51 protein-coding genes and 2 pseudogenes (1 of these 53 running past the window's edge) are annotated in these 56,777 nt (G+C 60.2%); 32 read left to right on the top strand and 21 right to left on the bottom strand.

Features of this window, described 5'->3' with window-relative positions; translation table 11 throughout:
* Positions 1–911: the 5' portion of an ATP-dependent acyl-CoA ligase gene (locus AWB72_RS25590; protein WP_087128938.1), read on the bottom strand. It extends 712 nt beyond the left edge of the window; 911 of the gene's 1,623 nt are visible here — the first part of the coding sequence; it begins with the start codon at positions 909–911; the stop codon falls past the left edge of the window.
* Between the two features lie 88 nt (positions 912–999).
* On the opposite strand from AWB72_RS25590, the gene AWB72_RS25585 reads away from it, so the two are divergent.
* The 8 genes from AWB72_RS25585 to ligD all read left to right on the top strand — a co-directional run bounded on the left by AWB72_RS25585 (position 1,000) and on the right by ligD (position 10,118).
* Positions 1,000–1,908, top strand: a complete 909-nt coding sequence (locus AWB72_RS25585) for a LysR family transcriptional regulator (RefSeq protein ID WP_087128872.1) — start codon at positions 1,000–1,002, stop codon at positions 1,906–1,908.
* A 798-nt stretch (positions 1,909–2,706) separates the two neighbouring features.
* A complete protein-coding gene (locus tag AWB72_RS25580) occupies positions 2,707–4,059 on the top strand; it encodes an MFS transporter (protein ID WP_374728923.1) in 1,353 nt (450 codons plus the stop codon).
* Between the two features lie 32 nt (positions 4,060–4,091).
* A complete protein-coding gene (locus AWB72_RS25575) occupies positions 4,092–5,282 on the top strand; it encodes an acyl-CoA dehydrogenase family protein (protein ID WP_087128870.1) in 1,191 nt (396 codons plus the stop codon).
* Positions 5,283–5,310: 28 nt separating this feature from the next.
* Positions 5,311–5,829, top strand: a complete 519-nt coding sequence (locus tag AWB72_RS25570) for a flavin reductase (protein WP_087128869.1) — start codon at positions 5,311–5,313, stop codon at positions 5,827–5,829.
* Positions 5,830–5,831: 2 nt separating this feature from the next.
* Positions 5,832–6,506 (top strand): EthD family reductase, encoded by a 675-nt coding sequence (locus AWB72_RS25565; RefSeq protein WP_143754686.1) that lies wholly within the window; start codon positions 5,832–5,834, stop codon positions 6,504–6,506.
* Positions 6,507–6,550: 44 nt separating this feature from the next.
* Positions 6,551–7,471, top strand: coding sequence for a LysR family transcriptional regulator (locus AWB72_RS25560; protein ID WP_087128933.1), 921 nt, complete (start codon positions 6,551–6,553; stop codon positions 7,469–7,471).
* A 393-nt stretch (positions 7,472–7,864) separates the two neighbouring features.
* The gene (locus AWB72_RS25555) at positions 7,865–8,152 is read left to right on the top strand and encodes a hypothetical protein (protein WP_087128867.1); all 288 of its coding nucleotides are present in this window, start codon (positions 7,865–7,867) and stop codon (positions 8,150–8,152) included.
* Position 8,153: 1 nt separating this feature from the next.
* On the top strand, positions 8,154–10,118 hold the full coding sequence (gene ligD, locus AWB72_RS25550) for a DNA ligase D (RefSeq protein WP_087128931.1): 1,965 nt from the start codon (positions 8,154–8,156) through the stop codon (positions 10,116–10,118).
* A 32-nt stretch (positions 10,119–10,150) separates the two neighbouring features.
* On the opposite strand, the gene AWB72_RS25545 is transcribed toward ligD, so the two are convergent.
* The 3 genes from AWB72_RS25545 to AWB72_RS25535 all read right to left on the bottom strand — a co-directional run bounded on the left by AWB72_RS25545 (position 10,151) and on the right by AWB72_RS25535 (position 11,864).
* The gene (locus AWB72_RS25545; RefSeq protein WP_087128866.1) at positions 10,151–10,372 is read right to left on the bottom strand and encodes a hypothetical protein; all 222 of its coding nucleotides are present in this window, start codon (positions 10,370–10,372) and stop codon (positions 10,151–10,153) included.
* 118 nt (positions 10,373–10,490) lie between these two features.
* A complete protein-coding gene (locus tag AWB72_RS25540; protein WP_087128864.1) occupies positions 10,491–11,462 on the bottom strand; it encodes an SOS response-associated peptidase family protein in 972 nt (323 codons plus the stop codon).
* Between the two features lie 48 nt (positions 11,463–11,510).
* Complete coding sequence (locus AWB72_RS25535; RefSeq protein ID WP_087128863.1) at positions 11,511–11,864, bottom strand: hypothetical protein; 354 nt, start codon at positions 11,862–11,864, stop codon at positions 11,511–11,513.
* Between the two features lie 298 nt (positions 11,865–12,162).
* On the opposite strand from AWB72_RS25535, the gene imuA reads away from it, so the two are divergent.
* The 7 genes from imuA to AWB72_RS25500 all read left to right on the top strand — a co-directional run bounded on the left by imuA (position 12,163) and on the right by AWB72_RS25500 (position 23,544).
* Positions 12,163–12,894, top strand: a complete 732-nt coding sequence (gene imuA, locus AWB72_RS25530; protein ID WP_087128930.1) for a translesion DNA synthesis-associated protein ImuA — start codon at positions 12,163–12,165, stop codon at positions 12,892–12,894.
* The gene (locus tag AWB72_RS25525; protein WP_087128861.1) at positions 12,818–14,308 is read left to right on the top strand and encodes a Y-family DNA polymerase; all 1,491 of its coding nucleotides are present in this window, start codon (positions 12,818–12,820) and stop codon (positions 14,306–14,308) included. The genes imuA and AWB72_RS25525 overlap by 77 nt, the downstream gene beginning before the upstream one ends.
* Before the next feature lie 20 nt (positions 14,309–14,328).
* Entirely contained in the window at positions 14,329–17,502 is a 3,174-nt protein-coding gene (locus tag AWB72_RS25520; RefSeq protein ID WP_087128859.1) for an error-prone DNA polymerase, read from the top strand.
* A gap of 518 nt (positions 17,503–18,020) precedes the next feature.
* On the top strand, positions 18,021–20,072 hold the full coding sequence (locus tag AWB72_RS25515; RefSeq protein ID WP_143754683.1) for an Ig-like domain-containing protein: 2,052 nt from the start codon (positions 18,021–18,023) through the stop codon (positions 20,070–20,072).
* 427 nt (positions 20,073–20,499) lie between these two features.
* Positions 20,500–21,660 (top strand): IS30 family transposase, encoded by a 1,161-nt coding sequence (locus AWB72_RS25510; RefSeq protein WP_087128856.1) that lies wholly within the window; start codon positions 20,500–20,502, stop codon positions 21,658–21,660.
* A 296-nt stretch (positions 21,661–21,956) separates the two neighbouring features.
* Positions 21,957–22,208: a hypothetical protein gene (locus tag AWB72_RS25505; RefSeq protein WP_087128854.1), complete on the top strand. Its 252-nt coding sequence runs from the start codon at positions 21,957–21,959 to the stop codon at positions 22,206–22,208.
* Between the two features lie 178 nt (positions 22,209–22,386).
* Positions 22,387–23,544, top strand: a complete 1,158-nt coding sequence (locus AWB72_RS25500) for an HNH endonuclease (protein WP_087128853.1) — start codon at positions 22,387–22,389, stop codon at positions 23,542–23,544.
* 401 nt (positions 23,545–23,945) lie between these two features.
* Here AWB72_RS25500 and AWB72_RS25495 read toward each other — a convergent pair whose 3' ends face one another.
* The 6 genes from AWB72_RS25495 to AWB72_RS25470 form a co-directional block, all read right to left on the bottom strand.
* Positions 23,946–24,314: a nitrile hydratase accessory protein gene (locus tag AWB72_RS25495; RefSeq protein WP_087128851.1), complete on the bottom strand. Its 369-nt coding sequence runs from the start codon at positions 24,312–24,314 to the stop codon at positions 23,946–23,948.
* A gap of 22 nt (positions 24,315–24,336) precedes the next feature.
* Positions 24,337–24,987 (bottom strand): nitrile hydratase subunit beta, encoded by a 651-nt coding sequence (nthB, locus tag AWB72_RS25490; protein WP_087128850.1) that lies wholly within the window; start codon positions 24,985–24,987, stop codon positions 24,337–24,339.
* Positions 24,984–25,652, bottom strand: coding sequence for a nitrile hydratase subunit alpha (gene nthA, locus AWB72_RS25485; RefSeq protein ID WP_087128848.1), 669 nt, complete (start codon positions 25,650–25,652; stop codon positions 24,984–24,986). The genes nthB and nthA overlap by 4 nt, the downstream gene beginning before the upstream one ends.
* Positions 25,653–26,072: 420 nt before the next feature.
* Positions 26,073–28,331, bottom strand: a complete 2,259-nt coding sequence (locus AWB72_RS25480) for a c-type cytochrome (RefSeq protein WP_244285746.1) — start codon at positions 28,329–28,331, stop codon at positions 26,073–26,075.
* 13 nt (positions 28,332–28,344) lie between these two features.
* Positions 28,345–28,848, bottom strand: coding sequence for a (2Fe-2S)-binding protein (locus AWB72_RS25475; RefSeq protein ID WP_087128845.1), 504 nt, complete (start codon positions 28,846–28,848; stop codon positions 28,345–28,347).
* 73 nt (positions 28,849–28,921) lie between these two features.
* The gene (locus tag AWB72_RS25470; protein WP_087128843.1) at positions 28,922–30,088 is read right to left on the bottom strand and encodes an FAD-dependent monooxygenase; all 1,167 of its coding nucleotides are present in this window, start codon (positions 30,086–30,088) and stop codon (positions 28,922–28,924) included.
* A 285-nt stretch (positions 30,089–30,373) separates the two neighbouring features.
* Here AWB72_RS25470 and AWB72_RS25465 point away from each other — a divergent pair, with 285 nt between their 5' ends.
* From AWB72_RS25465 to AWB72_RS25445, 5 genes are read left to right on the top strand one after another with little or no spacing between them, the layout of a single operon-like run.
* Positions 30,374–31,126, top strand: coding sequence for a maleate cis-trans isomerase family protein (locus AWB72_RS25465; RefSeq protein ID WP_087128842.1), 753 nt, complete (start codon positions 30,374–30,376; stop codon positions 31,124–31,126).
* An 11-nt stretch (positions 31,127–31,137) separates the two neighbouring features.
* Positions 31,138–31,983 (top strand): alpha/beta fold hydrolase, encoded by an 846-nt coding sequence (locus tag AWB72_RS25460; protein WP_087128841.1) that lies wholly within the window; start codon positions 31,138–31,140, stop codon positions 31,981–31,983.
* A 2-nt stretch (positions 31,984–31,985) separates the two neighbouring features.
* Positions 31,986–33,029 carry a 2,5-dihydroxypyridine 5,6-dioxygenase NicX family protein gene (locus AWB72_RS25455; protein ID WP_087128839.1) on the top strand — a complete coding sequence of 348 codons (1,044 nt, stop codon included), beginning with the start codon at positions 31,986–31,988 and terminating at the stop codon, positions 33,027–33,029.
* A 9-nt stretch (positions 33,030–33,038) separates the two neighbouring features.
* Positions 33,039–33,680, top strand: a complete 642-nt coding sequence (locus AWB72_RS25450; RefSeq protein ID WP_087128837.1) for an isochorismatase family protein — start codon at positions 33,039–33,041, stop codon at positions 33,678–33,680.
* A 28-nt stretch (positions 33,681–33,708) separates the two neighbouring features.
* Positions 33,709–35,982: a xanthine dehydrogenase family protein molybdopterin-binding subunit gene (locus tag AWB72_RS25445; protein WP_087128836.1), complete on the top strand. Its 2,274-nt coding sequence runs from the start codon at positions 33,709–33,711 to the stop codon at positions 35,980–35,982.
* Here the strand turns inward: AWB72_RS25445 and AWB72_RS25440 are convergent.
* Complete coding sequence (locus AWB72_RS25440) at positions 35,979–36,431, bottom strand: MarR family winged helix-turn-helix transcriptional regulator (protein ID WP_087128929.1); 453 nt, start codon at positions 36,429–36,431, stop codon at positions 35,979–35,981. The genes AWB72_RS25445 and AWB72_RS25440 overlap by 4 nt on opposite strands.
* Positions 36,432–36,855: 424 nt before the next feature.
* On the opposite strand from AWB72_RS25440, the gene AWB72_RS25435 reads away from it, so the two are divergent.
* Positions 36,856–38,160, top strand: a complete 1,305-nt coding sequence (locus tag AWB72_RS25435) for an MFS transporter (RefSeq protein WP_087128834.1) — start codon at positions 36,856–36,858, stop codon at positions 38,158–38,160.
* Between the two features lie 317 nt (positions 38,161–38,477).
* Here the strand turns inward: AWB72_RS25435 and AWB72_RS28995 are convergent, their stop codons facing one another.
* Positions 38,478–38,615, bottom strand: coding sequence for a hypothetical protein (locus AWB72_RS28995; protein WP_159459406.1), 138 nt, complete (start codon positions 38,613–38,615; stop codon positions 38,478–38,480).
* Positions 38,616–38,620: 5 nt separating this feature from the next.
* Complete coding sequence (locus AWB72_RS28990; protein ID WP_159459405.1) at positions 38,621–38,788, bottom strand: hypothetical protein; 168 nt, start codon at positions 38,786–38,788, stop codon at positions 38,621–38,623.
* A gap of 269 nt (positions 38,789–39,057) precedes the next feature.
* Here AWB72_RS28990 and AWB72_RS25430 point away from each other — a divergent pair.
* The 3 genes and pseudogenes from AWB72_RS25430 to AWB72_RS25415 all read left to right on the top strand — a co-directional run.
* Positions 39,058–39,329: pseudogene (locus tag AWB72_RS25430) on the top strand (hypothetical protein); the annotation flags it as partial.
* Between the two features lie 83 nt (positions 39,330–39,412).
* Positions 39,413–40,543 (top strand): MBL fold metallo-hydrolase, encoded by a 1,131-nt coding sequence (locus tag AWB72_RS25425; RefSeq protein WP_087128832.1) that lies wholly within the window; start codon positions 39,413–39,415, stop codon positions 40,541–40,543.
* Positions 40,544–40,942: 399 nt separating this feature from the next.
* A complete protein-coding gene (locus AWB72_RS25415) occupies positions 40,943–41,203 on the top strand; it encodes a hypothetical protein (RefSeq protein ID WP_087128829.1) in 261 nt (86 codons plus the stop codon).
* A gap of 132 nt (positions 41,204–41,335) precedes the next feature.
* On the opposite strand, the gene AWB72_RS25410 is transcribed toward AWB72_RS25415, so the two are convergent.
* The 5 genes from AWB72_RS25410 to AWB72_RS25390 all read right to left on the bottom strand — a co-directional run bounded on the left by AWB72_RS25410 (position 41,336) and on the right by AWB72_RS25390 (position 45,111).
* Positions 41,336–41,683, bottom strand: a complete 348-nt coding sequence (locus tag AWB72_RS25410; protein ID WP_087128927.1) for an HVO_A0114 family putative DNA-binding protein — start codon at positions 41,681–41,683, stop codon at positions 41,336–41,338.
* Positions 41,680–42,015, bottom strand: a complete 336-nt coding sequence (locus AWB72_RS25405) for a toxin-antitoxin system TumE family protein (protein ID WP_244285745.1) — start codon at positions 42,013–42,015, stop codon at positions 41,680–41,682. The genes AWB72_RS25410 and AWB72_RS25405 overlap by 4 nt, the downstream gene beginning before the upstream one ends.
* A gap of 85 nt (positions 42,016–42,100) precedes the next feature.
* Positions 42,101–42,595, bottom strand: coding sequence for a hypothetical protein (locus AWB72_RS25400; protein WP_087128828.1), 495 nt, complete (start codon positions 42,593–42,595; stop codon positions 42,101–42,103).
* Between the two features lie 12 nt (positions 42,596–42,607).
* On the bottom strand, positions 42,608–44,779 hold the full coding sequence (gene traI / locus AWB72_RS25395; RefSeq protein ID WP_159459404.1) for a TraI/MobA(P) family conjugative relaxase: 2,172 nt from the start codon (positions 44,777–44,779) through the stop codon (positions 42,608–42,610).
* Positions 44,776–45,111 carry a plasmid mobilization protein gene (locus AWB72_RS25390; RefSeq protein WP_087128825.1) on the bottom strand — a complete coding sequence of 112 codons (336 nt, stop codon included), beginning with the start codon at positions 45,109–45,111 and terminating at the stop codon, positions 44,776–44,778. The genes traI and AWB72_RS25390 overlap by 4 nt, the downstream gene beginning before the upstream one ends.
* Positions 45,112–45,595: 484 nt before the next feature.
* Between AWB72_RS25390 and AWB72_RS25380 the strand changes: the two genes are divergently transcribed.
* Positions 45,596–46,504 carry a hypothetical protein gene (locus AWB72_RS25380; RefSeq protein ID WP_087128821.1) on the top strand — a complete coding sequence of 303 codons (909 nt, stop codon included), beginning with the start codon at positions 45,596–45,598 and terminating at the stop codon, positions 46,502–46,504.
* Positions 46,505–47,804: 1,300 nt separating this feature from the next.
* Here AWB72_RS25380 and AWB72_RS25375 read toward each other — a convergent pair.
* Together AWB72_RS25375 and AWB72_RS25370 are read right to left on the bottom strand one after the other, a co-directional pair.
* On the bottom strand, positions 47,805–48,122 hold the full coding sequence (locus AWB72_RS25375) for a hypothetical protein (protein ID WP_244285744.1): 318 nt from the start codon (positions 48,120–48,122) through the stop codon (positions 47,805–47,807).
* 82 nt (positions 48,123–48,204) lie between these two features.
* Positions 48,205–48,696 (bottom strand): hypothetical protein, encoded by a 492-nt coding sequence (locus AWB72_RS25370; RefSeq protein ID WP_087128820.1) that lies wholly within the window; start codon positions 48,694–48,696, stop codon positions 48,205–48,207.
* A gap of 6 nt (positions 48,697–48,702) precedes the next feature.
* Here AWB72_RS25370 and AWB72_RS25365 point away from each other — a divergent pair, with 6 nt between their 5' ends.
* Positions 48,703–48,972: a helix-turn-helix domain-containing protein gene (locus tag AWB72_RS25365; RefSeq protein WP_087128818.1), complete on the top strand. Its 270-nt coding sequence runs from the start codon at positions 48,703–48,705 to the stop codon at positions 48,970–48,972.
* Positions 48,973–49,971: 999 nt separating this feature from the next.
* Here the strand turns inward: AWB72_RS25365 and trfA are convergent.
* A complete protein-coding gene (gene trfA, locus AWB72_RS25360; protein WP_244285743.1) occupies positions 49,972–50,949 on the bottom strand; it encodes a plasmid replication initiator TrfA in 978 nt (325 codons plus the stop codon).
* An 84-nt stretch (positions 50,950–51,033) separates the two neighbouring features.
* Here trfA and AWB72_RS25355 point away from each other — a divergent pair, with 84 nt between their 5' ends.
* The 6 genes and pseudogenes from AWB72_RS25355 to AWB72_RS25330 all read left to right on the top strand — a co-directional run.
* A complete protein-coding gene (locus AWB72_RS25355; protein ID WP_087128817.1) occupies positions 51,034–52,200 on the top strand; it encodes an AAA family ATPase in 1,167 nt (388 codons plus the stop codon).
* Positions 52,201–52,211: 11 nt separating this feature from the next.
* Entirely contained in the window at positions 52,212–53,168 is a 957-nt protein-coding gene (locus tag AWB72_RS25350; RefSeq protein ID WP_244285742.1) for a ParB/RepB/Spo0J family partition protein, read from the top strand.
* A 1,803-nt stretch (positions 53,169–54,971) separates the two neighbouring features.
* Positions 54,972–55,175, top strand: coding sequence for a cold-shock protein (locus AWB72_RS25345; protein ID WP_087128923.1), 204 nt, complete (start codon positions 54,972–54,974; stop codon positions 55,173–55,175).
* 245 nt (positions 55,176–55,420) lie between these two features.
* A complete protein-coding gene (locus AWB72_RS25340; protein ID WP_087128813.1) occupies positions 55,421–55,849 on the top strand; it encodes an Xre family toxin-antitoxin system antitoxin in 429 nt (142 codons plus the stop codon).
* 58 nt (positions 55,850–55,907) lie between these two features.
* Complete coding sequence (locus tag AWB72_RS25335) at positions 55,908–56,384, top strand: RES family NAD+ phosphorylase (protein WP_087128812.1); 477 nt, start codon at positions 55,908–55,910, stop codon at positions 56,382–56,384.
* A gap of 88 nt (positions 56,385–56,472) precedes the next feature.
* A pseudogene (locus AWB72_RS25330) lies at positions 56,473–56,777 on the top strand (integrase); the annotation flags it as partial.

Below are 56,777 nucleotides of genomic sequence, written 5' to 3'. Positions count from 1 at the left end.
ACGCCCGGCGCAAGCGCGACGCGCACTTTATGGCGTCGCTCGTTGGCCGTTGCCGGCCGCCCTAACAAGATTGGCACCATTGCACCGAGAACGTAGGTAACGGTCGCCTGAGTGTTCACTAGCGCATCGAAGAAGCCGCTCGCCGAGAAACGCCGGCCAACAACGAGATGTGCATCGTTCACCAACGCCTGAAAGAAGCTGTTGAGCGCGTTGGTATGGAAGAGTGGCAAGCAGGTGTACAGCACGTCGCCTGGGACCACGCCAAGACCGCCCCCGGTGTTACGTCCCCACCAGTAGAACTGGGCGTGTGGGCAGATCACGCCTTTGGATAAACCCGACGTGCCAGACGTATAAAGCACCGCGAACGGATCTCCGTCTCCGATTTCGCCAGCTGCGATAGGCTCCGCCGCCGGCGGAAGTGCGATCGTCTCGTACGCAGGGGAATGAGAGTCTGCCGTAGGTTCGTCGATGATCCAGATGCGCTGCAACGGAAGGTCGTTCGCTGAAAGCGCGTGAACAACATCGACGAGATGCGCTTCGGCGACGAGCAAGCGCGCGCCGCTGTTACGAAGAATATGTTCGAGCTGCGGGCCGCGCGAGGCCGTGTTGATCGGAACAACGACAGCTCCAAGCCATCCGCAGCCAAGGACCATCTCCATGAACTCGGTCCGGTTCCCGCAGAGCAGCGCGACGTGATCACCCCGCTTCACGCCATGAGCGGCCAGTGAACCGGCGCGGCGCGATGCGATCTCGAGGGCATCGGCACCGCTCCATACGGTCGACCCATCAGAGAAGAGAGGTTGATTACCGCTTCGCGCCGCGCGCGCTGCAAGCAAGGCCGGCAACGTGCGTGATGAAAAGAGCCTCGGCTGCTCTGCGCGCTGTTCGACGACTGTTTCTGTCAATTCCATGAGCTTGGGACCTCTTTCAATGTTGGATCCCACTCTAGAATCCGATAGCATATCGGTCAAATCAATCAATTTTTTACCCCACATCGACATGGTCAATTTCCATCAGGTCGATTTGAACTTGCTACGCGTCTTCCAGGCGATCCTCGAAGAGCGCAGTCTCACGCGTGCTGGGCAAAGGCTCGAGTTGTCACAGCCAACGATCAGCTATTCGCTGGGGCGCCTGCGGTCGTTGTTCGATGATCCGCTGTTCGTCCGCACGCCGGACGGCATGCTCCCGACTCCTACTGCGGAGAGACTGGCGGTGCCCCTTGGCAGTGCCATTGCCTCGATTCGCGAAGCACTGCGTGAGAGTGAACAATTCGATCCTGCGACGACGACGCGTGAGTTCCGCTTGTCGATGTCTGATATCGGTGAACATGTCTTTCTGCCGCCTATCTGCGAAAGACTTCAGCGCGTAGCACCTCACATCCGTCTGTCGACCGAGCAGATACCGGTGCGCGACGTGGAGGAAAAAATGCGACTTGGCCAGATCGATCTCGCCATAGGCAATCTTCCGTCGCTGATGCCGGTCACGAACCACGCGCTGCTGTTCCGCGATCAGTTCGTCTGCATGACGCGCAAGCGCCCTGGGTTGCCAGTTCGAACGCTATCGAGACAAAAATTTCTGGAGTTCTTACATGTCACCGTGACGACGAGTGACAGTAGCCATCTGGCGATCGACGAGGTCTTGCGCAGTCAAGGTCTACATCGGCGGATTGCATTGCGCGTACCGCATTTCACGGTCGTTCCGCAGATTTTACAGCGCACGAACTGGATGGTGACGCTTCACCGTGGAGCCGCCCAAATGTTCAATGAAACCGGCCACTTCATGATCTATCCAATGCCCGCTGAAATTCCTGACATCGAATCCACCGTCCATTGGCATCGCAACTTCGACAATGACGAAGGGATCCGTTGGTTCCGCGAATTGGTCATCGATACGCTGCATCGCGACTAAGCGCGCGCGCACCCACTCCTCTCATGCTGTAGCTTCCGCCGTTGCTCGGTCAACTGCCGAACAGTCGCGGCGTTCAGCCCGATCGCGCTCGGCAACCATGCGCAGCCGCTTCCGAGCGCAACCCCAACAGCGCGCTTGAAGCTGCCATTGGCGAATCGGAGAACGGTTAGGGCAATGGCGGAGGTGCGTCGGCAAGCCGCGCAAGCGTGGTATCCGAACATGAAGCCTTTCGTTCAGCCGCGGCTCTTTCGCGAAAGCGAGTCGTCATCCAAGATAGAGCCGCTCTGGAGCGCAAACAGGGCCATAAACGCGCCAGCAACCTCTTCCCAACCCTTCAGCCGCAAGGGCTGCGCTCAATAACGCCGCTCGGTTTTAGCAGCGCTAGGTTCAAGGCCGGTTGAAGCGGTCTCGACAATGCCGCACAGGGTCGCCGCGGCTTATGCGTGTGCCGGCCGGCAACCGCGAACGGCCGTGAGAAGTCACGAAGGCAAGTCTCACACGTGGGTATTTGAGGCAGTACGACAAATGATGCGCCGCGCACTGCGTGTCCGCTCGTGCCTTACGGCCAAGAAGCGAAAAACCATAATGGGCGAAAAGCGCAATGAAATCCACGACGAATCACGGGTTAGTACCTATGACACTGAAACCTTATGCATCAGATTCATAGGGGGTATTTTTGTCCCGAATTTGACCGAGCCCTGTCCGGGCTCATATCTTGGGCCCATCGCATCGGTACGACCCGCGCCGCTTCTTAAGCCTCAGGGAAGCGGGAACTATCACCTCATGTTTCCCTTCACTATGAACCCTGACGCTCTGAATCCTGATCTGGGTACGCTCGTTGGAACCCGATCCGCCCGTCCTGCAAGCAACGTTCGCCGTGCCGTCACCACAGCAGTGCTCGGTCAAATCCTTGAGTGGTATGACTTCTTCTTGTACGGCACCGCGGCCGCACTTGTTTTCGGCAAGCTGTTCTTTCCGGTTGGCACTGACCCATTGACGGGCACCATCGCTGCATTCGGTGGCTTCACGGTTGGCTTCATCGCGCGACCCATAGGGGGAGTGCTATGCGGCCATATCGGCGACCGGCACGGCCGCAAGGTTGTAATGATGCTTACGCTACTCACGATGGGCACCGCCACTGTTTTAATGGGCGTTTTGCCAACGTATCAGCAGGTCGGTATTGCCGCCCCGGTAATGCTGGTTCTTTTGCGGACTCTTCAGGGGCTCGCGGCCGGCGGCGAATGGAGCGGGAGTATCTTGTTGATCCACGAGAACGCGCCGCAATCGAAGCGCGGCGCACTCTCGGCATGGAGCCCGTGTGGCGCGGCACTCGGGTTCGTTCTGTCCACTGCTGCGTTCCTTCTCGTGCAGAACTTGCCAGCGGGCGACTTCCAGAGCTGGGGATGGCGCCTACCGTTTCTTGCTAGCGCCGCACTCGTTCTCCTTGGCTTGTGGATGCGCCGCTCCGTCGGCGAAAGCGCCGCATTCGCCGAAGCTAAGGCGACGCGCCACGGAAGCCGGATGCCTGTCATCGAAGTGGTGCGCCAATGTCCGCGCGAAGTGCTCACCGTGTTCGGCCTACGTTTCGGCGAGGGTGCGGCGTCCTACCTCTTCTTCGCATTTTCAATTGCCTACGGGCAGTTTCTCGGCATCAAGTCGAGCTGGATTCTGAGCGGTCTGTGCATTTCGATGCTGCTGTCGATACCCGTTTCACTTTTCTTTGGCTGGGCGACCGACAAGGTTGGTCGCAAGCCGGTCTATCTCGCCGGCGCGATCGCCATCGTGCTCGTTGGATGGCCGTACTTCGCACTGCTCGGCTCAGGCGAGTACTGGAAGGTGGTTGCGGCGCTCGTCCTTACCAACAGCATCACGCTTGGCATTCTTCAAGGCGCGCAGCCCGCATTCATCAGCGAGATGTTGCCAGTCCACCTGCGTTTCTCTGGACTCGGCATTGGCCGGGAAGTTTCTTCCGTACTTGGTGGTGGCCTTTCGCCAATGATCGCCACCATGCTGCTCGCCCACTATCACAGCGCGATGCCGGTCGCCATCTATCTGGGCGTATTGGGGCTGACCACCGTCGTCGCAACGTTGCTGGCACGTGAGACGTTTCCCAAAGCAATGCGCGCCGATGGACGTCGGCAACCCGAATGATATCGACAAACTCTGATCGAGAGGTATAACTTATGCACGCCGTTCAAAGCGAAGCCATCGTCGACTCACAAGACGACTATCCCGAGTACGCCGGACCTCTGCCGCTTGATGTGCTCATCGAAGAGATCGAGCGCCGCCGCGACGAGTTCGATGTCCTGTCTCACGTGCCGCGCGATATGGTCGGCAAGATGAAGCGAGCCGGCATTTTTCGCGCAAGCACCCCTAAACGTTTCGGCGGCGACCCGCTGCCGCCCGCGCGTTTTCTTGAGATGCTCGAACGTATCGCGATCGCGGACGGATCGACCGCCTGGGTCGCGGCGTTCGGCTCCGCCAGCACGTACCTTGCCTCACTGCCGGTTCAAACGCAGGCCCAAATTTATGCGACCGGTCCCGATCAGGTCTTCGCGGGAGGCTTGTATCCGCTGCAGAAGGCCGAACGTGCGCCCGGCGGGTTCCGTGTGTCGGGACAGTGGCGCTTCGCCAGCGGCTGCAAGGGGGCGGACTGGATCGGCGTCGGAATCGGCGGCGCACCAGCCGGCGCGGACGACAAGAACGCCGGCAAGCCGTTCACTGCGGTCTTTCCGGCGAGCGAAGTCGAGATCGTCGAGAATTGGAACGTGGTCGGCATGCAGGGCACGGGCAGCCACGATCTGCGTCTGAAAGACAAATTCGTCGACGAGCAATGGACCTTCGTGCGCGGCGGTACGCCGTTGATCGATGAACCGTTATATCGGTATCCCGCCATCGCCTATCAGGCACAGGTGCATGCGGCAGTCAATATCGGGCTGGCTCGAGCTGCGCTCGACCTGCTGGCGGGGATGTCCGGCGTGACAAAGACCACGACGGGTGCACCGCGTCTCGCCGATCGCGCCTACTATCGTTCGGGGCTCGCGAAGGCAGAAGCGCAACTGCGCAGCGCGCGGGCATTCTTCTTCGAGTCCGCGGAAGCATCCTGGCGCACCGTGCTCGCTGGTGACCCGGTGTTGCCTGCAGAAGCCAATCTATTGCGTCTATCTGCTACGCATGCGGCCCACACCTGCGCCGATATCGTGATGCAGGCGTACAAGATGGCGGGCATCGGCGCCATCTATCGCGAGAACCGGATGCAGCGTTTGATACGCGATTCGATCGTCGTCACGCAACACGCCTTCCTCGGCGAAGGCAATTACGACGCATCGGGCGCACTCTTCGTCGGCATTCCGCCTGTCACACCGTATCCCTGAACCCGCGAACCCTGAGAGGACATGAGCCATGACCCACGATCAATCGCGCGCGCAGTTTCGCAACGCAATGGCCTCGCTCGGCGCGGCCGTCAACGTCATTACCACGGACGGCCCGCACGGACGTTGCGGTATCACGGCAAGCGCCGTTTGCTCCGTGACGGATACGCCACCAACGATGCTCGTCTGCATCAATCAGTCGAGCTATGTTCACGACGTGCTGCTCGGTAACGGCAGCGCGTGCATCAACGTGCTCGGCGCGCACGCGCAGGAACTGGCGCGGATGTTTGCGGGCATGGATGGAAGCTCGATGGAAGAACGCTTCTCGCGCTGCGGCTCGCGGACGGGCGCACTGCATCTTCCCGTGCTCGACGATGCCATCGCGAGTCTCGAAGGCCGTATCGTCGACAGCAAGCAGGTCGGTTCGCATTCGGTGCTGTTCGTACAAGTCGAGCACATCGGCTCGCGAGAAGACGGCGATGGTCTTGTGTACTTCGGCCGGCAGTTCCATCGGCTCGCGCGCGCGGCCGCTTCCTGCGAGGCCGCGTGACCATGCAAGTCTGCCTGTTTTTGATCGGTGCGAGCGGGCAGCCATCGCTGCCCGATATTGCGCCGTTGCAGGGCATCGACGGCCTGCGCAGCCTACTGCTGCATGAGCCGTTAGCAGAACGCGTCGATCCGCGCATTGCGCTGGCAGCCGATGCGCCATCGTGTGTGCTTCAGCTGTATTTCGATGAACTGGCCGCGCTCGAGGCTGCGACCAGGCTTGATGGTCCGATCCATCGCGCGCTTCGAGAACCTTTGATCGCCGGGCGCTTCACGCAGCAAGTCATGGCCGTGCGCGCTCTCGTCACCCACGAGCCAGCTACCCAAGCGTGCTTTCAGCGTTGCACCTACCTCGTCGCGTACGAAGGGCCGGCGGAGGACTTCAACACATGGCTCGCGCATTACCTACAGCATCACGCGCCGCTGATGTCCACCTTGCCGGCATTGCGCGAGTTGGAGATTTACACACGCATCGATTGCACGAGCGGCCTGTCATGTCCGCGCGCCGATGCGATGCAGCGTAACAAGGTCGTCTTCGACGATGCGTCCGCGCTCGCCGCCGCACTCGCCTCACCGGTGCGCGAATCGATGCGGCGCGATTTCTATACCTTGCCGCCCTATCAGGGAGCTACCCCCCATTTTGCAATGCGCAGCACATACGGTAATCTCGCCAAACATTGATGGCCGCATGGCGCGACCAGCGCTTGTTCGTGAGTCAACCGTGTATGACGAAGCTCAACTCCGGTATCGCCGATCTGAATCTGCTGCGCGTGTTCCTCGCCATCTGGGATCTGCGCAGCACGACCGCGGCAGGCGACCGTCTGGAACTGACACAGCCGGCGGTCAGTCATGCACTAAGGCGCTTGCGCACGATCTTTGATGATCCACTCTTTGTGCGCACCCCCACCGGCATGGTGCCTACCGATGCCGCGCATCGCCTATATCCGCCGCTCGCGCAGGCGTTGTCGATCATCAATGACGCTGTCCAGCAACTCGCCAAATTCGATCCCGCTACCGCCCGGCGCGTGTTTCGAATTTCGATGTCGGACATGTCGGAATTCTTTTTTCTGCCGCCGCTAGTAGCGCTACTCGACCGCGAGGCGTGCGGCATACGAATCGAAGCGGTCAATCTGCCGGTGGAATCCGTCAGTGCGGCCATGCGCTCTGGCGAAGTGGATTTGGCTTTGGGCTACGTGCCGGGTCTCGATGCGGGTTGCGTGAGCCAGACACTATTCGTCGACCACCATGTCTGCGTGGTGCGCGCAAACCATCCGTTAGGCAAGTCACGGCCGACACGCGAAGATTTGGCCGCCTTGCGCTACGTCAACGCGAGCACCAACGCGACGGGCCATCGAATGGTCGAACAATGGCTCGACGAGCTCAATCTCAAGCGCGATGTCGTGGTCCAACTGCCGCATTTTGTTGTGGCGCCAGAGATCGTAACGAACACGGACCTAGCCGTCATCTTCCCTAAAAGCATTGCGCAGCGCCTGAATCGCGGTAAAGCCTTTCGCATTCTGCCCTTGCCGTTCGCCCTGCCGCCCATCGAGATTCAGGTGCACTCGCATTCGCAATTCACGAGCGATCCGGGCGTGGCGTGGTTGCGCAACACAATTTATTCGATGTTTCATCAGCAAGATGCGTGATAGCCATTTGCTGCGTGGATACACGACTCCTATGCGGCGAGTCGTCGGCTCAGTCCTCGTACCGAGCCCCAGCCAGGCTTCTTGACGCACTCAAAAGCGCGGCGCTACGTCCAGAACAGTCTTGACGAGCACCATGTCCTTGTACAAAGCGCAGAGCTTTCACAAGCGACCATGTGATGTCCGCTTGTCGGCTGGTTTCCCGTGAAAAAAAGCCCGCTTAGTCAAGCGGGCTCAATCCGTATCGATGGACATGGAGGAGACAAGCTAAGCATAAACCCGCAGCGCTCAGCTGCAAGTCCCGCGTCGACCTGTCTCCGATAGGCAACGGCTCGCCGTTCACCGGTTCATTCCCCGGGCGCGACGCTTGCGTAACCGAGGTCCGGAGGCGCGGCCATGAAAGCGACTACATTCTTGGAACAAGCCAAACAGGAAGCCCAGCTCGTGGATGCGCTGCTCGTTGCCCGATACGCCCTCGTCATCCATGACGGCATGACGCTATTAGGCGACGATGAACCGCCGCCGCGCTGGCCGATGCGCTTCGATCGCGAACTCGAGTGCATCGATGCAGCCCTTCAGATGGCCGGGATTGACACGACGCAGGCGCTTCATCCGCCGAATCTTTATTGGAAGGACGATGACGCCGATGACCGCGGTGGCTTGCCGCCGCGCGCGGACGACTAACATGGGGCGCTGGAGCGGACCACGCGCGATACGCGTGCGCGCACCTGACGCGCTGCCAGGCGAGATGCGTTTGCTGATCGAGCCGCAGCTAGCGACGTTGGTTGAACGTCATCCTGCAGAGGGCGACTGGTCCTACGAGATCAAGTTCGACGGCTATCGCATGCTCGCGCGCATCGAACGGGGTGACGTCAAGCTCGTCACCCGCAATGGGCACGACTGGACGGAGCGCATGCCGCGGCTGCGCGCCGCACTTGAAGACCTACAGGTCGATACCGCATGGATCGACGGCGAGGCGGTTGTCCTCGATGCGACAGGCAAGCCCGACTTCAATGCGCTGCAGAACGCATTCGATCGGCGCAGTACGGCCGATATCGTCCTATTCGTCTTCGATCTGTTGTGGCTCAACGGCAGCGACATCCGCGAACAGCCGCTGCGTGCGCGTCGGGCGCTGCTCCACGAGTTGATGCAAAGCGTCGATAGCCCGCTCCTGCGTTACTCCGACGATTTCGCCGAGGATCCGGCCTCGCTCGTGGCGTCCGCCTGCAAGATGCAGCTCGAAGGCATTATCGGCAAGCGGGCCGATGCGCCCTACCGGTCCGGACGCTCGAACGACTGGATCAAGCTCAAGTGCAATCTGAGACAAGAGTTCGTGATCGGCGGGTTTTCGCGTGTCAAGGGCGCGAAATCAGGCGTGCGCTCCTTGTTGCTGGGCGTCTACGAGCCAGATGGCACCCTCCGGTATGCCGGCCATGTGGCGCCTCATCTCACGCCCGCGCGAAGTGCTGCCTTTAGCAAGCGCGCGCAGGCTTTGCAGCAGGCTCAACCCGCCTTCTATAACGCGCCGGAACCCGAGCGCGATCGTGAGTTTTACTGGCTCAAGCCTGACATCGTGGCGGAAGTCGCTTTCCTCGAATGGACATCCAACGGCGAAGTCCGCCACCCAGTCTTTCATGCGCTGCGCGAAGACAAGCCGGCACGCGCGGTGACGGAAGAGAAGGTCGTCGCCGAACCGCGGGTCGATGGCCCCGGGCAGATCGGCTCGACGCGCGAGCGGCCCGGTCCGCGCGGGACGGTCATCGTGGGCGACATCAAGATCAGCAATCCGCAGCGCGTGATGGATCAAGCATTAGGCCACACCAAGCTCGACATCGTGCGTTACTACGACGCGATCGCCGAGTGGGCGCTGCCCTATCTGCATGCCCGGCCGCTCGCGCTCGTACGCGCGCCCGACGGCATCGCCGGCGAGCTGTTCTTTCAGAAGCACTCCGAGCGCGCCCGCATCCCCGGCATTGAAGAGTTGCCCGTCAGTCTATACCCGGGACATAAGCCGCTGCTGGTCGCCAACACCGCGGACGCGCTGGTCGGACTCGCTCAGATGAGCGTCGTCGAGATTCACTCATGGAATGGCGCGGCGCCTGATCTGGAGCATCCGGATCGGGTCATCTTCGATCTGGATCCTGACCCAGCCTTGCCGTGGTCGGCCATGCTGGAAGCGGCATCGCTCGTGAAGGTGGTGCTGGATGAGCTGGGATTGCGCTCGTTCGCGAAGACCAGCGGCGGCAAGGGCTTTCATATTGTCGTGCCGCTCACGCGCCGACAGGGATGGGATGAGGTCAAGTTGTTCTCGCAGGCCGTCGCCCAGCACATGACGCGCGTGGTGCCGCAGCGCTTTTCAGCAGTCCTCGGTCCGAAGAACCGCGTGGGCAAAATTTTCATCGACTACCTGCGCAACGGTCGAAGCGCCAGCACGGTGGCCGCGTTTTCCGTGCGCGCGCGCCCCGGCATGGCGGTGTCGATGCCGGTCTCGTGGGATGAGTTGAATGACGTGAGGAGCGGCGACCAATGGACGATGGCGCAAGCCGTTCACCGACAACGGACGCTCACCACTGATCCGTGGGAAGGCTACTGGCGCACGCGGCAAGGGATTACGGCCGCGATGCGCCGGGCGGTCGGCATGAAGCGCTAAAGAAGTCACAATCTAGCGCCGGCGCCCGAACCCTAGCCACGCGCTTCGGTGCCCTTGAGCTCGCCATGCTTATGCGAGTGCGTCGCGCCATATTTGAGTTCATAGTGCGCGCCCTTGCCACTGCGCGTGGGCGGGAAGTGCTCACCCTCAACACACGTCACTTCGAAGGTGTCTTTGCCATCGTCGTGAACCACGGAATAGATACCCGACACCTTGACGATTTCGCCGGGCTTATACGAGTTGTCACCTGCCATCGTCGCCTCTCCTGAGAAAAGAACAACGACAGACGAGCAAGGAGCGTTCCGAGGTTTCCAGCCAAGTATCGCCGGCCAAGCATCACCGCTGCTCGCCACTACGCCACCAACGCCACCATTACGCCGCGAGCCGATGCTCGTAGTACGGCCGGTCGCGATCTTCCAAAATGGCATCGAGCGCGGCGAGGCCGGACGCCTGCGGATTCAACCAGGCGTCGACGTGCTCTCGCTTGATCGGCACGATGCAGCGATCGTGGCCTGCGGCTTCGACCTCGGCCGGCGGCTCGTCGGTGATGGCCGCGAACGACAACAGATCCGGCTGACCGGGTGCCGTCCACTTGGACCACAGGCACGCGACCATCAGCAGCTGGCCGTTGTTGGGACGAAACTCCAGGACGACGTTTTCGCCCTGCGCCTGGGGTCCGTCATGCGTTTCGAACAAGGTGTTCTCGCACTTCGCGCGCGTGACGTTCTCGTAGAAGACGTCGACGAGCAACAGGCCGTGCGTGTAGCCAAAACATGGCTTCCAGAACTTATCCAGGCTGTCGCGTCGCGCGTTGTACGTCCCGGGGTATTTGAAGTCGTAGTTCGCAGGCTTGCCCGCGATGCGGCATTGATAACGCATCGGCTTGACCACATACTGCCCGTCTTCGACCACGAGGACCGGCGCGTAGTAGCCGGGAAAGATGCGCGAGTCCCGCGGCTCCTGCCCGGTTCGTCCGAAGTCGGCCAGTCGCCGTAACGCCGCATCGATCTTGTCCGTCGCGATGCGCTTGCTTGCGGTCGCTGCTTTGGTCGTCTTCGTCTGCAGCGTGCGCTCAGCATCGGCCAGCCGCGTTCGCTGCTTAAAAAGTTCTTGCTCGACCTTGGTCGCCTGTTCCGCGTTGTAGCGGTCAATGAACGTCTTGATATGGCGCTCGTCATCGGTCTGAGGCTCACGGAAGGCGTCTTCCATCGCCTTCGGGACTTTTGCCTTGCTGCCCTCGGCACGCTCCCAGAACAGTCGCGCGAACTCGCGGATGTCCATCTGTGCGCCGAACATCTTCACGTAGCGGCGATAGTCGGCCTGGATTTGCGCTGAGTAACACATGCGTCAGATTCCCCATTGGTGTGATGACGAACGCCAAGGCGCCGGACGTCAGAGCGCCTCTTTGCACAGCGCCAGCATCTTCTTGATGACGGTGCACGAATAGTTGAGTTGCATGTCACCCGTGAAGAGCGCCTGGACGTTCGACTGGCGCACCGCGATGCCGGCGCCTTTCAAGTCGCGTTTCGCGATCTTGAGCGCCAGTTGGCCGAGGCGCACGCGCTCGAGCCAATCCATCCAGAGGTGGTTGCGTCGAAGCCAGAGGCGGCAGCTTTCCACGAGATGATCGACTCGCCACTCATACGTGAGCGAATGGGAGGCCGCCACGGTCGCGACCAGGAAGCACAGCAACTCGGCGCGCGCGTCCGACCCATCCGTCACTTCGTTGATATCCGATCCAGCCATACGTCGTTTCGTTTCCTTTGCTTCGTTTCCTGATGGCGTTGCTCGCTTCGATTGCAATGCTCCATGGCAATTGCGGGCGCAGGGGCCGGAATCAACATCACTCTGCCTTCCCCCACGCGGCCAGAGGCACCGCCATGGATTTGGTTACCGATTGGCCCTGCCAGCGCCGTCTCGCCTTCTCGACGCAGTAACGAATCAGGATAGTCGCGCTGTCCAGCAGCAGCGACAAAAAAGGGCGCAATACCGCGTTGCGGATTTCGAGGTAAAGTACTGTACATATATACAGTACTTATGCACAATGGCGGCCCTGCTCAAACATGTCGAGTCCATCCACCCGAACCTGTGGCTCGGATCGCAGTTGGCGCGTGCCTACGGCAAGACCGTCGACACCGGCTACGCGGCGTTGTCGGCGGAACTGCCCGGCGGCGGCTGGCCGCTGGGTGCGCTGGTGGAATTGCTGGTTCAGCAGCCTGGCGTCGGTGAAATGCGTCTGCTGCGTCCGGCGCTCGCACGCGTGGCTCATCAGGGTCGGCACGCTCAGCGGTCGGTTGTGCTGCTGCAAGCGCCGCACGTGCCGAATGCGCTGGCGTTCTCGTACCTCGGCCTGCCGGTGGAGAAACTGATGTGGTTGCGGGCATCGAAAACTGCGGACGCCTTGTGGTGCGCCGAGCGCGTGCTGCAGGCCGGAAGTTGCGGTGCGCTGCTCTTCTGGCAACAGCACATCCGCTCCGAGGCGTTGCGACGTTTGCATCTGGCCGCTCAGGCGACCGAGACGTTGCTGATTCTGGTGCGGCCGCTTGCCAGCGCCCAGGATGCGTCGCCGGCGACCTTACGGCTTGGCGTGCGACCGGCAGAGGGCGGGATTGCAGTCGACTTCATTAAACGACGCGGGCCCAACCGAACCGAGCCCTTGACCGTCACCTTACAACCGTCGCCGATTTTGCTGAGTCCCTATGGCCGTATTCGTCGCCATTCACTTGCCCCGGCTGTCGCTGGAGGTGTTCAGACCGAGGTGGTCGCCTCCGTCTGAGCACGGGTGCGTGGTGCTTGAGCGTGACAAGGTCATCGTGCTCGATGCGGTGGCAAGGGACGCGGGCGTGCGAGTGGGGATGAAACGTGGTGGGGTCACGACGCTCGCGCCGGACGCGCTGATGTGCGATCGCAGCACGCAGCGCGAACAAGAGATGCAGCGCGAGGTGGCCATCGCGCTGCTGCGTTTCTCGCCGCAGGTAGCGGTATGTGAAGAAGAAACCATTGTCGTCGACGTCACGGCGAGCTTGCGACTCTTCGGCGGCATCCTGCGCGTGTGCGGCGAAATCAAGGACGTCGTCAAGACCATCGGCGTCACCGCGCGCATGAGCGTCGCGCCCACCGGCCGCGGCGCGTGGCTGCTCGGCAAGGCCGGCCGCCGGCGGGTGCTCAAGATGCGTTCGCTTGAACGTCACTTGGGCGCGTTGCCGTTCATGGTGGTGCCGGAGATGCGGCCGTTCGCCGACTGGTTCAGTGGACTGGGCTGCCGCGTCCTGGGCGATATCCAACGCCTGCCTCGTGCAGGCTTGAAGAAAAGGTGTGGCGTGGACCTACTCGATTCCCTGGACCAGGCCTATGGCCTGGCGCCTGAACTGCACGAATGGCTCGAACTGCCGCCGACCTTCAGCGCTCGCGTCGAGCTGCCTGATCGCGTTGAGCATGCGGAAGCCATCCTCTTTTCCGCGCGGCGACTCGTCGTGCAACTGTGCGGATGGCTCACCGCCCAGCAACTGGCGCTCACGCATGCCACGATCACCCTCGAGCATGAACGCGGACGGCAGGCTATCAAGCCGACGCTCATTGAGATTGCGCTTGCCGAGCCAACCTGGCATGAAGAGCACTTGGTTCGTCTCCTGAAGGAGCGACTGGGGCGCACCGAGCTCGAAGCTGCGGTGATCGCCGTGCGGCTGACGGCCTCGGACGTGCGCGCGGCTGAACCGCCCAGCGATTCGCTGTTCCCCGCGCCCGGAGGATCCGCGCAAGACCATAACCGGCTGCTGGAGTTACTGGCTGCGCGCCTCGGCCCCGAAAATGTGCTGCGGCCCGCGCCCGCACCGGATCATCGCCCGGAGCACGCCAATCAGTGGGTGCCGGTGCAAGGCAGCCCAAGGACGCACGCCGCGACCCTCGCGCCCTCCGCCCTCCCCGCGCCTGATGATCTACCACGACCGACCTGGCTGCTGCATGTGCCGTTGCGCTTGATGGTCAAGAACCATCGTCCGTTCTATGGTTCGCCGCTCAAGCTGGTATCGACCGGCGAACGGATCGAGGCCGGATGGCATGACGGCGCGCTGGTGACGCGCGATTATTTCGTCGCGGAAGCCGACGACAAGAGCTGCTACTGGATCTACCGCGAGCGGCCGAGTGTCAAGACCGAGGAAACGCGCTGGTTCCTGCACGGCCTGTTTGGCTAAGCGGATAAGCAGGTGGCATTGTGGAGTTTCCCTCATCGGCCCTGCCCGACTACGCGGAGCTTTTCGCGTTCAGTAACTTTTCGTTCCTGCACGGTGCGTCGCACGGTGAAGAGCTGGTGCTGCGCGCGGCACAACTCGGCTACGCGGGATTAGCTATCACCGACGAGTGCTCGGTCGCGGGCGTCGTGCGCGCGCATGTTCAGGCGAAGGAAGAAAAGCTGCCGCTCGTCATTGGCTCGTACTTTCGTCTGGTCCAGGCGAGTCACGGTGCTGATAGCGGTCCCAAGAACCGCCCCGCTTTTGGCCTCATCTTGCTCGCGCAGAACCGCGAAGGTTACGGCAACCTGTGCGAACTCATCTCGCTTGCGCGCATGCGGGCGGCCAAGGGCAGCTACGTGCTGACACCCGACGATCTTGCACGGCCGGAACCGAAGTACGCGCACTTGAAGGGCGTTCCAGAGTGCCTTGCGATCCTGGTGCCGGATTGTCCGGCGAAGGAAGAGACGCTGACGGCGCAAGTCGACTGGTTGCGCCACATCTTCCCGGCGCGTGCGTGGATTGGGCTCACGCTGCATCAGCGGGCGATGGACGACATCCATCGGGGCATCGTTGAACAGGTGGCGTTGCGAGCCGGGATACCGGTCGTCGCCACCGGCAACGTCGTAATGCATGTACGCTCGCGCAAGCCCCTACAGGACACCATGACCGCGATTCGCGTCGGCAAACCCGTGGCCGAATGCGGATATGAGCTGGCGCCCAATGCCGAGCAGCATTTGCGTTCTCGCTTACGGCTCGCGAACCTATATCCTCCGCATGCGATTGCCGAAACGTTGAGGATTCTCGCGCGCTGCAGCTTCTCGCTCGATGAACTGCGCTACGAGTATCCCGACGAACTGGTCCCCGAAGGCTACACGCACGAAGCCTATCTCCGGCAAGAGACCTATATCGGCGCGCACCGGCGCTTCCCTGGCGGCGTTCCGCACCACGTGCAGCAACAAATCGAGCATGAACTGCAGCTTATTCGCGAGCTGCGTTATGAAGCGTACTTCCTCACCGTCTATGACATCGTGCGCTTCGCACGCAGTCAGCACATCCTCTGTCAGGGCCGGGGGTCGGCTGCGAACAGCGCGGTGTGCTATTGCCTGGGCGTCACCGAAGTCGATCCGTCGCGCGGCAACATGCTGTTCGAGCGCTTCATCAGCAAGGAGCGCGGGGAGCCGCCCGACATCGACGTCGACTTCGAACACCAACGGCGCGAAGAGGTCATCCAGTACATCTACCGGAAGTATGGACGGGACCGAGCGGCAATCGCCGCCGCGGTATCGACCTATCGACCGCGTAACGCCCTTCGGGAAACCGGCAAGGCGCTCGGCATCGATCCGCAGATCGTTGACAAGGTCGCGAAGAGCCATCAGTGGTTCGATCACTCGCAGGACCTGCTGCGTCGCTTCGAGGAGTCGGGCCTCGATCCTGCCAATCCGCTGATCGCGATGTGGGCGAATCTGGCGGCGCAGATCCTTAACTTCCCTCGGCACCTGTCGCAGCACTCGGGCGGCTTTGTGATCAGTCGCGGCAAGCTCACGCGGCTGGTGCCGGTCGAGAATGCGGCGATGCCGGACCGCAGCACGATCCAGTGGGATAAGGACGACCTCGAAGCGCTCGGCTTGCTGAAAATCGACGTGCTCGCGCTCGGGATGTTGTCCGCGATTCGACGCACGCTCGATATCGTCTCGGAGCAACGTGGCGAGCGCTTCGAAATGCAGGACATTCCGGCGGAAGATGCGGCCACCTACGAGATGATCTCCCGCGCGGACACGGTCGGTGTCTTCCAGATCGAGTCGCGCGCACAGATGAGCATGCTTCCGCGTATGCAGCCCAGAGCGTTCTACGATCTCGTGATCGAAGTGGCAATCGTGCGGCCGGGGCCGATTCAGGGTGGTGCCGTCCATCCCTACTTGCGGCGGCGCCAGAAGCTGGAACCGGTCACCTATCCCAGCAAGGAATTGGAAATCGCGCTGGGCCGTACGCTCGGCGTGCCGATCTTCCAGGAGCAGGTCATGCAGGTGGCGATCCTCGCCGCAGGCTTCACGCCGGGTGAAGCCGATCAGCTACGGCGCGCGATGGCGGCATGGAAGCGCAAGGGCGGCTTGCAACAGTACTACGATCGCATCGTCGGTGGTATGCAGACGCGTGGTTACGACAAGGCTTTCGCGGAAGCCATCTTCGAGCAGATCAAGGGATTCGGCGAGTATGGCTTCCCGGAGAGTCATGCGGCGAGCTTCGCGCTGCTCGTCTATGCGAGCAGCTGGCTCAAATGCCATGAGCCCGCCGCGTTTCTGGCCGCCATGCTCAACTCTCAGCCGATGGGCTTCTACTCGCCTTCTCAGCTGGTGCAAGACGCGCGGCGTCACGGAGTCGAGATGGCCCCGATTGACGTCACCATCAGCGGCTGGCATTCGGTGCTCGAAAATCGCTCCGGTCGGCAGAAGCCTGTCGTGCGGCTTGGGCTGTCGTTGCTTAAGGGCATGCGCGAGGGCGCCGCCGAGCGGATCGAAACGGCACGTGCCGTGAAGCCGTTCGCAAGCGTGAGCGACTTGGCGCGCCGCGCGCAGCTCGATCGCCGCGACCTGCAGGTGCTCGCGGCAGCGAACGCGCTCCGGTCTCTGGCAGGAAACCGTCGTGAAGCGTTGTGGCAGTCTGCGGCCGCAGTGCCCGACCGCGACATCATGGTCGATACTCGAATCGACGATGAGACGCCGACGCTCGGTTCGCCGTCGGAAGCGCAGGAGATCGTGAGCGACTACAACACCGCGGGACTGACGCTCGGACGCCATCCGCTCTCGCTCTTGCGGCCGGCGTTGCTTGAACAACGGTTGATGCCCGCTTCGACGTTGCGCACGTATCGCAGCGGGCGTCTCGCCCGAGGCTGTGGGCTGGTGACCGTGCGGCAGCGACCCGGGACCGCAAAAGGCGTCGTGTTTGTGACGCTCGAGGATGAGACGGGTAACGTCAACGTCATCGTATGGCCGTCGTTGCTCGAGAAGCAACGCCGTGAAGCGTTGGGCGCGGCCTTGCTCGCGGTGTACGGCACATGGCAATGCGAAGGGGAAGTCCGTCATCTGGTGGCGCAACGGCTCGTCGATATGTCGCATCTGCTTGGTGGTTTGACGACCGTCAGCAAGAACTTCTGCTAACGCGTAGCGGTGCCGGCTAACGACTGGCAAATTGCGACCCGTTTCGGCCAGTCACTGGGGCGCCTGCCACCGTCGCTTTGCAGGGCACCTCGGACATTGGGTGTCGAAACCGCACGTAAGGAGAGATAGCCAGACGGTTTCTATCGATTTCCATAGACAGGCTTTTGAAGTCACGCGAGGAGTCCATCGTTGATTGCTTTTGCATCATTGAGGGACCCCCGCCCGTTTCGCCGCCCCGTTGCTTGCCGATCTGATATCGCAAGCGCTCACCGATCCTGTCAGATCTCAAGATCCGATATAGATCCGAGAACAACGGTAAGGCCCGCGTTTTCTAGTTCTTCCAGAAGTGTGCGATGCGCCACAGTTCGGAAATAAGGTTGAAAGGCGAGCGACCTATCAATTTGAAGTGACGCTCGTTCCCTTCCTGGCACGCAACGCGTACCGGGCCTTGACCTCGCACCGCAGAATCACAGGCCGGGAACGCCAAAAACTGATGGCAGACGTGGAGCGATGCGATCGTGAAAACCAGATGGGCGTCTGCATTGGTCACGGTGGTTGCGGTATTTGTGCTAGCAGCGTGCGGCGGCGGCAACAACAGTAGTCCCAGCAACAACGACACGGAGACGTCCACAACGCAAGGCGGCGCAACGATACAAAAGACGTTCCAGCCTAACGTCGTTCGTTTTCCGGGCACCACTGCCGGTATTACCGCCACGGGCCCGGAGACGTTCTCTTTCAATCCAACGCCATCGAACCTAGTTGTAAATGCCGTCTTTACCTGGATGGATAGAGCTTATGTAGTGCTCTCGATCCAGCCGAGGAGTAATGGCGCGGCCGTAGTCAACACACGCGATGCCCAGTTCGATGAAGTCTTCAAACAACTGACAGTGACTGGGAATCTGACATTGGACGATGCCAACGGGTCGCGCATGGTGGTTGTGGACGCCGATAATGACGTCATAACTTCCACAACGTCGGGAACCGCTAATGCTGCGATTGCACATGCAGCATCGACGCCCCCGCCTTCCTGCAAATACACAACAAAAGACCCCGCGTTGGGAGGTGAGACCAACATATCCTGCTCATACAGCCAGAATCTGTCGGACGGATTCGTTGTGACCTATTCGGGCGGAGTGAAAGACATCAAATTCGTCGGTGTCAACATGAATTCCGCAGGAAGCACGATAACGGGCAGCGAATACGAGTTCACACCGTTTTTCACGATAGCCGCACAATTGTCCGGGGAAAGTTCGAATAAAGCGGCGGAAACCAAGGATGACGTTTTGCTGTACGAGGCGCGCTTACCAATTCCAGAAACATTAGATTTCTTGAGTATCAGCGTTCCCTTTTACTTTTCGTATGATTTGCCGCTCTACAACCTGGGCATTGCTGGCTCGGCGACCTTTCCGTATGCCAACGGCGCATTTGGATTCGCAGGCGCGCTGCAGACACCGCTCGCGGAGGTAACCGGGAACTTTGCGGGCTTAGGGTTCACCTCCAAGATTGACGACGCGTTCGAGGGCGGCAAGACCGGCGTCGCGTTGGTGTTCTCAAAGTGGCCCACCCCGCTGTCGTCCGTCTTGGGCAACCTGCGATGGCCGTTCGGCGACGATAAGTTGTTGACACTCGGGGTGTACGGGAAACTTGGATTTGGTGGTTCCTTGTCGTATAGCGTGACGCCACCCGTAAAGACGGGCTGCTTTAAATGGAATCTTTCGGCAGAATCTATCCGGGAAGTGACGCTTAGCCTTCTGAAAGACGACCTCGCTACGTTTACCTCTGCCGCTGAGATTTACCCCGGCTCTACCCTCGCGGGCCAGGCAGGATGCAACACCGGCACCTTGACGGTAGCGGCGAGCCCAGCAACGGTTCAAGCCGGCGCGTCGGATTCATTGACCGCCGTCTATGCCGTTCCCGACGGAAGCCCAGCACCGATCGGAAATGTGACTTTCGTGGATCAGACCGGGATGACATTATGCTCGAATGTACCCCTAACCCCGAAAGGAATTGCCAGTTGCAGCGCAACGATAAACTCGAGCGCGGCGACGGACGTCGTCACCGCAAAATACAGCGGCGATTCGAATTACCCGCCCTCAAATGCCACAACCACTATCGCGATAACTACCGGTACCGCATCCCCGGGTGGCTTCTCGAACATTAACCTCAGCTGCAAGCGCAACCCGGATGGTACAGCGACGGTAACGGGTCTCTACTCGGTTACGCTACCGGCCGGATGGTCACTGCTCGCGGATGCCTGGCCGACTTCATATCTTTCAGGTACTTCGAGCACCTGCCAGGCTCCTTCCTATTCGGCCGAGCCGCCCGACTACACAGGCGGCGACTACCTCAATGCCAACTGCTCACCCGATCCCGGTGTTTCTGGTGTCGGCGGTACCCACACCTGTCAGAGCGACCCCTACGGTCCCTCAGTCAACGTTTGGGTTATGCTGAACGACCTCATCTATCCCAACATGTTTTACAACGGTTCAGTGCTTATCGAGATGTGTCGCTATGACAATCCGAGTAGCCAGCAACAAGAGTCGATCAACAACACTGTGCAATGCAACTGAGCGCCAACCTGCCGCTTGTTTCGCAGAGGGGCGTTCGTACACGAAATAGCTACGAAAAAGGGGGGGCCGGTGCGGACGGTTGTTTGCGTTCGGCGACGTGTAAATTGATGGACGGCGCGGCGCCGCTCACCTGCGATCTGATTTCGTCGGATCCTGCGGTCTTACGCGTCGGTCGAGCGTCTGTCAGGTTTTGAACAGAACTAGCCGTTCAAATGGCCGTCCTCTGACTTCCGCCAGTGGCGGAAACTGGCCGGACCCGGCCCGACGTAGACCGGCGGCGGTCGTCGGCCATAGATCGGCCGCGTCGGGCAGCAGTCGACCCAATCCCGTCGTTGTAACCTGGGCACGTTGAGCGTCATTAGACGGTGGCGGATTCAACCGGTCGATGCAACGCCTAGAATCAGCGTGAGCAGCGGAGGTGTTGCAAATGAAGCAGCGACCGAGAATCTATTACTCTGAGACCCAGAAAGCGCTGATGTGGGACCGATGGCGCAAGGGCGATACGATTCATCAGATTGCCAAACTGTTCGATCGAGGCCATTCTTCGATTCAGGGAATACTATCGGAGACCGGCGGCATCCAGCCGCTGCAAAGGCACCGCGCTGCACGGGTATTGACGCTCGCTGAGCGCGAGGAGATTTCCCGCTCCCTGGTGTCCGGATTATCGATTCGGTCGATCGCAGCCAGGCTGGGACGCGCTGCTTCCACGATAAGTCGCGAATTACAGCGCAACGGGGGCAGCCGAGGCTATCGAGCGAGCCAGGCGGATGCGCTCGCCTGGGAGCGGGCACGTCGGCCGAAGGTTTGCAAATTGGTGCAAAACCAGACGCTGGCGGGAGTTGTCGCTGCAAAGCTGAAGCTGCAGTGGTCCCCTGAGCAGATTGCTGGTTGGCTCAGACATGCTTATGCGGTCAACAAGGATTATCTGGTGTCGCACGAGACAATCTATCGGAGCCTCTATATCCAAGCTCGCGGTGCCCTGAAGAAGGAATTGCTTGAGCACTTGCGACGCACTCGAACGATGCGCCGGTCTCGTCACCACACACTGAAAACTGAAGGCCGCACGAACATTCGCGACGCCGTGTCGATCAGTGAACGACCTGCTACAGCGGAGGATCGCGCAATACCCGGGCATTGGGAAGGTGACCTGCTGTACGGCAACGCTACGAGCCAGATTGCAACTCTCGTCGAACGTCAAAGTCGATTTGTGATGCTGGTCAAGGTCGCCAGCAAGGATTCTGAGGCTGTGGTTGACGCGCTGATACGACACGCCAGCAAGTTACCTCGGGAACTATATAAGTCGCTGACGTGGGACAGAGGTTCCGAGATGGCCGACCACCACCGCTTTACTGTCGCTACCGACATTGAGGTCTATTTCTGCGACCCACAGCACCCCTGGCAACGCGGTTCGAACGAAAACACGAATGGGCTTCTGAGGCAATACTTCCCTAAAGGTACTGATCTATCTGCCTACTCACAGACAAAGCTGGACGCCGTAGCCAGGCGGCTCAACGAACGACCTAGAAAGACACTAAACTTCGATACGCCAGCTGAGCGATTTAATCGCATCGTTGCATCGACCGGTTGAATCCGCCGATTTTAACGGCCACTCGCCGGCAATCGCCGTCGACGTTTCTTGAGCCTTTGCGGAGATTACCGAGAATGGCGCTCGACTCAGCTATCTGGCGTTGGACAGCCCTCTTGGACGGTCGTATCGCACCGCGACGAGTGGCTGCGTTGGTCGTGCGTCGACATCTTTGACACACTCGCCGAACAACAAGCCGCCAAAGTGTTGCAAATACGACGCGAAAACCACACAAGACTAGAGCGACCGAGGCGGCCTATGCAATATTCGCACTTCGCCCTTTTTCTCCCCGATAAAGCATGTCCGACCCTGACAAGCTGAAAGCATTCCAAGCCACCGCCGAGATTTCTCGCAAGTGGGTAAGCGTGATGGACACAAAAGCGGCTTTCGTCTCGGCGATGAACGCAGCGCTTCTTGTATTCGTCTGGACGGGCGAGCTCGGCAAAGATCGGTTGTTCGACGCCAGCGTGTACTTCATCGACCGTTTGGCACATTACACGCCAAAGTTCGATAAATTTGTGGCTGAGTGCTGCCGACCAGTACCTAGATAGAATGCATCGCGCGCTGAAGCAGACGATAGTGAGGACATGCTAAGAGCGATATCCAGATAGCCAAGACGGGTTCGAGCGCTCATTACGCTAGCAACGTCCGGCCCTGTGGAAAGCTTGCGCCTTTCACATTGCCCGTAGCTCAGACAGCAAAATATGGAAGTACTCTCCAAAAATATATATGAAGCGATGTATCTACTGCTGCAACGTAAAAGCGGAAGAGGAATTCACGCTTGAGCACGTTATACCGCAGTGTCTCGGAGGGGCGTACGCACCGGATCAGTTCAAGGTTCGGTCAGTGTGCAAGAGATGCAACAGCAATCTGGGCCTTTTTGTAGACGCCGGGTTTGAGAAAAATTGGTTCGTCTCAAACAAGTTGAGGGAAATAGCATATTCGACGTTCGACCCTGAAAGCGATGCTGGCTTGCCATTGATATGTATGGGGCAGTCGGATCTCGCGCCGCCGCAGATGCGGACCGGCGAGACATGTGAATCATGGCTTGGACCGCTAGGGGAGCAGGTCTACTGGGTGCGGCAGCACGATGAGCGCCTTTACTGGTACACGGGAGGGAATCCCCGCACTGCCAAGGACGTGGAAAGCCGCGCATATTTCATGTTCGGCGAGCGGTCTGGGAAGAATCCGCTGCTTCCATGGCGAGCATTTCGAGACGCGTTCGAGGGAAGGCGGGTAAAGAAAGTAATGTGCACGACGGTGCTTGGAGCGGACCCGAAAACAATCGGTTTTGAGGAGCCCGACGAGCTGGATCGCACGAGGGCCGCGTTCTTCGTGAGTAACTGTACCAGTAGCGGGTCGCGGAAAAATCAGCTGTCGCTATACATCAGCTACGACGTTCGATTCATGGCGAAACTTGCGATAGGCATTGCCTATTCACTGTTTGGTCAAAGAGCCCTCGACACAGAATATGCGGCACAGTTGTATAAGGGGCTCTGGCATCGTCCTGACGAGGAGATACCCGAGATTAACGGAACGACCGACCTAATGAAAATGCACGACCCTCGCTTCAGCCGAATAATGGGTGACTCGACCTGCATCACGATAGCAATCCTTCCTGTTCCGGACGGTGTTGCGGTCAATCTGAACATTGGCGAGTCAATGAATTGGGTCATAAGATGTGCCAGCAAAGAGAATCTGAGAGAGGAAGACATAGCCGCGCTTGGGCACGGGCGGGTATTGGTCCTATATCGACAGCTGCAGCGCGGCGTTGACGTTCCTATGTCTGACTTTCTCGCTCACAAGCTCGGGAATCTCGTGCATCCCCAGTTGGCCGACATAGGCGCAAAGCTTGGCTTACATAAGGACTACTTTCGGAACCTATGATCGTCCGCGTCCGCTTTACGTCTTGAAGACCGGCTCGCCCACCGTCCTTCGCATGCACCGGCTCGCGAATGACAGTGCTGCGGCGAGTTGCAACCGCAAAAGGCATAGATGGGAGCGTTGGGGAGGCCGAGATGCGCGAGTTGAGCGTCCGGCAGGTTCCGGAGCGGATCAGCCGTTCGAGTGACCATGACAACGCGCAGGCGGGCGGCAGAAATTGGCCGGATTGGTGAAGTCGCCAACGCCCGCTTATGGGCTCTCCGGTTCGCAAAAATCGGAGCAGCTGACTGACCGGTTCTAGAGAAGTCTTCGACTGCAGCGGGCTGGAAGTATGCACTGCCCGACTGGCCGAAATGGTCGATATCCAGCGCGCAGCAGACTATCCCACAGGCGTGCGATAGTCGTCACTCAAGCGCAATCGGGTGCCCGTGGGGGGTACGGCGTGCAGCGACTTCCCACGCATTGCGACGCTGCCGAAGCATGTCGTCCGTTACCAGTCGCTTGATGGTGCTGATGCGCTCCAGTGCCGTCAGCCAATGACTGTAGTACGTGTTGCCACGGTCCGGGTCGCCAGCGGCCTGCGCGTCACAGATTGCCTGATTCAGACATTGTGCCCATTCGGCCCAAGTGAACATGCCGCGCCTGTGCAAGGCCACTGTCATCGCAAAGGCCTGGGCTTCCCACGGCGCACTAAAAACGGGTCCTGCGTCGTCGAAAGGCAACGCCGGCAAGGCGGTGCGCAGTTGATGCAAGTTGGGCTGATCGGAAGACATGTCAGGCAGACCCGGCGTTTGGCTAGTCGAGATACGGCTCCCAGCAATCGACACAGACCGACGCTGCTGTCGTATCCGTCCCCCAGAGTTCGGCGGCATCGAAGCGCACCGTATAGAGCCATTGCGGCTGTTCGCCGAGGCCAATCGCGTTGGCATCGGGGAAAACGTGCGCACCGTGCACGGCGATAATGGTCCCTCGTTTATCGCGGCAATAGCGTGGCAAGCGGGTGTGCGTAGGCGGATTTAGCGGACGGCTCCGCACCCTGTCGCCGACGTTAAAGCGTGCGCGGGCGGCCGGGGGACGATCGACAGGGCTGCCCCGGAGCAGCGCGGCGGCTACTTGGTCGGCCATCAATACACGAGGGACCGGTGCTGCTGCACTTTTCGACACACCGGTCCGAATCTCCTCCGCAGTTGCCAGGCCCGTGCTCTGCAGCAGCTTTTCAAGTCCCTCCACCCAGATCTGGTAATAGCTGCTCGAAAGGTACTGCGCAGGCGGCAAGCCTTCGCGTGCGGCACGAGACATGTCGATGTTCCACTTGCCGACCGCGCCCATCGCCAGCGTGATTGCCAGCACCCGGCGCTCCCAGTCAGCGTGAAAGAGCGAGGCGTCGGCTTGCGCCTGTATCGGACCGAATGCCTGCATGCCGCCGAGGTCTTGTGCGCCGTTCATGCGGACTCCTGTTTCGATTCCGGTGTCTTTGGCAATCCTGTCCCGATCATCGAGTCACGTGTTACGAGTTCAGCCAGCGCCTCGTCGGAAAAGTCCTCGGTTCCGGGAGGCTGCATGGGCAACACCAGATACCGGACCTCAGCGGTGGAATCCCACACGCGGAACTCTACTTCGGCGGGCAATTCGAACCCGAACTCCTTCAATACACCACGCGGATCGATCACCGCGCGCGACCGGTAAGGCGCCGACTTGTACCAAACCGGCGGCAGCCCAAGCACCGGCCAGGGATAGCAGGAGCACAGCGTGCAGACCACCATGTTGTGCACAGCGGGCGTGTTCTCCAGCACCACCATGTGTTCGCCCTGCCTGCCTGCGTAGCCGAGCGACGCGATCGCGGCGGTAGCGTCGCGCAGCAGCCATTGCTTGAACGCCGGGTCGCTCGACGCCTTCGCAACTACGCGCGCGCCATTGTGTGGCCCTACCTTATGCTCGTACGTCTCGATCAGGATATCGAGAGCACTGGGATCGACGTACCCCTTCTCGACCAGCAGGGACTCCAGCGCACGGACACGTAACTCCATCTCCGACAACGCACTACCGTTGTGGTCGTGCGCGTCGGCATGCGCATGCTCCCGCTGGTCGCCTTTAGAAAAGCTGCGGTTCATCGCAGATTGCCCGGATAATCCCCTTACGGAAAGGAGTATGGGTGACGCAAGACGCAAATGCAAACAGGAAGGTACGCGCCCCGCCGACGTGCTGCGCGGCGAAACCGCTCGAACGTCGACGCAAATTTGCCGACGTTTGATTCCGACCCCTATCTGTCGTTCGTCCCCTAAGTTGCCGAATGTCTTTCGGCAATCAGTAGCCGCCGTTCGAGTCCCCTCACGCAGTTCCTTACTAGAGGTCATAAAGCACCCTGTGTGTAAGTCGGCACCCTGCGCGTAGAGCAGGCTGTGCTGACGCGTGACGACGGTCAATCGCATTCCGCGTTGCCCGGCGTTCAGCCATGCCTTTGCGGCTTCGAGCACCGCAAAGTGCGGTGGGTTGCGATGGTCTCTCGGACGTCATGAGCGCCCGTCGCAGCCTCAGTGCGCCGCGTGCCTGGCCCGGGCGGAAGCGTTCTCAAGGTTGGTCCAGGCAGGCTGGTCCGGTGCATAGCGCGCACGAATGTACGCGGCAAGCTCGGCCATCTGCTTGTCATCGTAGACATCGCGGAAGCCTGGCATGTAGCCCAGTTCCGCCGTTGCCGGATCGTCGATGCCGTTGTGCAGCACATGCAGGAGGTTATCCGGCCGCGCCTGCGCCACGCTCGTGTTCAGGCCCATGAGCGGCCTCACGCCCAAATGTCCGACGCCGCCCGAACTAGCGTGACATACCGCGCACGCAGTCTCGAAGGTGCGTCGTCCGCGCTCCAGCCCCATCACGCTGACGACATCCGCGCCCGCCGATTGCTTCTGCACCGCGTGTTCGGCGGCGGCATCGTCGACCGGTGGAGACAGCGAGGTGAGGTAGTGCGCAATGGCCTTTACATCGGATTCAGGAAGCTGTGACAGTCCGGCTACGACCGGTCCCATCGGGCCTGCGGCGACGCCGTGTTCCTTCGAGAAGCCCGTGCGGAGGTAGTCGAACAGCGCCTTCTCGGTCCACGGCACCGGTCCGCGATGGCCGACCAGCGCGGGCGCATCCCAGCCTTCTGCTTCGCCGCCGGCAAGATACGCAAGTCCGCCCTTTTCCGCGCCGAGCCGGTTGCGCGGCGTATGACACGCGCCGCAATGCGCGGCGCCGTCGACGAGATATTTGCCACGATTCCACATCGACGATTTCGATAAATCGGGCACGAACTCGCTGTCATCGTGATAGAGCCAGTTCCAGCCGGCTACCGCGGGACGCAGGCTCATCGGAAAAGGCAGCTTCGTTTTGGGCGAAACGTTTTTCACTGCGGGCTGCGACATCAGGTACGCATAGAGCGCCAGCATGTCCGGCTCGCTCATCTTCGCGAACGCCGTATAAGGGAACGCGGGATACAGATGCCTGCCGTCGCGCGCAATACCTTTGCGCATCGCGCGTTCGAATGCCGGATACGACCATGTGCCGATGCCCGTCTCCGCGTCCGGCGTAATGTTGGTCGAATAGATGGTGCCGAACGGCGTTTCGAGCGCGAAGCCACCCGCATTCGTCGCACCGTTGGAAGCCGTATGACACACCGCGCAGTCACCGGCAATGGCGACCTGCCGTCCGCGTTCGAGCGTTGCCGCGCTCCATGTCGAGGCATTGAGACTGCCCGGCGCAATGGGCGCGATCTTCGCCGGACCCGCAACGATCGCACACGCGAGACCAATGAGCCCGCCGACGAAACCGGCGACGCCGCCGCCAGCGAGAAGCCGCTGGATGCGGTTTGGACGTGGCGCGCTCGCGCCGGGAGGCACGGGTTGCGCGGCTGCGAGTTGCGCTTGCAGTTGCTTCGAGTCGAACGGCGGTTGCCGGAAGCGGACGCCAGTGGCATCGAAAATTGCGTTCGCTATGGCGGCGGCTGCGGGTGCTGTTGCCCGTTGTGCGTCCGGTTTCGATAACGCGTCTTCAAGCGATGCCGCGAGATCGAGCGACAGCGGCTTTGCATCGGTTATCGCTTCATCATGTGTCGGTCGAGTCTTGAACGACTGCCCCAGCGCCAGCGATACCGCGCTCTCGATCAGCGTATGCGGCACGCCGTTCAACACCGGCACGCGCCCTTCGCCATATCCGGCGACGACACGGCGTACCGCGACATCGCCGGTCTGCCGATGGACATCCACATCGACGATCCACGCGGACCAGTTCGGCTCGCCTTCGCGCTCGCCGTCCATTGCGAAGCCGCGGCCTTGCAGCCACTGCGCGCCTGCAGCGGGCCGTGCCTTGCGCCCCCACGCCGCCCGTTCCGTGACGATGCGCACGACTTCGCGTGCGGCGGCATCGTCATCGAGGTCTAGATGGCGTAGTCGCAAGGCGACAGGATCGACGCAAAGTTCGCTCGCTGTCTCGTCCATGAACGACTCGCGCGCGAACACATGCGCATGCGGCGGTATGGCATGCGCTGCATCATCGAACATGAGCGACGCATGAACGTGACGATAGACGAAAGAAGACGCAGGCCGCCAGTCGGGCGAGAATAATCCGGTCCGCGATACCGTCTTGTCCAGCGAGACGCGGTACTGGTAGCTGCGCAATGCGCCGGCCGAAGTCATATTCGCGCTCACTTCCAGCGATGCAAATCGATCGTTCTCGCAAGCCGGCCAGCGATAAGTATGCGTGCGACGCGTCGACGACGGCGCATCGACGAGATCGGGAAGCGCTTCCGCCCTCTCCAAAAGGTCGCTCGTTTTACTGTTCATCTTGCGGCTGTTGATAGTGAGCGGCCCGGCGCACCGCCTCCATAATTTCGATGTGCGTGCCGCATCGGCAGAGGTTGTAGCGCAAGGCGTCGCGGATGTCGGCATCGGTGGGAGACGCGTTGCGTTCGAGCAGCACTTTGGTGCTCATGACCATGCCGTTGAGGCAGTAGCCGCATTGCGCCGCCTGTTCTTCAATGAACGCGCGCTGAATGAAATGCAGCTTCTCCGGCGTGCCGAGTCCTTCGAGCGTGACGATATCGCGCCCGACCGCAGCACTGGCAGGGACGACGCACGAGCGCGTGGCCTGGCCATCGACGATCACGGTACACGCGCCGCACTGTCCCAGGCCGCAGCCATACTTTGGGCCGTTCAGTTCGAAGTCGTTGCGCAGAACCGTCAGCAAGGGAGCATCCGACGCCACGAATTCGATGGTGCGCGTGTGCCCGTTCACGCAGAGCGTGACCGGACCATCGACCGGGCGTGGATGAGACATGACCTGAACCTCGTTGGCAAATGACGTTGATGCTAGCCTGCCGCCCCGACAAACGCGAGGCGGCCAAAAAAACTCAGGCCTCGACGGGCGTCGCGTCTGTCGCGTCCTTCTGCGGCGAGACGAGCGGAATCTCGTACACGTCGTAGCCGAAGCACCATGCCGGATCTTCGTTCGTGCGCAGCCACGTGTTGTTGTGCGATACGAGCTGCACCTTCGAAGCACGCGTCGCACGGTTCGCTTCGTACAGCGCGAACGCGTTCGTGTAGTCGCTCACACCGACTTCGTCGAGACAGCGCGTCAGCATCGCGGCATCTTCGATCGCCATTGCCGCGCCTTGCGCCATGTGCGGTTTCATCGGATGGCAGGCGTCGCCCAGCAGAACCATGCGGCCACGGCTCCACAGCGGCAGCGGATCGCGTTCGAGCAGCGGCCACTTGGAAATGGACGGCGAGACATCGATCAGATGCTGAATGTCCGGATGCCAGCCCGCGAACGCTTCCTTCATCTCTTCGCGGCTACTTTCCATGAACGGCACGCCAGCCGGCCATTCCTTCTGCGGCACGCCGGTGACGTAGTAATACTCGTCGTGCTTTTCGGTGACGTAGTAGACCATCATGTGACGGTCGCCCGACCACCACTTCACGCAGGCATCGTACGGCTTGTTGTTCAGGAGCGATGCCGGGAACACCGCGCGATGCGCCACCCAGCCAGTGTATTTCGGCGGCTCCGCGCCCAGCAGATGATCGCGGATCTTCGAATTCACGCCGTCTGCGCCGATCACGATATCGGCAGTTTCGACGGAACCGTCAGCGAAGGTCATGCGCACTTCGTTGCCGGTATCTTCCACCGACGTCAGCTTCTTGCCGAAGCGCACCACGCCCGGGCTGCACGCCTGCGTCAGCAACGAGTGAAAGTCGCCGCGATGCACGGTCAGATAGCTCGCGCCGTAGTTCTTCACGGCAAACTCGCCGAGCGGAATCTGCGACATGATTTCCGCGCTCTTGCCATCGCGGCTGTACCAGTAGTCGGGATGCGAACCCATTGCATTGAGCGCGTCTTCGCAGCCGATGCGACGCATCACCTTCATCATGTTCGGCCCGACGTGGATGCCCGCGCCCAGTCGCGAGAAAGCGTGCGCCTGTTCGTACAGCACGACGTCGTAGCCGCTGCGCTCAAGCAGTGCGGCGGCGGTTGCGCCGCCAAGTCCAGCGCCGATGACGGCAATGCGGGCTTTGCTCATGGAATTCTCCTGATCGATATGGGCTCGTGACGTCCTCTGGACGCCCAAGCGAAGTGACGGTGTAAATATAGCGTACACACTCCAAATAACTAAAACAAGAGGGAATCTCCCGAGAGCTATGATCAGCTTCTATTCGGCATATATCCGCACAGATAGTGAAACCCCTCATCACCATGGTGCATGAATGTTTTTGTTCGTATTGTCGTTTTATAACGTACACGCTAGACTTTGTGCACGAGTCGTCCTCTTCCGGGAACGGCCTTCCGACACCTGCCAGGAGCTTTCATGTTCAAGACCTATCGCATCGGCCAGATCGTGCCGAGTTCGAACACGACGATGGAAACCGAAATCCCCGCGATGCTGCGTCTGCGCGAAACCATCCGGCCCGAGCGCTTCACATTCCATTCGAGCCGCATGCGCATGAAGAAGGTCGTCAAGGAAGAACTCGCGGCAATGGATGCGGAATCGGACCGCTGCGCAATCGAGTTGTCGGATGCACGTGTGGATGTGCTGGGTTACGCGTGTCTCGTCGCGATCATGGCGGTGGGACGCGGCTATCACCGCGTGTCACAGGAACGTCTGACGAAGCACACGACGGAGAACGGCGCGCATGCGCCGGTGCTCACCAGCGCGGGCGCGCTCGTCGATGCATTGAAGGTCATCGGCGCGAAGAAGATCGTCGTGGTTGCGCCGTATATGAAGCCGCTGACGGAACTCGTCGTCGATTACATCGGCAGTGAAGGGTATGAGGTCATCGACTGGACGGCGCTCGAAATTCCCGACAATCTCGATGTCGGCCGTCATGATCCGTCGCGTCTGCCGGAAATCGTCTCGAAGCTGAACTATCAGGATGCGGATGCCATCGTGCTGTCGGCATGCGTGCAAATGCCTTCGCTGCCCGCCGTCGCAAAGGTCGAAGCGATGACCGGCAAGCCCGTCATCACCGCTGCCATCGCCACGACGTACGCGATGTTGCGCAATCTCGATTTGGAACCGATCGTTCCCGGCGCGGGCGCGTTGTTGTCCGGCGCTTATTGAGGAGTTTCCACATGTCCTCTACGTTTCTCTACGGCGGCAACGTATGCGCAAACGGCATCCGCCAGCATTATTTGCGCTATGGAAGCCGCGCGAACGAGCATGCGGCGCGGCCGGCCATCGTGCTGATTCCGGGCATTACGAGTCCCGCGATCACGTGGGGCTTCGTCGGTGAAGTGCTCGGCACGCGCTTCGATACCTATGTGCTCGATGTGCGCGGACGCGGTTTGTCATCGGCATCGGATACGCTCGACTACAGCCTCGATGCGCAAGCCGACGATATCGTCGAACTCGTCAAGGCGCTGGGCCTGGCTTCGTTCAGCCTCGTCGGGCATTCGATGGGGGCGCGTATCGCGGCGCGTGCGGCCTCGCGTATCGAGAGCGGTCTGCAAAGTATCGTGCTGATCGATCCGCCGGCTTCCGGTCCCGGCCGCCGTCCGTATCCGTCGCAATTGCCGTGGTATGTGGATTCGATGGCCCTCGCCCGCACCGGCATGGACGCCGAAGCCGTGCGCCAGTTCTGTCCGACGTGGACTTTCGAGCAGCGCCAGTTGCGCGCCGAATGGCTGCATACGTGCGACGAGCGTGCGGTGCTGGCATCGTTCAAGGGCTTTCATGAAGACGACTTTTTCGCCGATGCCGCGCGTCTTCGAGTGCCCTCGCTGCTCATCACCGCAGAACGCGGCGATGTCGTGACATCGGAGGATGTCGGCGAATTGCAGCGCGCCACGCCTTCGATGCTTCACACGCGCGTGCCGAACGCGGGTCACATGATTCCGTGGGACAACGAAGCCGGGTTCTATGCGGCGCTGAGCGATTTTCTCGGCGCGTCCGTCACGCTCGACGCTTCCAGGAGATAACGATGGCTATCAGCGACTTTCAACTGATCGAAGCATGGAAAGAAGTGCTCACGTTGTCGAAGCTTGAACGCGGGCAGACGGTGACGATCCTGACGAGCGCGAGCACCCACCCGCAGACCTTGTCGTGCGCACTCATTGCGACGCAGTCGATGGGCGCGATCGTGAATCGTCTCGATCTGCCGCCCATCAACGGTGAGAAAGGGTTCAGCCGCGACTCGCTCGCGTATCTCGGCACCACGCCGCTCACCGGCAATCAGGCCGCCATCGCCGCGCTGAAGAACAGCGATCTCGTGCTCGACCTGATGACGCTGCTGTTCTCGCCCGAGCAGCACGAGATTCTGCAATCCGGCACGAGAATTTTGCTCGCCGTCGAGCCGCCCGAGGTGCTCGTGCGCCTCGTGCCGACGCTCGCGGATCGCACGCGCGTGCTGGCTGCGACCGCGCGCATCGAAAAGGCTCGTCAGATGCACGTGCACTCCGACGCAGGAACGGATTTCACGTGCCCGATGGGCAATTTTCCGGCCATCGCCGAATACGGTTTCGTCGATGAACCGGGCCGCTGGGATCACTGGCCGAGCGGCTTTGCGCTGACCTTTCCGAACGATAAGACGACGCATGGGAGGATCGTCATCGACCGGGGCGATATCCTGTTGCCGCAGAAGCATTACGTGAACGAGCCGATCACGCTGACGGTGGAAGGCGGCTATGCGGTGCGTATCGAAGGCGGCACGGACGCGGCGCTGCTGCGCGATTACATGGAAACCTTCGACGATCCGGAAGGCTATGCCATCTCGCATATTGGCTGGGGTTTGCAACCGCGTGCGCGCTGGTCGACACTCGGTCTCTATGACCGCGAAGCGACCATCGGCATGGATGCGCGCGCGTTCGAAGGCAACTTCCTGTTCTCGCTCGGACCGAACAACGAAGGCGGCGGCGATCGCACGACGACCTGCCACATCGATATTCCGCTGCGCCATTGCACCGTGTCGCTCGACAACGAAGTCGTCGTCCGCGATGGCCGCGTGCTCGACGCCCATCAAGCTTAAAGGCATCACATGAACGATCTGTCCACGCATGCGGAAGCGCATGTCTACCAACAGCAAGGATTCGGCACCGCGATGCCGCCGAAGGGGCGCGTCGCGTTGTTGATCGTCGATCTCGTAGTCGGTTTCGCCGATCCGAAGGTGTTCGGCGGTGGCAATATTCCGCAGGCGATCGAGCGCACGAAGGAAGCGCTGAAGGTGGCGCGCGAGAAAGGCTGGCCTGTGGCGCACAGCCGCATCGTCTATGCCGCCGATGGCAGCGATGACAACGTGTTCTCGCTGAAAGTCCCCGGCATGGCGACGCTGACCGAGGACAATCCAAACAGCGCCATCGTGCAGGAGTTGACGCCTGCAAAGGGCGAACTCGTCGTGCGCAAGACGGTGCCATCGGCATTCTTCGGCACGCAACTGACGCCGTGGCTCGCGCAGCAAGGCATCCAGACGCTGCTGGTCGCGGGCGCCGTCACAAGCGGCTGCGTGCGCGCGAGTGTGGTCGATGCGATGTCGTTCGGCTTCCGTCCGTTCGTCCTTGCGGACTGCGTGGGTGATCGTGCGCTTGCTCCGCACGAAGCGAGTCTCTTCGATATGGGTCAGAAATACGCCACCGTGCTGCCGCTGTCCGAAGCGCTCGCGACGATCGCGGAAGCGCGATAATCGGTATAGCAACGAAGAGAGGAACAACGTGAATCGCGCTGAACTGCTTGCCCGCAACGGTCGTCTGGCCATCGTTCGCCAGCCGGTCAAACCGGTCATTCCCGCGCGCGGCCAGCCGGGCAGCAGTTCGACTTTCGTGCCCGAGATTCCCGAAGTCTTCGTCGCCGTCCTCGACAATGACAGCATTCTCGCGTTCAACGGGCATGTGGACCTGGGCACGGGCATTCGCACATCGCTGGCGCAGATCGTCGCAGAAGAATTCGATGTTCCCGCCGAACGCGTCCGCATGATTCTCGGCTCGACCGCTGCAACGCCGAATCAAGGGCCGACTATTGCGAGCGCGACGATTCAGATCAGCGCGGTGCCGTTGCGATGCGCCGCGGCGCAGGCGCGACTCGCTTTATTGCAGCTTGCCTCGGAGCGGATGGGCGTCGAAACCGAGCGTCTGACGACCTTGAACGGGCGCGTGTTCGTCGAAGGCGACGATTCCGCAAGCGATTGTTCTTTCGGCGAACTGGTGAAAGACCGGCAAATCACGTTCGAGCTCGATACCCAGGTCAAGACGAAAGACCCTTCTCGGTATCGGCTCATCGGCCAGTCGTCGAGGCGTGTTGATGTGCCTGCCAAGGCTACCGGCCAGCTAACTTTCGTTCACGATGTGCGCATGCCCGGCATGTTGCATGGCCGCGTTGTGCGGCCGCCGTATAGCGGCATCGATTCTGGCGAGTTCGTCGGCAAGTCGCTCGTTTCCGTCGATGAATCTTCCGTCGCCGATATCCCCGGACTTCGCGCGGTCGTCGTCATCGGCGATTTCGTCGGCGTGGTCGCGGAGCGGGAAGAATTCGCGGCGCGTGCGGCACGCAAGCTCAAGGTGCAATGGCGCACAATGCCGCCGTTAACGCCGATGGACGACATCGAACAGGCCATCTGCAACGCGCCCGCGACGCCGCGGCTTCTGCTCGAAGAAGGCGACGTGGAAAGTGTTAAGGCTGACGGCACCACATTCTCCCGAACCTACGTGTGGCCTTATCAGATGCACGGTTCGATCGGGCCTTCATGTGCGGTCGCGGACTATCGGGAAACGGGCGACGGACGCATCACGGTGTGGTCGGGGACGCAGAATCCGGTTTCGTTGCGGCACGATCTGTCGAAGCTCGTCGGACGCAGCGAAGCGGATTTCGATATCGAGCGCTTGGAAGCATCCGGCTGCTACGGCCGCAACTGCGCCGACGACGTCTGCGGCGATGCGCTGCTGCTCTCGCGCGCCGTGAAGCAACCGGTCCGCGTGCAACTCACGCGGCAGGACGAACATCTGTGGGAACCGAAAGGCACCGGCCAGGTGATCAAGGTCACCGGCACGGTGACGAGCGATGGCCATCTCATCGGCTATGACTTTTCGACGCGCTATCCATCCAACGATGCACCTTTGCTCGCTTCGCTGCTGACTGGCGCGCAGCCGGCGATATCGGGCACCTTCGAAATGGGTGATCGCACCGCCGTGTCGCCTTACGAGTCGCCCAACCGACGCTTCGTCTGCGAGGACCTCGCATCGATCGTGCGCGCATCGTGGCTGCGAGGCGTCTCGGCGCTGCCGAACTCTTTCGCACACGATTCCTTCGCCGATGAATGCGCGGCTCTCACCGGCACCGATCCGCTCGACTATCGCATCCGGCATCTGAAAGACGATCGCGCAATCGATCTGCTGCGCGCCGTCGCTCACCGTGCGGGATGGCAGGCGCGGCCTCATCGCATCGAAAAGGAAGGGCGTCTGGTGCGTGGCAGGGGCATGGCGTATGCGCGCTATGTGCATAGCCGCTTTCCCGGCTTCGGCGCAGCTTGGGCGGCGTGGATCGTCGATCTCGTCGTCGATCGGCTGAGCGGCGACATTACGGTGGAGCGCGTCGTCATCGGACAGGATACGGGCACGATGATCAATCCGGACGGCGTGCGTCATCAGATCCACGGCAACGTGATTCAGGTGCTCAGTCGCTCGCTGAAAGAACGCGTGCGCTTCAGCGATGGGAAGACCGCCGCGCGAGACTGGTCGAGCTATCCCATTCTGACCTTCGCGGAAGTGCCCGCCATCGATGTCGTGCTGATGCCGCGACAAGGCGAACCACCGATGGGCGCGGGTGAATCTGCATCGGTGCCGGGACCGGCTGCGCTGGCCAACGCCATCTTCGATGCCACCGGCGTGCGCTTTCTCGCGCCGCCCTTTACGCCGGAGAACATTCGCGCCGGCCTGGAGAAGGCAGGGCGGCTCTACGTGCCGAACGAGGACGTCAGTCGCGCCCTCCCCTAACGCGTTTCACTCTCGTCGAGTTCGAGCATCTTGCGCAGCAAATATTGCAGCGCTACCCGCTCGGCAGGATTCAGCACGCCGTAAGTGCGCTCGGTGACTTGCGTGGCGAACGGTACGGTGGCATCGATCAGAGCCTCACCCTGATGCGTGGGCTTCACCACCAGCTTTCTACCGTCCGTAGAATCGGGCGCAACTTCCACCAAATTGCGCGCCTTGAGGCGATCGACCACGCCCCGGATGGTCGCCTGATCGATGGCCGTCGTCTTCACGATGTCGTTCAGCGAACATCCCCGGCTTTCCTTGACCGCGGATAGCGCCACGAATTGCGCGGCCGTCAGTTGGGAATCCGGAATCGCCTCCTGAAAGATTGCGACATGCCGCTGATATGCACGGCGCAACAGATGACCAATCTGGTCATGGAAGTCGTAGACATCATTCGAAGGCGACATATCCGGAGAGGCGGTATCCAAAGAATTGGGCGCATGGCGGCTCACTTGCATGACTTCCATTTTAACGGACCGACTCCGAAGCAAAACATCGAGGTGCTGACAGGCGGCACGGCGGCTGTCAGGGCGATCTGGACACGGCTGAGACGGTCTGCACTGAGTAAGTGCGGGACTCGTCGTACCTAGTGCCATTTTAAGCGTATGCGCTTAAATTTGGTGCGCGACGATCATTGTCTTACAAGTTTCCTTCTCGACGACGCGTATCCGCAGGGCATGGATAATTATGCCTCTGATCGCCTGCTAAGAAGGGCCAGGACACTCAGGGTATTTTCTAGCGTGTACGCTTGTATTTTGACGTGCTATACAGGTTCCTGAGACGCGCGACACAGGTCTGCGTCAAGGAAACTTCATTCAAACAGGGTCACCCATGTCAACTGTTCAATCTGGCGTCGGCGTCGTATCCGGTGACGCTCATCGAGAGCTTTACCGGAAGGTCACGGTTCGCGTCATCACGCTGTTCTGTCTGTGCTACTTCGCGGCCTATCTCGATCGGGTGAACATCGGCCTGGCGAAGCTTCAGATGCTCGATGCGCTGAAATTCGGCGATGCCGTCTACGGTCTCGGCGCGGGCCTATTCTTCGTCGGCTACGTGCTGTTCGAAGTACCGAGCAACCTCATCCTTCAGCGCGTGGGCGCGAAGTTCTGGATTGCGCGCATCATGATCACGTGGGGCCTGCTGTCGGGCGCGACCATGTTCGTGCATACGCCGATGCAGTTCTACATCGTCCGATTCCTGCTCGGCGTGGCCGAAGCCGGCTTTCTGCCGGGCGTACTGCTTTATCTGACGCAGTGGTATCCGGATGCGCGGCGCGCGCGGATCGTCGCGCTGTTCATGGTCGGCCTGCCCATGTCGAGCATGATCGGCAGCCCGATCTCCGGCTGGATCATGCGCGCCTTCGATGGCGCGCACGGTCTCGGCGGCTGGCAATGGCTGTTTCTGCTCGAAGCGCTGCCTTCGGTGCTGCTCGGCTTCGCGGTGCTGCGCTGGCTGCCGAACACCATCGAGTCGGCCAAATGGCTGACGGACGATGAAAAGAAGACCTTGCGCGCGGAACTGCGCGACGAAGCATCGGAACACAAGAGCCACAAGCTCATCGAAGCGTTCACCAATCGCAAGGTGTGGTCGCTCGGTCTTATCGATCTGTGCGTGCTGCTCGGTCTCTATGCCGTGAGCTTCTGGCTGCCGACGATTCTCAAGGACACCGGCGTCACGGACTCGTACCACATCGGCTGGCTGATGGTCATTCCGAATGCGGCCGCTGTCGTCGGCACGCTGCTGTGCGGCGCGAGTTCCGACCGGGCGCGCGAGCGGCGCTGGCATATCGTCGTGCCGTTCGCGGTGGCCGCCGCTGCGCTGGTGATCGCCGGCGCGACGACGCCGAGCACGGCCATGACCGTGCTGCTGTTCTCGCTGGTGAACGCCGGCGCCGCGGCGGCGATGCCCGTCGTATGGGCGATTCCGTCCACGTTCCTGCGCGGCACCGCAGCGGCCGGCGGCATTGCGTTCGCGTGTTCGATCGCAAATGTCGGCGGCTTCGGCAGTACTTATCTGATCGGCTATCTGCGCGACACGTTCCACACGCAGAGCGCCGGGCTTTACGCTTTCGCCGCCTTCATTCTGTTCGGCTGCGCGCTGGCGCTGGCGTTTCCGAAGAGTCTGGTGAATCGTTGACTCAGCTGGTCATCGCGGCAGCCACGGCCGCGCGACCAGTCACGAGAACGCCAGCGCCCCGCACAGAATAGCCCGCCTGGGCGCGTCGATTGCGGCGCTAAGACGCGCCGTCGTGCTGGTCTATATTGCTCAACCCGCTCGGGGCCCACCCTTCGACGGCTCCGCTTTTGACTGACATACCGTCGGGGCGCATCGCTCCTGGCGTCTGTCTGATGTTCGTAGGTGAGCCGCCGCTCAGATGACCACACGCAGCCGAAGGAGTGACTGGATCTGGCCGCGTGCGCCCGATGCGGTCGGATTGTCTTCTACGTCAGCGCTCAGCGATCGGCGTTCTGCCATCCCGGCGAGTCATCGACGCGATCGCTCGGACCATTCTCGATAAAATCGTCCTCGAAGCTCTGTCCAACCAAGTGGTCGTAGTCCGCCGGCTGGCTATTGACGATGGCTCGGAACATTTGAATCAATGCGTTGCCATCTTGTAGATGTGCGACCACGACACGAGCAGTACGCAGGAAAACAGATTCGCGGACAGGCGGCGCTGCACTTCCGTCGTGCAGTTCGAAGCAAAACGATGAACCTCTTCATGCCCTTCCGGCAGCCGGGTATGGCCCCGAATTGTTGCTTTCATCGTTGTGCGTCGAGGAATGTTTTTCGCACGGCAAGCAATTCAGGTGCCGCTAGTCGCTACCCCGCCTCCGACCGAAGTCGAATCGACCTGCGGGCGTCGTAGCGATTTGAGCGCTGCCCGAACATACCGAAGATTCCGTCCGGGCCAAAGCATTGACCGCTCATGCCCACCTGTAGCCGCATGCCCAGCAGTTTTACTTACTGGCAGCATAAGCAATCCTACTTATACTGCCGTTTGTTCGCCACCTTCTCCTTACCGCGACAAAACCTATCTATGTCGGTCTCGAGAACGCCGATGCGATGACTGCGATTGACACACTGACCAACACGGTCATCGCGACCGTGCCCGTTGTCCAGGCGCCGCAAGGGCTGTCACGTATGTGCCGGATGCGGTGCTGGAAGGTGATGGTGCGCAGAACCTTCAGACACTCGGCCTTGCTGGTCAGAGCGTCCATCTCGCACTGGTGCCGGTGGGGGCGGTGGTGGGGACGGGTAAGACGGCGGATGCCGCAAGTGCGGCGACACATGCACCTACGACGGTTCAGCGATCAGCAACGACCGTCGTGATACGGCTGGTCCTCGCTATACGGTTCGTTCTCGCGTGTCTCGTTCAAGGAGGATGGCAATGAATGACGACTATCTGGCAAGTCGATCGCGCCGCACCCTGCTTCGCGCAACCGGTGCCGGCGCCATGGGCGTCTTGTCGGGAGCGCTCCTCGGTCCGTCCCATCTAGCATGGGCAGAGCCTTTGACTGGGGCTGTGCCGACCGTCGATAAACTTTCGATTCGCGTGGTGACCGATTCCTCATACTCTGCGCTACTCCCCGGAGGTCGGACGGGCACGGTCGACATTGTCCGGTTCGGACTGCCGCTCAGTCCAAGTCACGCGCCCGGCCGCACGCTGGAGAACGAGTGGGGCCTGAGCCTACTCGCGCATTCCACCCAGGGCGCCCAGAGCCGACAGGTGCTGATTGATTTCGGCTATACACCGGGGACATTGAACAACAACCTCGAGTTGCTGAAGATCGATCCGGCACAACTGGACGCGCTGCTTCTAACTCACGGCCACTACGATCATTTCGGCGGCATGGTGGGATTTCTGCAGAACAACCACAGCAAACTGAAAACGAAGCTGCCGATTTATCTCGGTGGCGAAGAATGCTTTTGCACGCGAGAAAATCGCGGCGGCCAGTTCGGTTCGCTCGACCGGCAGGCCATGCGCGACGCGGGCCTCGTCATCACCTTTGCCGAGCGGCCGGCAATAGTGGCCGACCATGCTTTCACAACAGGCTGGATCGATCAGATGACGTTCGAGAAGCCGATTAACCCGAGCGTCATGACCGTGGGCATGCGTGACGGCGTCGGTTGCGCGGCGGACAAATTGCCGGCGGCCAAGCAGAACGTCATGTCGATTCCCGACGACTTTGAACATGAGCAAAGCACCGCTTATCTTGTCAAGGACCGCGGACTGGTTGTGCTGACCTCATGCGCGCATCGCGGCGTATTGAACTCGGTGCGGATGGCAATGAAGGTATCCGGCGTCGCAAAGGTCCACGCGATCATCGGCGGTTTTCATCTGACGCCGCAGCCGCTCGAGTATCAGCAGAAAACCGTCGACGAGTTGAAGGCCATCGATCCGGACTATCTGATTCCGATGCATTGTTCGGGCCAGACGTTCTACACAATGGCTTCTCAAGGCTTGCCGGGCAAGGTGCTGTTGTCGTCGACGGGAACGCAGTTCACATTCGGCGCATGACAGCGGACCGCCGCGTAATGAATCGAAAGCGTGCAGTAAGGCCGGTAGTTGCTTGCCGCCGATAATCGCCGGAGTCGGAGACCTATTCGGCCGCAAGCGACCTTCGAAATTGCGATCTATGGCCGGTTCTTGGGTGGAAACGACGCCTGAATGTCTGAGCGATGGTTCTAGCAAATGACGCCTGGTGGCCGCACTGAGCCACCTGACGTTCACTCCGCAACGTCGTCGTGCCTCACGCCTTCTGACTTCGAATGGCGCATAGATTTTCCCACCAAGGGCCGACCTGATAGCTTTTGCTGAGACAACTGCCATCTGTTCGCTGGTGTGTTGTTGGACTGTTGGACGACAGCGTGGTCGACGATAAACTGGCTGCTGTGTCCATCGATCTTAAGGCGCCCCATGAGTACCAAGACATCTATCAGGTATCACCACGGCGAAGCAAAGGAGCCGTCCTGGCATCTCTATGAAGAGGCGTTCGAGAAGGATGATGTGGTCTACCTTGAACTCGAAGGCGTGCAAGCCGACGTCGTGATGATCGACAGTGTTTGGGGGGCCAAGGCCGGCACGGTGCTGCTACGGTTGCCCAACGCGATGGCCCGTCAGCTTGGGTTGCTTCCGCACTCGGATGAAGGCGATGCGCCACCGGTGGGTAAGGGATAGACTCGCACGCCATCACAAGCGATGGCGCTTAGGAGGAAAGGATCGGAGTAGCTAGCTGTCCGATGCGCCCACGGCTATTCCGAGATCATCACGGGGTGAATCTAGGTGAAGCGCATCCACGCCTAACACCATTCAGGCCGCCTCAGCCTGTAGCGTGAAATCAACGTGGATAGCATCATAGGGAAAAATGATGTCGCCGTTGTCCGAACGTTCCAGGACGCCAACATTGATTAGCGCGAGAACGTCATCATGCACGCGGCGAACATCGCGATCGACGCGCCGGGCAAGTTCTCGGATCGACATGGCGCCCGCGCCCGTCATCTTCTTGAGGATGTCCCAGCGCAACTGGGTGAGCGTCCTGAGCAACAGTTCGGGCGTTGCGAAACTAATGAATTCGCCCTGTTCTTCGCCGCGCATTGCGGCTGCAAAACTTCGGGTGATGTCGTCGCGGGAGGCGATTCCAAGCGTTACCGTGGTCATTGTGCGGCCCTCCATTGGTCTACGTCTGACCAGAAATCAGCCATAAGCTGTTCCGGCGTCGTGAATGCATAGGGCGTCTCGACTTCACCAACATGCTTATGGTCGCCCTTCCCGCGTTCGTTGTCGTAACGAAGCACGCATACGTTCCTCACGATGTACGCGGCACTATATTTGTAGAAGTGTGCGCTGCCCTCGGCAGGGTGTGGAACCTTCCAGACAAGCAAAGCCGCAAATGACGTCTCATCGACGGGAACACGGCGTTTCAAAAGGCGGATTGCATTCATGTTGACAATGATGACAACGCGAGCCGCTGTTGTCAACCATGTCAACATCCATGGATTCGCAGGATCTTTGCAAGGGAGACCATTAGTTGCATCGCTGCAGGGAGTGGAAAGTTACCTTTTTCACGCTTCCGGGCTACGTCTCGGACTTCCGTGAATCCATCCACGCGAGCCAGCCTCGACGATAGGCGCGCGCGTCAACCAGCGCATGATGGATGCGCTCATCGTTGGCTTGATAGAAGCCCGACACCGCACGGTCGTAGACCGTCGTATCGATCAGCGGGCGCAGGTCAAAATACCGCCCATCCAGATTGTCGGGACGGGGTTCGCCGAGCAGTTCTAGAAGAAAGCGAAAATCAGTCGACGAATCGCATGCCGCTTGGACATACCGCGGCGCCGAAGCGAACCAGGCACGGAGTTGGAGGCGCGCCTGCGTGATCGGCAATGGTGAACCGTCCAGCCTTGGCAACACCTCGCGGAACACAAACCCGTTGCAGTCTTCAGGCCGCCAGGTGTCGGCCAGTTCGACGTAGAACTCGCGTTGCCCATCTTCGGCAACGAGTCCCAGGCTGATCAGCCCCGGATCCGCCTGCCCTTCCCCCGTATATTCCGTGTCTAAAAAAAGCAGCATGCGTCGACGCTCCTAGCGATCGTTTCGACCGGTGTCGCGGCTCTTCGCGGCTTGGACGAGCGCCCTACCGCTGCGATAGTGAATGGTGACCCACTGACCCTTCATCGGTTGACCATCCAGTAGGCTGCGCTCATGCAGCACATACTCGTGCTCTCGGACCGACTGCGCGACGAAGTGGGCATCCTCCCAAAGAATACGGCCGGCGTAATGCTTGTTGTGCGTGCTCGCGTGCGAAATGGTCGCGTTCGGATGCTGTTGAAGGATCGCCTGCTTGATTTCCGCATCACTTGCTTCTGCACCAGGTGACGGCGTCAGGGTCGTTGGTCGCGCCGGTTGCGCCCTGCTCTTCGCCGAGCGGATCGCTTCTTTCTCAGCCTGAAACTGACGCTCCAGCTCGCGCAATTCGATATTGCGAACAGTGATGCCGTGCTCGACCGCCATGCGTACGACGCGCGCCTTGAACGCGAAATCGCCCCCGTAGACCCGAATGCCGTCGGGCCACTTCTCGGCGCTGTAACGCAGGCTCAAGCTCAACGCTTGGTCAGACACGTCGGCCGTTCTGTAGGTAACGCGCTCGCCCTCGTCTCGGAAGGCTTCCTCGCCGCTCGGGAACCGGTACGTGACCCGGCCGTTTTTTGCGATACGACGGACAAGATTTTCGAGGTGTCGCAACTGAGGATCGCTGCGTTGCGGCTGCCCTGGACCGATTGCATGCACCTGCGCATCGATTTCATCGCGGGCGAGCTTCTTCTTATGATTCCGGCCGTCTTGATAGATCATCCCCCGAAGTGCGCTGATCGCTGCCTCGTCACCGAGTTGCGCCTGCTGCTCGACCCATTCCCGCCAGGTCGGAATGGGTGGCAGCAATGTGCGCAGCTCGTCGCGCTCTCGGCGGATCTGCTCGACCAGTTGCGCGCGCAGGCGCGCCATCGAGACTTTCGCAACCATGTACGCCTGCTGCTTTTGGCGCGGGCTGAGCAACGGATCGCGACGGATCGCGGCTCGCATTTGCTTTTGACGCTCAAGGAGCGCCAGATATCGCTCGCGATCCTCTGCGACAAAAGGCGCCAGTTGCCGACGCGCTTCTGCCTGCCACTCGCGGGCGGCTTTTTCCTCGGCCTTGAAGCGGGCATGCAGCGCATCGCGCAACGCCCGGCGTTCCATCCGGGATTCAAGGCGTTTATCGGGGTCGCGCCGATAGGTCCGTCGGGGTTCAATGTTCGCCTCAGCCTTGGGCGCCTCGAACGGTCCGAAACGCGCTTCCAGTTCGGTTCGCCGGAGAAAGCGAAACGCCGCGGACGCGCTGACCGCCAGCGGCTTGCCCTGCTTGGCAAGAGCGGCCTCGCTGACATCGGCGACCCTCAGCCCTCCTCCACCCGCGTCGCGCAACTCCAACCCATGTAGCGCCAGTGCACGATGCACGTCTTGCCAGCTTATGGTTGCCGCGTCTTTCAGCACGCGCTTGAGGTCGGTGGCTGGCTCGCCCTTGCACCAGGTCTCCAGCGACTGCTCACCGGACCAGACCTCGGCGCGTTGGGCACCCGCACGGCTGGGCGCCAGGTCCGGATCGCGATAGTCCAGGTTACGCACGATGTGTTTCTGCCCGTCGATCACCTCGACATTGAACGCACCATTATCGTGATGCCAGCCGTACTGGATCTCGACTTCGCGCGCGGCACGATGCAGCGTCAGGTAATCGTAATAGGGGTCGAAGGCCCGAAAGGTCTTCGGGTGAATGCGATTGACCTCGATGTGCGCGTGTAAATTGTCGGTGTTGGCGTGAATCGCGATGATGTACTGGTGATCCTGCATGCCGAGCGCTGCGAGCGTGTGCCGGGCCGCGGCGAAAATGTCCTGCGTTGCGGGCCGCTCGTGTTCCGGCCACGACAGGATGTAGTGATAGACCGGTTCTTTCACCCGCGGGGCCTGCTGCGCGACGGCGTACATTTCCGCTGGCGCGTTCGCGAGCGACGACACATTGCTGATCTCGACACCGATCGTCTTTTCGACCTGCTCCCCGAGCGCGTCCAGCACGCTCTCTTTCGTGATGTACTGCGTGAGCGTCGACCAACTGTATTTCTCGGGCGGCTCGCCCGACTGGGTGATGCCGTTCGTGACGTAGGCGGCCAGCTGACGGAACGACGATTTGCCGTCCCGGCGGTTGGGCACGACTTTGGGAATCATCGCTCGTCCCCGCTCTGCCAAACGCGCTGGATCGCAGCGCATACCGCCTCCATCGTGCGCTCCATGCTAGCCGGCGACAGCGCATGCTCGGCCTGCGGAATACCCTGCAAGCAGGCGTGCATTCCTTTGAGCTCGTCCACGCACTCGCGTAGCAGATTGATCGCATCGACGTCGGAACGCTGACGCATCGGGCGCCCGAGCCCCGCACGCGTGAGGTACTCCGTCACCGTCAACTTCCGGTCCCGCGCCTTCCCTTCGATGGCGGCCTTGTCTTGCGCCGTCAGGCGCAGACGCACCGACTCACTTTTCCCCGCTTCACTGTCTTTTTTCATTGCTGTTTTCTGTTCTTTGAATCTCACTCGCACTACGGGTCTCGGGGCAACGCCCTGAGTTCAACGGAAAGGAACGAAGTGCGACGGGGGCCGCAGGCCACCGAGCGCTTCGTTCCGGTGTATCCGCGCGACTGGTCGCGTGGATACATTCCATATCCTGTCCGAGAGGTGTTTCCCTTGCAGTGGAATCTGCAGTGGAATCTGCAGTGGAATCTGCAGTGGAATCTGCAGTGGAATCTCCAGTGGAATCTCCACTGGAATCTCCACTGGAATCTCCAGTGGAATCTCCAGTGGAACGTCGGGTGCAATGTTCGATGCAGCTGCGGGTCAACGTCGGCGTTATCCCCATCGGCCACGCTCCCGTGCTTCAAACCGTCACCGCTGTAGAGTCCTCTGCCGTCAACGCAACGGGCACCTCAGCCGTGTACGCTTTTGGTATTATGAATGTATAACAACAGGACTGTTGGTCGGATAAGGATTCGATATGCCATCGACGCGGGGAACGATCACCAAGGAGAACATTGAAATAGCCCGGCAGAAGTTGCTCGAAGCAATCTTCAGCGAACTGCCGGACGATCGTTACGTTGGCCGAGAAGCGATCCGGCAACTGATGAGTACATTGGTTGCAGCCCGAGAACGGGGGTTTTCCTTCGAAAGAATCGCTCAACGTCTGCATCTGGACATCACGCCGTCGACCCTGCGCACCTATTACTTTCAGTTGAAATCCGACGCCGAGGTAGCGGCCCAGACCGTGCAGCACCGCAGGAAGGTTGCACGAGCCCGCGAGGCGATAGCCAGGGAAGTTCTCGATAAACATATCGAGCACGCGAACGAGCTTGTTTCGCGGCGCGCCCTTCAGACTCAGGCAGCACCGCTGCTCGTTGATGCCTTCGCAAGGAACGAGGGCGAAACGGCGACAATCGCCGCCGTACAGGAGCACGTCGAGCCCGGCGGAAACGTGGAAAACCTGGGAACAGAGGCGATGCGACTGGCTTCGCCGGCTGCACCGCCCTCTTCGCCGTCGGCGCCGGGGGCACTGGAGTTCTACAGTGAGCGGACGGAAGCGCCGGCAGTCGTCAGTAAAAAATATACGTCCCGGGACATCGTAGGCCCGGACAGCCATGCAATCGCACCGCCTGCGAATGAAGCAGCCAACATGGCGATGACGCTGACAGCGATTGCGGACGCCAGTATGGCGACGGATGAACGGACCGAACTGCTGGAAGACGTGGAGCTACGGGCGGGGGACCTGGTCTACTACGTGTCGGGCAAGCCGTTTGAAGGTTTTCTAGCGCAGCGGCAAGTCTACCTTCTGCGGACGGTGGGGCGACTGATCGCGCCCACCAAGACCAGAACGAGCAAAGATTTTGTGAAAATGCCGGTGAACCTGTGAAGCATCAGGCGGCGTAATGCATTAGTGCGCAAAGGTCGACGTCGCTACTAGCATGCTCGGCGTCGCGAACGTTCTCGTGGGCGGTCGAAAAGAAATCATCTTGCCTCGATGCCGTGTCAAGCTTCGAAAGGGTCTTGGCGTAGCGCGCTGACGCTCGTATCGTCGATGCTGTTCGCGCCTGCGGCGGCGCAAATCTCGATTCGGCGAACTGTATTCACCCGTCCAATGTAAAGATGACAATTGCGGCGGCGGGCCAATGATCCCATGCGCCCGCAGTGGCCTCGTCCATTCAGTCGAACCGCCGATACAAATCCCTGCGGCTGGACAAAGCTCCCGCGCCACGTCATCTAGCTGAACGCCGTCCGGTACGGCGCAGAGCTTCGTCGGAATCTCGCGCAGGCGCTCTTTCCACGCGAGCGAGAATCCCAGCGACGCCATTCCGCCCTGCACGACGTCTGGGAGAACGATCCATTCAGCCCGCTCACCGACAAGGTCCACGCCCGCAAGAACGCCGTCTCATCGAACGATTGTGCTTGCTGGAACGCCGTCCATGCGCCATTGTCGAGCGCCTAGGGCATTCCTTTCGACCGCAGACTGTTGCCTTTGGGCGAGAGCGGCATGTCCGATCGGGCTTCCGTTGTAGCTGCCAGGTGAGTTTTGTTCCCGTGCGGCTGGCATTCGCAACTATCGGTTGCCGGTGCATCGTCAAACGTCCTCGATGCTCCGGTCGTCGTCCGCTTACCCGTCGACGCAGTAGTAGTAGTCGGTATACGCCGTTACTGCTTGTCCCGGCCTAGTCAAGTGTTCAACGCTTCGGTCCATCCTCGTGGTCCGCGTCACCGTCTAAATCGCCGTCGTTGTCGGCCTCGTCGTCCAAACCCGTCCGCCGATCTGCCAGCAGCTGGTCGATCGAATCGATATAAATGATCCACGCTGAGTTGCCCGACGATCGCTTCGCAAAGCGGGAAGCCGTGAACCGAGATGCCGACCCTCGTCTTCGCCAGAGACCGTGGCCTGACCTTCGAAAAGATCGCCGCACTTATGCAGTTGGAGGTAGCGCCGTCGACACTGCGGAGCTATTACCTCCAGCAAAAATCCGACGCCGCAATAGCGGCCAGTACGCGCAGCATCGCGAGAAGGTCGCGCACACCCGCGAGGCGATCAACAAGAAGGTCCTCGAAAAGCATACCGAGCACGCGAACGCGCTGGCCTTGAGGCGCGCCCATCTGATCAGGCAATGCCGTTGCTCGTCACGAGCCCAGCGTGTAGCCCCGGCGAGCCAGCCCATCATGCACGCCTATCACAAGCGAAGTTCGATTCCGTGCTGCCGGAAAACTTCTGCGGGTGACAAGCCTTCTCGCAATGCCTCGGACGCGTCGAGCAGCGCCTCGTGCTCAAGCTGCTGCTGTTCCAACAGCCGAATCAGCACAAAGATTTCGCCCTGTCTCCCGAGCGCGCGCAAATCCTCGGGCTGCTCAAGCGCCCATCGATCGGCGATCCGCCACGCCGCAAGGTGATAGGGAGAGCGACGAAGTGCGGCAAGCGTTTCGGGTGAAAGAACCCGCGACGCGATCGCGAGCGGCGGTGGATTGTTTTCAAGCATGACTTTGTTCTCCATGGCCCTTCGTGATTGCAACTGGACTACTGGTCGATGGCGCGGCCCTGCCCTTCTTCCTCGCTCGGGATTCGCCGTCCGCGCTTCAAACCGTATTCATGTTCCGGCGGCTAGCCTTTACTTGATCGAAGAAATTCTCCACGGCGTATTCCGCGCCATGCACACCAACCTGCCGATCAACAAGCTCCGAGATGAGAGTGAGCTGATAGCTTCGAAGGTAAGACGACAAGGGTTCTGACTCGAACAGGTGGTTGCCGTCCCTCGTCTCTTCCCACTTCAAATCCGGCTTTTGCACGGCGGCGAGAGTCATGGCCAGGATTTTCACGGCCATCTGATCGTGAAGCCCGTCATTGGCGACGATATCGCGAACTAGCGCGCGCAATCGCACGTCGCTCAGGTTCTGCGGCAGCGCAGCCTCCGGTCCGCGTGCGCTCAGCTCGCGCAATAAGGCCACTACATCGGTCCGTGGCAGGTCAAACGTGGCAGACCGCGCCGTCCCGCGTGCAACTTCGAAACGTCTCGTTCGCATAAATGGGTCGTAAATACCGTGGTCATAAAAGCATAGCATCTTGACCATGGAGGTATGCAAAGAATCTCAGCTGCTAGTGACGGCACCGGCTATCTTATCGGTCTAGGACGGGCTATTCGCGCGCTGCGCAAGGAACGCGGCCTTTCGCAAGAGGTGCTCGCGCATGAGGCCCGCATCGACCGCAGTCACATGGGAAAGATTGAACGCGGCGAGCGGAACGTCACGATCCTTAATATTCTTCGGATTTGTGAAGTCTTGAAATGGTCGCCTTCTCAGCTATTGGCGCGCGCTGAGGCTGGCAATGGGAATGGCTCCGGATCGTGAGATGAAGTGCGGTTTTCCGAGGTAGTCGGCCCAACGGCCCGCCTTTCGGCCGAAGCCGTTTAGGACTTATCTGGGTGAGACGTTGAAAGGTCGCTGACCATAGAGGGCGACGCCTTGGCATTGCTCCGGTCGTCACCGTGAGGGATTTGCGACGATGCGCGCACGAGCGGCGCTACTGCCTCGCTCATTCGAGCAAAACTCTGCTGACCGCGTGTCTGCCGGGTGCGATCGCCTTGTCGGCGCTCCGTGGAGGGTCGTTGAGGGCAAACAATGGTGAAGGTTCTTAGAGGCCATTCCTGTCGTCTTTGATAAGCGGCTCTTAGCCCAAAGCGGGGCGCCCGCGTTGCAGACGGTCCTTTGTGCTTGACCGGCGGCCGTGCGGATAGCCTTACCTAGACGCTAGCACCCTAAGGCAGCGATCGAGCCAATCAGCGTGGTGTCGCGGGCTTTCGAAGTGGTTCTCGCTGTGCACACACGAATACGGCGCCTATCGCAACGAGCATTTTTTAAGAAAAGCGTCTTCCCGCCGTTTTTGCATCTAATTGCTCAATCTTCATATCTTAGATTGTCTAAGAAAGAGCTAAGAACCTTCTTAAAACCTTCTAGCACCTGTCCGAGCGACCAAGTTTTCCTAATACATTCAGTTGTTTACGCCATTCGAGCGGTGGCTATTTGACTACAGTGGGTGTGTATCCGACTAGTTCGGGTAAGCATTTGACTTGTATCGGTGCGCATCTGACTTAGAGCGGTGAGCATTTGACTATTGCTCTGTGGATATGCGCTTCTCATCCCTTGTGCAGAGAAAACTGGCACTTTCTTGTATTTTTTACGTCACAGACCGCTGCGGCTTGGGGCGAAAAGCTGGTTCGTCGCTCCGTTGGTGACTATTTGACTCGATTCCGGGCTGCTGGCTATCTTGTTCGAGTCAAATAGTCACCGTTGCTTGAAGCGCTGGTGATCATTTGACTGAAGTCGAGTTGCGGTTGCGTTAGCCTGGGGTCAACGGACCCCGTCGCTCGCTACCCTATCGGCGTTGGCAGTAAGCATTTGACTGCGGACCACCCTTACCTTGTCCGTTTCGTCCAATTGCCAAGACGAAAGGAACCCTACTTCCGTCAAGCGGTCCAGTGCGGCTTTGATCGCGCGGCGGAAAAATTTGACCTCAGCCATACGAGATCCACATAGCTTGTGTATTGTCTCGACCTTCATCGGATACGGATGTTGATTGGTCGAGTAGAAGGCGTGCAGCCACTTCTCCAAAGGAGAAAGCTTGGTCCTAATTTGCCAGTCGATACGTGTGTAATCCCCAGGTTTGAGCTGTGCTGCGACCTCGCTGTTTATCTGCACCTTCCAAAAGGTCACTTCGTCAAAACCGCCTTCTTGGGCACCGGCGTATTTCAGCAGGAGTGGTCCGCCGTAGACCACGGGAGCGCTGCTTTTCGTGCGGGAGCGAGTTACTTCCAGCGCGCACGCCGTTAATCGACGTATGGTTTCCCGCAGTTCTACGAGGCTGCGAGAGTTTTGAGTCCAGCCCAGCATCTTTATAAGAGAACGGGCCTCGAACTCGACCCACTCCTGTCGATTGTCAACAGTGGCACCGCGAGACAAATGGAGGATCTGCAAGTACACGTCATAGTCGCGCTGACGTAGTTCCTCTCCCGTGTACGTGATCTTGATGTGTTCTAGCGCACAGATCGGCTTCGCCTTGAGATCCATACGTGCATCCCTTTGCCCGCAGGTGAAGAGCGCGGACCGAACCAGATCGTGCAGCACGGGCCGATGGTCTTCCGACCATAGCGGAATCTGGACACGAGTCGGTGGTCGTGGCGACTGTTGATTTGAGCTGTTCCTACCGGCGAGGGATTTCTCTAGCCTTGCGACGATCTCGAGAGCTGTCTCCTTGACTGCTACCTTCTCGGCCGTATCTGGGGATTCAAGAAATTCGGAGGAAATCAAACTCGGTGTTTTCTTTGTCATTTGCTTTGTTCCTCGGCGTCGATCAGGTATTCTATTGCCGATTACTTTTTTCGAGTATAACAACAATTTCTAATCGGACGGACAATGATTGATCCTTTGCGCCCTGAATACACGATCGATGACATTGAGGATCAGGCCAATCGCGTAGCGGACGTTGTAGAGCGTGTTCGGAACAGCATTTTTTCGCCGGATTACATCAAAAAGGCCCCTACTTTCTCCGTCGCCCAGCTTGCTGCTCTTTGCCGCATCGATCGCAGCGCCCTCATGAGACGGGTCGCAAAGGGAGATCTTCCCGCCGGCAAGGAAATAAACAAATCCCGTCGCGATTTCACGTTGGCCGAGGCGCGGCGCTGGGCACGTGCTTACGGGCGGTCCTATACGCGAGGACCAGATGACCGGGCGGTAGTCGTAACGACCGGAAACAGCAAAGGCGGTGTAAGTAAAACGACTACGACAATGTGTATGGCACAAGGGCTGTCGCTTCTTGGGTACCGGGTGTTGTGCATAGATCTGGACCCGCAGGGGTCGCTTACGAGCCTATGCGGTTACCTGCCAGATACTCAAGTCCAAGAGGAAGACACTATTTTGCCGCTATGCGCTGGGGATGAGCTGTCGCTCCAGTATGCAGTCAAGCCGACCTACTGGGATGGATTGGACGTCGTCGGTTGTAGCCCAGTCGCCTTCGCAGCGGAGTTTCACATCCCAAGTCGACAGTCGAAGCGCGAGCCCGATTTTCGGTTCTATGACGTGCTGAACAAAGGATTGCAGGACCTTCGAGCGGAGTATGACGTCATTCTAATTGACACCTCGCCAACGCTTTCCTACTTGTCTTTGAACGCCTTCTTCGCTGCTGACGGGCTGATCATGCCGATACCACCTCGCGGCATGGACTTCGCCAGTTCGAGCCAGTTCTGGACTCTTTTTTCGGGTTTAGCTTCTTCGATTGCCGAGCAAGCGGGTGCTGAAAAGACGTGGAAATTTATCGACGTGCTGCTTTGCATGACCGAGGGGCAGGGAAATGTGAACGAAAGCGTGGTAAGGGAATGGGTAAAAGTGGCATACGGGGACAAGCTAATGACAGGCGAAATTCCGAAGACAGTTGTATCGAGCTCGTCCGGGACGAAGTTTTCTACGGTCTACGACATAACCAAGTACACGGGTAGTGCCAAGACATATCAGACGGCGCGAGTTGCCTATGACGCAGCCGTCGACCAAGTAGAGGCTCAAATCAGGCGTGTCTGGGTTAATTGAGGAGTTAGCTGATGACAAGTAAGAAAGAGGAGGCGGCCCGACTCGCCGCTGCGGCATTGGATCCGGCACTTATGCCACGTTTGGAGCGTAGAACGCCGCGAATCGCAATGAACAGAGTCACGGATTTCACAGGAGAACTCGAAAAGGTCGAAAGGGACCTGAGCGAGGCGCAAAGGAGACTTGCGCTTCACGATGGTGCGCTCGCGACACGGAAACTCGCAGCAGATTCGATCAAAGCGTCGAAGTTTGCAAATCGAATCGCGGGTTCGTTCGAAGGACCTTCATTCGAAACATTCAAGCAAGAGATCTTGAGCGCGGGCGGAAACGTACAGCCAATCAAGGTGAGGCGAATTGGCCCGAACTACGAAGTTGTGTTTGGACACAGACGACATCGAGCGTGCTTAGAACTTGGACTACCGGTCCTGGCAATGATTCAGGAGGACATGTCCGACAAGGACCTGTTCGAAGAGATGAGCAGGGAAAACGAACAGCGAAAAGACCTGTCGGCGTATGAACTCGCCATGCATTACAGACGAGCGATTGATCTCAAGCTCTACCGAAACTGGTCGGAGATCGCAGCCGTACTGGGGAAAACCAAAAGTTTGATGAGCCGGTACAGTGCACTCGCTGAACTGCCTGATGCCGTTGTTAATGCGTTTCGGTCGCCCAGCGATATCCAGCCGAAGTGGGCTGAAAAGTTACGGCAGGTCATTGATGTTGATTCCGCCGCGGTTATAAGTGCAGCGAAAGCAATCGCAGGCAAGTCTCTTCCGCCGAAGGCGATTTACGAAGCCCTTATCAATCGTAGCGCCCAGAAGTTCACCCGGGTGAACTTTGCGTTCGGCACTTGGAATGAGACAGACAAGAAGGCAACTATCGACATTGATAAGGCAGCCATAGGTCCAGAAAAGTTGGAATCGCTTCGCGCTTTCTTGGCATCACTACAGTCTGAGAGTTCACCCGGGTGAACTAGTCCCCACGAGACTTGCAGCAAAAACGCTCTTTCGTGCGCATGTATCCAGCGGGCACCGAAAAATATTTTCGCGCGCTGGTCGATGGGCGGACTGCTCCACTCTTTGATCTTGCTCCTCGGCGGGCAATTGGTCGCTGAGACGATCGCCGGCGGGGACGATCGCTCGATGCCGGCAGCAACGTCCCCGTTGCTCGCTTCATCGTCTTAACGGGCACCCATCCCGCTAATTGACGATATGTCGGCTGCTTCCGAGAGCATGCCGATGCAACTACCAATCTGGTTTATCGATCGCCCAACACGCTAAGCATGCTAGTCCGACTGCCTACGACGACAGCTTAACTGTCATTGCAGCAGCGATTGCCGCAATGAAGCAGGTCGCATCTCGGCTAGACTTCCCGATGGCGAGAGCTTAGCTTGGCAAGAGCGTCGGTTACGGGCGTCCGCCCCGCTTCGCAGGCATTTTTGTGAGCCTCAACGATCCGTGTCGCCGCGCCCTGTAGTCTCCGTCGCGGACAACGTCGTCCGGCGGTCGTCCTGCCCATGGATGAGCGCCTCGCCGCGCCGATGTCCCGATCCGCCAAGCAGCATGCGTTGTTCAGAGGCTCAGCGGCTAGGCGTCGCTTTTCCGCCTGGGCGGCTCAGCAGAGCTTCGCGGCGCGACGTCAAATCGCGTCGGAAGCACGCCCAAGCCGTCGATCGCAGCGGCGTTGACGGCCCCAGCGACGCCCATCGCGTACTTTGTCGAAGGCGCCGTTGGCGTCGACGTAATGGTCCGCCAAGCGTCCGTCGGGACGGAGAACCGTAGGTGCGGCGGCATTAAGTTTCATGACTGCGCTACGTTGCCACGGGTCCGTTCGATCTTCGGGCAGTGTCTGGAACAGCATGGGGGCCGCGGCACCCGCCGGCCGACTACGCGGCGAAATTTGGCCACCGACGTCCGGCTCGTCAAGCCCTTATAAGCAATGAAGCGGGAATCTAGAAGGCATGGGTCCGCTGCATTGAGACGGATGCAGCGGGTTGCTCGTCGATGATCGACCCGCTCGGATCTTTGTCGCCTTAGTCTCGAGCGCTCGATTTGTTCGGCAATCAACTGGCGGTGTGCGGTCATCGTCTGAAGGTCTCGCGTAGTTACCCAACAAAAATCTGGCCCCGCAGCGCATCGTCCTTCGCACGCGAGCGTCCCGAGGCGGTCCTGCTGCGCGCGGACCAGCGCACCAGCTGAGCCGACGTGTCCATCCGCCATGGTCAGCATGCGGTGCAGATGGGCCAGCGTCAGCGGCTGGGCGCCACTTCGAGTGAGCGGCTCCCCCGTGTCCAGCGGCTCGACGTCGATGCGCATCGGACGCATGCCCAGGCCGTCCAGCACGGCCCTTCGATCCCCCGGCGCCGCACAGTCACGGCGATGTCGAGGCCACTGTAGGCGTCGACATGGTGGTCGACCCACTGTCCCTGGCCGGACGTAGATCCGCAGCTTTGAGTTATCACGTGTCATGGGCGTCTAACCGTTACAGTCGGATTTGTCCTGCCGTCTGGCTGTACTGAGACCGGCATAGGGCTGGGCTGAGGGCTCCGCCGGTCGCCTTGCGTCGGAAAGCTTCTGATCGGACACACTGTTCAAGCCTGATAACGTCCCCGTATGAGGCTAGACCAACGCGTGGGCACCGGTCAGGCTCGTTTGCCAGTCATCTCTGCGGGGGGATATACCGGGTTGCCTCGCACGAGCCCCACGATCAAGATAGGCACCCGCGCTCGCGAGATGGCGGGCGCCGTCCTCAACTCTTTCTTGGGTCAAACACACATGGCAACCGGTACGGTCAAGTGGTTCAACGATGCAAAGGGTTTCGGCTTCATCACGCCGGACGGCGGCGGTGACGATCTGTTCGCCCACTTCTCAGAGGTTCGCGCCGAAGGGTTTAAAACGCTCGCCGAAAGCCAGAAGGTGACCTACGACGAGAAGATGGGGCCGAAGGGCAAACAGGCGTCAAACATCAAGCCGGCGTAAGTCACGGCGTCCTGGCGATCCGAGCGGTCGCCGGGGCGCTGGTAGAGCAGGGTGGAGGCCAAAAATGTCGCCGCGACTGCCCCAAAACGACTCAATACCAAAACGGGCCTTGTCTGCTAATTACTATTAGCAGTGAATGGTTTAATGGCTAGAATAGCCGGTAGGCGGCTTTACGTCTCGTGCCGGTACGGTATAGGTATCAGTTGGTCTATAATGAAGGTTCAACTGATTCCAAGGAGAGCCTCATGCTGCTGGTGTCGCCCGAACAGATCGCCGCAGTGATGGCGCTGCCCTTGACCCCGCACTCGATCGCCGAACTCGACGCGCAGGTCCGCGACGGGCTGCCCAAGTCGGCATTGAAGGAAGGGGTCGAGCACGCGACCCGTAGCGCCGAGGAACGCCGCGCGCTGCTCGCGCGCATCGTGCCGGAAGCGACCTTCAAACGCCGCCGCGACAAGCTGAGTCCCGACGAGTCGGAGAAGACCGAACGGCTTGCGCGGATCGTCGCGACCGCCCGCTACGTGTGGGATGACGAGGCGGATACGCGCGAGTTCCTGAACACCGCGCACCCGCTGCTCGAAGGGCGCACGCCGGTCGAGGTCGCGTTGACCGAGCTCGGCGCGCGGCGCGTCGAGGAGCTGTTGTGGAAACTGTTTTATGGGCTGCCGGCATGACCTTCTATATAGGAAGCGGTAACAAACAAGCGGGGGCAGCGGGCGAGGGACGGGCCTGATGCGGATTTTTCGAATTGCCGACCGGCGTCATCCGGTGTGGAGCGGCACCGGCGCGATGCTGGTCGGGGGGCGTTTTAATAGTCCGGGGCGACCGGTCATCTACGGCGCGCTGAATTTCGCGGGGGCCATGCTCGAGGTGCTGGTCCATGCACGCATCGGCAAAGTGCCGAAGCACCACGTGTGGGTTGAAGCGCAGGTGCCGGAGGACGTGCCGATCGAGCGGGTCAGCGTCGACGACCTGCCCGCCGGCTGGGATGCCCCCGATGTGCAGGTCGCACGACGCTTCGGCGACCGGTGGATCGTCGAGGGCCGGTCGGCTATTTTGATTGTGCCGTCGGTGGTCGCGCGGGCGGAATGCAATGCGGTGGTCAATCCGACGCATCCGGATGCCAGCCGTTTAGTGGTGTCGGCGCCGCAGCTGGTCGTGTGGGATCAGCGGCTGTTCGCAATCGGACGAGACGAGTCGCCCGAATAAGCTCACCGTCCGCCCCTGAAAAGGCTCACCGAGCGAGCCGCATCGGGGGAGCCGTGGGCTTCCGTTGAGAATCAACCAGAACATTGCGATGGCCAATCAACCGCAACAGCTGACCCTGCCGCCGCCGCGCACCTACACGCGCACCGACTTTGCCGCGCTGCGCGCGTTCGTGCAACGCCTGCCGGCGGCGACCATCGCGCGGCTTTACTACGATCCGGAGCACGCGCCCCACGCTGCGAGCGCGGACGCGATGGAGCGGTATCTGCGCACGATGCGCGATGACCTGGTGCAGCTGGCGTTACGGCACGGCTCGTCGGTGCTGGCCGACCACCTGAAGGCGTCGATCAAACAGCACGGCAGCGCGAAGCTGACCGCGATGACCTTGCGCATGGT

This window comes from Caballeronia concitans, from assembly GCF_001544615.1.
Classification (GTDB): Bacteria; Pseudomonadota; Gammaproteobacteria; order Burkholderiales; family Burkholderiaceae; genus Caballeronia; species Caballeronia concitans.
Note: the sequence above shows the minus strand (reverse complement) of the source record. Positions and strands in the feature narration are given on the sequence as shown.

What these genes read in the sequence shown, in the direction of transcription:
- AWB72_RS25585 (WP_087128872.1), top strand. Translation starts at nt 1,000, where the DNA reads ATGGTCAATTTCCATCAGGTCGATTTGAACTTGCTACGCGTCTTCCAG.
- AWB72_RS25580 (WP_374728923.1), top strand. Translation starts at nt 2,707, where the DNA reads ATGAACCCTGACGCTCTGAATCCTGATCTGGGTACGCTCGTTGGAACC.
- AWB72_RS25575 (WP_087128870.1), top strand. Translation starts at nt 4,092, where the DNA reads ATGCACGCCGTTCAAAGCGAAGCCATCGTCGACTCACAAGACGACTAT.
- AWB72_RS25570 (WP_087128869.1), top strand. Translation starts at nt 5,311, where the DNA reads ATGACCCACGATCAATCGCGCGCGCAGTTTCGCAACGCAATGGCCTCG.
- AWB72_RS25565 (WP_143754686.1), top strand. Translation starts at nt 5,832, where the DNA reads ATGCAAGTCTGCCTGTTTTTGATCGGTGCGAGCGGGCAGCCATCGCTG.
- AWB72_RS25560 (WP_087128933.1), top strand. Translation starts at nt 6,551, where the DNA reads ATGACGAAGCTCAACTCCGGTATCGCCGATCTGAATCTGCTGCGCGTG.
- AWB72_RS25555 (WP_087128867.1), top strand. Translation starts at nt 7,865, where the DNA reads ATGAAAGCGACTACATTCTTGGAACAAGCCAAACAGGAAGCCCAGCTC.
- ligD (WP_087128931.1), top strand. Translation starts at nt 8,154, where the DNA reads ATGGGGCGCTGGAGCGGACCACGCGCGATACGCGTGCGCGCACCTGAC.
- AWB72_RS25545 (WP_087128866.1), bottom strand. Translation starts at nt 10,372, where the DNA reads ATGGCAGGTGACAACTCGTATAAGCCCGGCGAAATCGTCAAGGTGTCG.
- AWB72_RS25540 (WP_087128864.1), bottom strand. Translation starts at nt 11,462, where the DNA reads ATGTGTTACTCAGCGCAAATCCAGGCCGACTATCGCCGCTACGTGAAG.
- AWB72_RS25535 (WP_087128863.1), bottom strand. Translation starts at nt 11,864, where the DNA reads ATGGCTGGATCGGATATCAACGAAGTGACGGATGGGTCGGACGCGCGC.
- imuA (WP_087128930.1), top strand. Translation starts at nt 12,163, where the DNA reads ATGGCGGCCCTGCTCAAACATGTCGAGTCCATCCACCCGAACCTGTGG.
- AWB72_RS25525 (WP_087128861.1), top strand. Translation starts at nt 12,818, where the DNA reads ATGGCCGTATTCGTCGCCATTCACTTGCCCCGGCTGTCGCTGGAGGTG.
- AWB72_RS25510 (WP_087128856.1), top strand. Translation starts at nt 20,500, where the DNA reads ATGAAGCAGCGACCGAGAATCTATTACTCTGAGACCCAGAAAGCGCTG.
- AWB72_RS25505 (WP_087128854.1), top strand. Translation starts at nt 21,957, where the DNA reads ATGTCCGACCCTGACAAGCTGAAAGCATTCCAAGCCACCGCCGAGATT.
- AWB72_RS25500 (WP_087128853.1), top strand. Translation starts at nt 22,387, where the DNA reads ATGAAGCGATGTATCTACTGCTGCAACGTAAAAGCGGAAGAGGAATTC.
- AWB72_RS25495 (WP_087128851.1), bottom strand. Translation starts at nt 24,314, where the DNA reads ATGTCTTCCGATCAGCCCAACTTGCATCAACTGCGCACCGCCTTGCCG.
- nthB (WP_087128850.1), bottom strand. Translation starts at nt 24,987, where the DNA reads ATGAACGGCGCACAAGACCTCGGCGGCATGCAGGCATTCGGTCCGATA.
- nthA (WP_087128848.1), bottom strand. Translation starts at nt 25,652, where the DNA reads ATGAACCGCAGCTTTTCTAAAGGCGACCAGCGGGAGCATGCGCATGCC.
- AWB72_RS25475 (WP_087128845.1), bottom strand. Translation starts at nt 28,848, where the DNA reads ATGTCTCATCCACGCCCGGTCGATGGTCCGGTCACGCTCTGCGTGAAC.
- AWB72_RS25470 (WP_087128843.1), bottom strand. Translation starts at nt 30,088, where the DNA reads ATGAGCAAAGCCCGCATTGCCGTCATCGGCGCTGGACTTGGCGGCGCA.
- AWB72_RS25465 (WP_087128842.1), top strand. Translation starts at nt 30,374, where the DNA reads ATGTTCAAGACCTATCGCATCGGCCAGATCGTGCCGAGTTCGAACACG.
- AWB72_RS25460 (WP_087128841.1), top strand. Translation starts at nt 31,138, where the DNA reads ATGTCCTCTACGTTTCTCTACGGCGGCAACGTATGCGCAAACGGCATC.
- AWB72_RS25455 (WP_087128839.1), top strand. Translation starts at nt 31,986, where the DNA reads ATGGCTATCAGCGACTTTCAACTGATCGAAGCATGGAAAGAAGTGCTC.
- AWB72_RS25450 (WP_087128837.1), top strand. Translation starts at nt 33,039, where the DNA reads ATGAACGATCTGTCCACGCATGCGGAAGCGCATGTCTACCAACAGCAA.
- AWB72_RS25440 (WP_087128929.1), bottom strand. Translation starts at nt 36,431, where the DNA reads ATGTCGCCTTCGAATGATGTCTACGACTTCCATGACCAGATTGGTCAT.
- AWB72_RS25435 (WP_087128834.1), top strand. Translation starts at nt 36,856, where the DNA reads ATGTCAACTGTTCAATCTGGCGTCGGCGTCGTATCCGGTGACGCTCAT.
- AWB72_RS28995 (WP_159459406.1), bottom strand. Translation starts at nt 38,615, where the DNA reads ATGTTCCGAGCCATCGTCAATAGCCAGCCGGCGGACTACGACCACTTG.
- AWB72_RS28990 (WP_159459405.1), bottom strand. Translation starts at nt 38,788, where the DNA reads ATGAAAGCAACAATTCGGGGCCATACCCGGCTGCCGGAAGGGCATGAA.
- AWB72_RS25425 (WP_087128832.1), top strand. Translation starts at nt 39,413, where the DNA reads ATGAATGACGACTATCTGGCAAGTCGATCGCGCCGCACCCTGCTTCGC.
- AWB72_RS25415 (WP_087128829.1), top strand. Translation starts at nt 40,943, where the DNA reads ATGAGTACCAAGACATCTATCAGGTATCACCACGGCGAAGCAAAGGAG.
- AWB72_RS25410 (WP_087128927.1), bottom strand. Translation starts at nt 41,683, where the DNA reads ATGACCACGGTAACGCTTGGAATCGCCTCCCGCGACGACATCACCCGA.
- AWB72_RS25405 (WP_244285745.1), bottom strand. Translation starts at nt 42,015, where the DNA reads ATGTTGACATGGTTGACAACAGCGGCTCGCGTTGTCATCATTGTCAAC.
- AWB72_RS25400 (WP_087128828.1), bottom strand. Translation starts at nt 42,595, where the DNA reads ATGCTGCTTTTTTTAGACACGGAATATACGGGGGAAGGGCAGGCGGAT.
- traI (WP_159459404.1), bottom strand. Translation starts at nt 44,779, where the DNA reads ATGATTCCCAAAGTCGTGCCCAACCGCCGGGACGGCAAATCGTCGTTC.
- AWB72_RS25390 (WP_087128825.1), bottom strand. Translation starts at nt 45,111, where the DNA reads ATGAAAAAAGACAGTGAAGCGGGGAAAAGTGAGTCGGTGCGTCTGCGC.
- AWB72_RS25380 (WP_087128821.1), top strand. Translation starts at nt 45,596, where the DNA reads ATGCCATCGACGCGGGGAACGATCACCAAGGAGAACATTGAAATAGCC.
- AWB72_RS25375 (WP_244285744.1), bottom strand. Translation starts at nt 48,122, where the DNA reads ATGGAGAACAAAGTCATGCTTGAAAACAATCCACCGCCGCTCGCGATC.
- AWB72_RS25370 (WP_087128820.1), bottom strand. Translation starts at nt 48,696, where the DNA reads ATGGTCAAGATGCTATGCTTTTATGACCACGGTATTTACGACCCATTT.
- AWB72_RS25365 (WP_087128818.1), top strand. Translation starts at nt 48,703, where the DNA reads ATGCAAAGAATCTCAGCTGCTAGTGACGGCACCGGCTATCTTATCGGT.
- trfA (WP_244285743.1), bottom strand. Translation starts at nt 50,949, where the DNA reads ATGACAAAGAAAACACCGAGTTTGATTTCCTCCGAATTTCTTGAATCC.
- AWB72_RS25355 (WP_087128817.1), top strand. Translation starts at nt 51,034, where the DNA reads ATGATTGATCCTTTGCGCCCTGAATACACGATCGATGACATTGAGGAT.
- AWB72_RS25350 (WP_244285742.1), top strand. Translation starts at nt 52,212, where the DNA reads ATGACAAGTAAGAAAGAGGAGGCGGCCCGACTCGCCGCTGCGGCATTG.
- AWB72_RS25345 (WP_087128923.1), top strand. Translation starts at nt 54,972, where the DNA reads ATGGCAACCGGTACGGTCAAGTGGTTCAACGATGCAAAGGGTTTCGGC.
- AWB72_RS25340 (WP_087128813.1), top strand. Translation starts at nt 55,421, where the DNA reads ATGCTGCTGGTGTCGCCCGAACAGATCGCCGCAGTGATGGCGCTGCCC.
- AWB72_RS25335 (WP_087128812.1), top strand. Translation starts at nt 55,908, where the DNA reads ATGCGGATTTTTCGAATTGCCGACCGGCGTCATCCGGTGTGGAGCGGC.